We start from the raw sequence: 57,671 nt of genomic DNA, 5'->3' as shown, positions 1-57,671 counted from the left end.
GCCTACACTACCTACTTGGTTTGCAATAACGCCGACAATGTTTGGCTGGTCAGATAGTAGCTGAAAGCCTTTTACAACTGCCGCTACGCTGCGAGCCATACTTGCACAATTAACGATTAAAATAACTGGACTTTCTGTCACAACACTAATGTCCGCTGCCGAGCCTTCGTCAGATAACGGACTTTTGCCATCATAAAAGCCCATTACGCCTTCTATAATCGAAACGTCTGCATCCATGCTCGCACGTGCAACAATATCACGTACCGCATCATGCGAAAACATCCAGCTATCAATATTACGCGATACACGTCCTGTCACAGCAGTATGGTAGCTAGGGTCAATATAATCAGGACCACATTTAAAGCCTTGCACGACTTTACCTTTTTCCTGCAATGCTTTCATTAGGCCAATTGTGAATGTTGTCTTGCCCACACCACTACCTGTCCCTGCAAGTACAAAGCGATTTGTTTGCATAGGCTCCCTCCTTAAAATACTAATCTTGCTACAGAAATCGTAGCATTGCCTGACTTTTTCTTTGGTAATACGAGTGATTCGACCTGTGCATAGCGCATTGCAGCTGGTTCACTTACCCCATATGCCCCTGTATATTTAAATACCGTTTCAGATGGTGATGGGAAATTGATTTCATTTAACTGTTCTGGAGTATATGTTACAAACTCCCAATCATATTTTTTTGTTATTTCAATAAAACAAGTTTCGTCTTTTTTTAAATCAATTGTACACAGTGCTTTTACACTTTTTTTCGATAGCTTCAGCTCAGCTAACGTTTCATCAATGACTTGTTCAATTTCTTCAACAGCCGTCCCGCGATTACACCCCATGCCAAGTACAATCGATTTTGGTCGATAAATGACGCCATTCTCTAGCAGCACTTCTTCCTCGGGTTCAATTATACGGTCGGTAATGAACAGCGTAGCATGAGGTTTCGCCTCAATCGCGTCGTGTGCTGATGGGTAAATTTTTATTTGCTCAGGCATTGGTGTATTACGCATCCACCAATCACGTTCCCCAGCTTCCTGTACAATCGCAACGTGTTCCTCATTGACAACAGAGGCACTAACAGGTGTTAGCTTATCTGCACTGTCCCAAACCCAGCCAAAACGTGCACCAAATAAATCAACAGGAATAGTTTTTTGAACATCAGAAGCTGTTGTAATAATAGGATTTGCTCCTAGCGCCGCTGCAACCTCATGCGTTAGCTCATTTGCGCCGCCTAAATGGCCCGATAGCACACTTATGACATTTTCCCCACGGTCATCAATAACAACCACACCAGGATCGGTCTTCTTATCCTGTAAAATTGGTGCAATCATGCGCACAACCGCACCAAGTGAAATAATTAAGATTAATCCTTTATACTGCTTAAAAAGTGTTGGCAGTAATAAACGCACCGTACCTGTAAAAAGCTGAATATGCTTTTCATCTTCGTCGCCATGTTCAAATTTACTCATATAATATAAATCGCTTGCCGCAAATGTTTGCTGTAGTTTGCGTCCTATTTGAACACCATGCTTCGTAATGGCTACAACTGCATAAGGATTACGCTGATCAACTTCAGGAAGTACACCTTCTTGTAATTCAATCACTTGCCTTCACACCTTTTCGGAAGCCATGTGTAAAGGTCGCATCATATAATTTTGAACGGTACTCATCTTTATCATGGATATTTGGGTCCAATGCCCAACCTGCTAAAATCATCGCATGTTTACGTATACCATTGACACGCATCGCCTCATCAAGCTCAACTAAAGTCGTACGAACAATTTTTTGATCGGGCCAAGTTGCACGCTGAATCACGGCAACTGGCGTATCATCAGACCATCCCGCACTTTGCAATTCTTTGACGATTTTCTTTGTTAGCGTTGCACTTAAGAACAACGCAATCGTACAATGGTGGCTAGCAAGATCACGTAGCTTTTCAAACTCAGGCACAGGTGTACGTCCTTCTGCACGAGTTAAAATAAGCGTTTGTGTTAAATCGGGAATTGTTAACTCTGCCCCGATTGCTGCGGCTGAAGCAAAAACCGAGCTAACGCCAGGAATGACCTCATAGCCAATCCCTTCCTTCTTCAATAAGGCAATTTGTTCCATGATTGCACCATACATCGCAGGGTCGCCTGTATGCATACGTGCTACTACTTTACCTGCATTGACACGCTCTACCATGACCGCAACCATTTCTTCCAAATGCATGCCGGCCGTACGAATTACTTCCGCGTCTGGCTTTGCCTTTGCAATAAGATCTTCATTGACTAACGAATCCGTATACATAACAACATCCGCTGTTTGTAGCATATGTAAACCTTTTACAGTAATTAAATCCGGGTCTCCTGGGCCTGCACCAACAATATAAATTTTCTTCATTATTTACGCACCACCATTAATGTTAAATATTCTAAATCTACACCGTCTAGTTCACGTACATCCCAAATAATTTCCTCATCAGATGTAACCTTTGTTACAACGGAAGCTTTATCAAGTAAGTCTAAATCACGCAGTACTTCTAGCATTAAATCAATAACCTTTGCTACTTTTATAAATACGACTGCATCATGACTTTCAATTGCTTCACGCATTGCTTCATAATTATCATGAGCTGGAATAATTGCGACACGATCATCTCCATCGGCAAGGGCAATGCCTAGACGTGATGCAGAACCATTGAATGATGAAATACCAGGTACTGTACGAATTTCTACGTCTGGATGCATGTCCTGCATTAGCTTCATCATATGGATAAAAGTACTGTATAAAAGAGGATCACCTTCTGTCACAAATGCAACATCCTTGCCTTCTTTCAATTTACCATAAACAAGTTCAACAGATTTCGTCCATTCACGTTCTAATACTGCCTCATCCTTCGTCATTGGGAAAACAAGACCAAGCATATCTTTTTCCTCTGGATTAATGTAAACGTCTACGATGCGGTGTGCATAGCTTTTGCTACCCTTTAATTTTTTTGGGTAGGCAATAACTGGTGACTCCTGGATAACACGGAATGCTTTTACTGTAATTAATTCTGGATCGCCAGGGCCTACGCCTAAGCCATATAAAATACCAAGATTACTCATGATTTTCTTCCTTTCGATATGCCGAAATTATATATATCGGGTTTAATGGGACAAAGCGAGTCATATCTAAAATTGGTTTACTACGTGCAAGTTGCGCCTGTAAAATTTCTACTGCAAAGCCGCATGCTTTAAACGCCTCAACTGCCTTATATAAATTTTCAATTGTAGCAGCATTTAAGACAATGCGACCATTGGGCTTTAAGCGCGTACAGCACAGCTGTAATAACTCCACCATTTCCCCACCTGTTCCGCCGATAAAAATCGCATCTGGGTCTGGAAAATGCTCGAGTCCTGCAGGAGCTTTACTATGAATAGCCGTTACATCGACACGGAACTTCTGTTGATTTTGTAGGCAATTTTCTAAATCAGGAGCATTTTTTTCCACTGCATACACTTGACCTTCTGGTGCCAATTTACCAGCTTCAATTGCCATGGAGCCTGTGCATGTGCCGACATCCCAAATCGTGCTGTCCTTTTGAAGCTGCATTGCTTGCAAACTTAATACACGAATTTCCTTTTTAGTAATCAGTCCTTTATCTGGCTTACGTTGTGAAAACTCTTCATCATCAATACCAAGTGCATAGCGCTTCGGAGCTGACGTTTGCTGTAGGATCACAACATTGAGAGATGAAAATTCTGCTTCTTCTAATTCATCAAGAGAGTACCAGCCATATTTTTCATCAATACCTTGTAAATTTTCTGCCACAAAAGCACGGTATTCTGTCATACCAAAATGCTTTAAATAACGTGCCAGTGCATTTGGATTATTGTCTGCATCTGTTAGTAATGCCACTTTCTTTTTACCATCAATACGTTGCGCTAAGCCTTTCATTGGTCGCCCGTGAATACTAGTTACATAGGCATCCTGCCAGCTTTCGCCCATTTTTGAAAACGCAAGCTGTACAGAGCTCATATACGGATATACTTCGATATTTAGCTTCTTTGCTAAATAGCCCCCGATGCCGTAAAATAGTGGATCACCAGATGCTAAAATAACTGTCTTACGCGTTTCTTCGGAAAGTTTTTCAACAAGCGTTGAAAGACCACCTTTAATGACTATTTTTTCTCCTGTAAAGCTTGTGAAAAAATCAAGGACACGCTCACCACCTACGAGCACCTCGCAGTCTTCAATCCACTGTCTATACTGTGGTAGTAAACTTTCCTGTCCGTTATCCCCGATCCCAATCAATTTCATCGATCGATGCAATGTCATCAGCCCTTCCTAATAATTGTCCCTGCATCGAATAAATCGATGTGGAGACCGTCAAGCCCCCTCTAATGTGGTGTAAAGATGAATAACAGCATGCCTCGCATAGGTGATGAAAGAAAGCATCATAGCCTTTTTCAGCCATTATTTCACCAACTTGTGATGCGGTATTTGCCTCTCTTACTTGTGCTACTGTTTCTTCATCTGCCCCAATATCAATGGCTAACTGCGCTAAAAAATTAAAATCAATGGCTGCGCTTTTGGAGTGCACCATCATTACCCCTTGAGCCACCTTTGAAAATTTCCCCATCATCCCAACGAGTGATACTTGCTTAATGCCAAGTCGTTTACAATGCTTTAATGTAAAGCCGACAAAATCACCCATTTCAATAAACGCTTCCTCAGGTAAGGTAGGATATTGGGCCATCCCAAACTTTTCACTACGCCCACCTGTTGTTACAACTACATGTTCACAGCCAGCTGCCCTTGCGACACTAATAGCTTGAACAATACTTGCCATATACGCAGAACTCGAAAAAGGCACGACGGTTCCCCTTGTGCCTAAAATGGAAATGCCGCCAATAATTCCAAGCCGTCCATTTAATGTTTTTTTTGCAATTTCCTCGCCCTCTGGTACAGAAATAACAACATTAACGCCGCGATTAATTTGAAACTCTTCAAGCACATCTTGCACGGTACTATGTATCATTTTACGTGGTACAGGGTTAATCGCTGCTTCTCCAACAGCAACAGGTAAGCCGGGCTTTGTTACTCGCCCGACGCCAATACCGCCATCTAAATGTATCCCTGGTGTATCAGCCCAACTTACCGTGCCAATAATAAGGGCTTTGTGTGTCGCATCTGGATCATCACCAGCATCCTTAATCGTCTCACAGCTTACTACGTTGCTTCCAAACGTACATTTTTCAATTGTAAATGTTGCATCTCGCCCTATTGGCAAATGAATCGTACTCGTTTCCTGCTCTTCATTTGTAATAAGGGCTAGTAAAGCGGCTTTCGTAACTGCAGTTGCACAGGCTCCCGTTGTATAACCGTGACGCATGTCTTTAGGATCCTTTTTTGGCTTCCGCTCCATTATTTTTTCGCCTGTTCGTCCGCTAATAATGAAACGGCATTTAAAGCAGCAACCGTCACTGTACTACCGCCTTTACGTCCAACATTTGTAATATAAGGAATCCCCTCTAGCTTTAAAAGCTCTTCTTTCGACTCTGCTGCTGACACAAAGCCTACTGGCATACCAATAATTAAGTCCGGTTTCGCTAAGCCTTCTTTAATTAAGCGAATTAACTCTAGTAAGGCTGTCGGTGCATTTCCAATTGCATAAATGCCACCTTCGTGTAATTTTGTTGCCTTTTGCATTGAGATTATGGCACGCGTTGTATTTTGTTTTTTCGCTTCAATCGAAACGTCTTCATCTGCGATATAGCAGTGTAAATCCCCACCATGCTTTTGGAAACGTTTTTTTCCTGAACCACTTTCAATCATTTGTACATCAGCAATGACATGACGACCTGCAAGGATCGACTTAATGCCTGCTTCAATTGCACCTGGTGTAATAATGACGCTACGTCCTAATTCGAAGTCAGCAGAAGCGTGGATAATACGACGGACAATTTTCCACTCATCTTCTGTAAAATCATGTTCGCCCATTTCCTCTGCAATTATCGAGAAACTATAATCATAAATTTTGTCTGGGTCTACTGTTAATGGTTTGAAATCTGTTTTGAAATCCATTTGGTTTGCCTCCTATAGTATGTGTTGTACAGCTTGTAGTACTTCCTCAAATGAGGAGTATTGTTGGCCATATTGAATATTTGGTCGTGCGATTAAAATCGTTTCAATACCACAGGCAAGTGCAGCGTCTAGCTTTTCATCGACTGAGCCGACTTTGCCACTTTCTTTTGTAATCATCAATGTAACATCGTATTGACGAAATAGTGCTTCGTTTAATTCTTTTGAAAAGGGACCTTGAATAGCAACAATATCTCTTTGCGCCACACCAAGTGCTTCACATTTTTCCATATTATCAAGGCGAGGAAGCATACGTGCAATAACACGTGTATTTTCTAAGCCTTGTAACACCTTTGTAAACGTTGCAAGTGTTTTACTGCCAGTTGTCAGCATAATCACGCCTCGTTTTACAGCTGCTAACTGTGCTGCTTCCTCATAATCTTTAACAACTGTAATAAGAGGGTGTTCGTAATGTTCATTTGCGCGTTCATAACGAATGTATGGAACGCCAGCACTCTTTGCTGCTGCCATCGCATTTTTAGAAGCTTCCTCTGCAAATGGATGTGAGGCATCGACAACTAAGCGATACCCTTGTTCTGTAAGTATTGCTGCCATTTCCTCAGCAGTTAGTCTACCAACTAAATGTGGTAGACCTACCTCTGCAAGGCTTGTAGCAGCCGAATCAGTAACAACTGTAGCCGTAATCGCATAGCCCACTGACTGCAATTCAAGTGCTAGATTCCTTGCATCGCTCGTACCTGCTAACATGAAAATCATTTTACTAGCTCCTCGTCATGATGATGATCGTGATGGTGATCATGCTCGTGGTCATGATGGTGGTCATGGTCATGGTCATGGTCATGGTCATGGTCGTGGTCGTGATCATGGTCATGATGGTGATGATGATGCGCATGTCCATGTACCGCCGCATAAGCACGATAATTTTCTAAATCCTGCATACCTGTTGATGTACCATTCACAGCTTGTTCAATACGGTTTAACAACACATTTTGTAAACGATCATGGTAGCCAAAATAATTAGCAATTTGGATATCACAGTCAGGATATTGCTCATTAAATTGCTTGCACATGCCATTCATACGTTCCATTAAAATACCTGTGAATAAAAAGTACGGTAACATAATAATTTTTTTAGCACCGAGCTTGACACAGCGTTCAATGCCTTCTTCAACACGCGGATCTGTCACGCCCATAAATGCGCTTTCCACATACTGAACGTTTAGTTTTTCCCATAACAAACGTGTAATTTTATAAAAATCACCATTTGCCGCTGGGTCACTGCCACCACGTGCAATTAATAAAATAGCAGTATCTTTATGTTCTTCCTCAGTATTGAAGTCGATTTCTGCTAAGCGGTCTTCTAAAATAGCAAAAATTTCGTCATGAATACCGATTGTTTGTCCATACGTGAATGTAATATTTGGATAATGCTCACGTGCATGTTCGATTTCTGCTGGAATATGCATTTTTGAATGACCAGCATGAAGTAAAATAATCGGGATTACATGTACCTCTGTAGCACCCTTCTTCACACAATTCGTTATACCATCTTCAATGTTTGGCGAGGCAAACTCTAAAAAACATGTTTCTACTAAAAAGCTTTCATCGATACGTGGCGTCATTTGCTCTATAAACGTTCGTACCTCGTCATTTCCTGCTGCTAAACGGCTACCATGGCCAACAAATAAAATTGCTTTCATCTTTTATCTCCTCACTAGTCGCCGCACGGAGCTGGCTCTACTTTTATTTTTGACGACATATCTTGATACGTAAAATGCAATATTTTTTTCAACCGTTTGAAGTACTTAAATAAGCGTTCATTTGGATGTGCATTTGCCTTATATTCCTCAATAATGTCTGTAATAAGCGGAATAAGCTGTTCTGGCTCTAGTCCCTCTACAACTGGCTGTGCTGCATGTGCAGTACGCCCTACTGGTTTCGCACCGATAAAAACATCAAATTTACTTTTCCGATAGACGATACCTATATCGTCAAATACTGCACGATAACACGCCATGCCACAGCCATTAAAGCCAATGTTCAGCGTTTTAGGCAACGACAACCCACCAAGTTTTGCTTGAATCTCCTCTGCATATGGAATTGAATCTGCCTTCTCGCCATAACAGAAGTCACAAGCCTTTAATGACAGCACATCCCCAATTGGTGCGAGTAAAAAGCCTACTTCTCTTAACTTTTCAGTAATAATTTCTGGCTCTGTCGTTGGAATTTTTAAATGAATTTGATGGTCAGGTGTATATTCCATCGTGCCTTCATCTCCCACAACTTCAGCTAACGTCATCATTTGCTGTGGAGTGAAAAATTTATTCGCTACCCCAGGACTAACAGCAAGTTCAAAAATCGACTCCATTTTTTGCTGAACTAACTTCGTTGTAGCCTTTGTGACAGTTGTTCCTTTCACCATGGCTAGTGCAGTTGCTGCCATTTCTAGAGATGATTTTTCTTGTACCGATACAGGCGCAGGTGCTATCGCAATACTACTTTTCAGACGTCCTGCATTTGGATCTGCAGCAAAGTCATGACTTGCAGTACCTGTTTCTTGGTTCATTGCCCACGGCTCATTTTCTTCTCTTAAACGCTGGTGTGGACGTAAAGGCTGTTTTTCTTCTCCAAGTGTATATTTGCGCTGATAGCCACGCGGTGTAATCATTTTATTGTCATAGAAAAATGTCGATGAATTTCCAATAATAACTGTAGTTAACATGCCGATATCATGCTCGAGCATCTCTGCTAAAGTCGTCATCGTTATTTCCTGACGATCACGGTAGGCACTTTTCACAAGTCCTACAGGTGTATCCGGTGATCGATATTCTAGTAAAATCCGTTGGGCTTCTACAATTTGACGTGTACGGCGACCACTTTTTGGGTTATATAACGCAATGACAAAATCGGCCATCGCCGCAGCTTCCACACGCTTTGCAATTAAATTCCAAGGTGTTAAATGATCGCTTAAACTAATCGTGCAAGAATCATGCATAATCGGTGCGCCTAGCAAACTTGCACACGAATTAATAGCAGAAATTCCTGGCACAATTTCGACTTCAACACCTGTTGCTTCCGTCCACCCAAGCTCAATTAGTACTTCATATACAAGTCCAGCCATCCCATATACGCCTGAGTCACCACTCGAAATAACAGAAACGATATTTCCAGCCTCCGCTTGACGTACCGCTTCTTGTGCTCGTGACACTTCTTCTGTCATACCAGTACTAACAATCGACTTCGCACTTACTAAATCTTGAATGAGCTCAACATACGTTTTATAACCGATAATAAATTCACTTTGTTGTAATGCCTCTACAGCACGTGTCGTAATATGCTTGAAATCTCCAGGTCCAAAGCCTACAACAAAAATCTTTCCTTTTTGCGCCATTTTTTACCCCTCTTTCACCTTGTCGATGCCTTTAATGGCTGTTGTTTGTGGGGTACGTTGCAACGTACCTTCTGTCAGTGTAAAAACATGCTCGCTGTGTAAAGAATCATGGTTTAAATCTTGTACAAGTGTTCTACCATGCTCAACTGTTGGTATACGATACCAATTTCCCTGTGGGTACGCGATCACAACACAAGCATCTTTACATCTGCCATTACAACGCGTTCTTGTCGTATGTATTTCCTTATCGAGTGCTAATTTCTCTATTTCGTCTCGTATTGCGAGCGTAATTTCCTCAGCTTCTTTTTTCATGCAACTACTACCATTACAAATAAAAAGATGGGTTTTCATGCCCTCTAAATTCCAAGTTGTCATTGCTTTTCTCCCCTCATTCTACTTTTAGGAAAAAGAAAAAACCTTTACTCGATATCGAAGAGTAAAGGTTTTATAGAAGCCAAAATAAAAACGAATATACACGTATCCGCTCTCGCTTCACTTCTCCCTCCGAAAAGTTTGCATATCATCAACTAAGCAGGTTTCCTGACTTAAGCTTCCTCTTACTTTCGCGCCTTCCCAAGTTTTCAGTGGCATTGCGATTTCATCAGCTATTACAGTAGCGGGGGCTGTATCGGATTTACACCGATTTCCCTATTATCTCGAAGTATATCGAGCACTTAATGATGGATTTATATTTAAATTTTGAAATGAAATGTTAATAAAACGAATATAAAACTGTTTCTATCATAGCCTATCATTTTTATACTTTTCAACATTTCTTTTTTATTTATTAGATTTTTAATAAAATTTCAACAAATATTTCATTAAAATTGATAGATTTTCTCTGACATTTATCTGAATTTTCTAGATTGTTATTTTATAAAAAATTTTTTACAAAAAAAAGGATAGCTTATGATTGGAAAAACATGTTACACTTCTTCGTGAAAACTCACAACTTCATCTTTTTTCGGTGCGAAGTGTATACATTTTGCTTAAAAGGGAAGCCGGTTCAAGTCCGGCGCGGTCCCGCCACTGTACTAGGGAATTTTATAGAAAATGTCACTGTCCATAGGACGGGAAGGCCTATAAAATGTTGAACTAAAGCCAGGAGACCTGCCGAGAAAATCGTGATCGTTTCAACCTACGAGGATAGGTGTGCGGCTTGGCAAATGACAGTTCTATTTGCTTTTTCAGCTATGCACTTTTTCCGAAACGGAGAAGTGCTTTTTTTATTGCGCACGCTACATTCGAAAATTACTGTTGAGGAGGAAAGGTTTTGAAATTTTCTTTTTGGAAACTTAGTTATTTCTTAGTGGCTCTTTTACTAGTACCAAAACGAGCGTTTGCCATGCATATCATGGAAGGATTTTTGCCGATTGAATGGGCGATTTTTTGGTGGGTTATTTCGATTCCATTTATTATTTTAGGATTACGTTCTATTCGAAAAACAATTGACGAAAATCCTGAAACGAAAATGATATTAGGCTTATCAGGTGCATTCGCATTCGTCTTATCGGCACTGAAAATTCCATCAGTAACAGGAAGTTGCTCACATCCTACTGGTGTTGGCCTTGGTACAGTTCTTTTCGGACCATTAGCCATGAGTGTGATTGGCACAATCGTTTTATTATTCCAATCATTACTTTTAGCGCATGGTGGTATTACCACTTTAGGTGCGAATGCTTTCTCTATGGCAATTGTAGGACCAATTATTGCGTATTATGTCTTTAAAGGTTCTCAAAAAATCGGTCTATCATTCTCTATTGCTGTCTTTTTTGCAGCGATGCTTGGGGACTTAGGTACATATGTTGTCACTTCAGTTCAATTAGCATTGGCTTTCCCTTCTGAAGTAGGAGGCTTTATGGCTTCATTCACAAAATTTGCAGGTATTTTTGCTTTAACACAAATCCCTCTAGCAATTAGTGAAGGAATTTTAACAGTTATCGTTATGAATTTCTTAAAAAAATACAATGTGAGCGAATTAAAGGCACTACGTGTTTTCTCAGCAAAGGAGGCACATTAGGATGAAGAAAAATTTACTGCTACTAGCTGTCGTTGTACTTTTAGCAATCATCCCTCTTTTCGTACAAAAAGGTGCAGAATTCGGTGGTGCAGACGGAGAAGCTGAAGCTGCAATCGGTGAAATTAATGCAGAATATGAACCATGGTTTGAGAGCTTATGGGAGCCACCAAGTGGTGAAATTGAAAGCTTATTATTCGTATTACAGGCTGCGATTGGTGCTGGCTTTATTGGCTATTTCGTAGGCTATATGCGCGGCAAGCATAAGGAAGGTTAAACGGATGTTACTCATTGATAAGTATGCTTATATGAATAAACTAGCGTCCGTTCATCCGTTAGAAAAAATGACGTTTTCCTTGGGGTTACTGCTATTGTCGCTTATCGTGAGAGATGAACTTATTTCACTCATTACATTTATTGTAATGAGTGCTTTTATCATTTTAGGCGCAAAAATCCCTTTCCAATACTATGCGAAATTACTGCTGTTACCAGGATTTTTTCTGCTATCCAGTTTACTATCTATTTTGATTTCAATTGCACCAAATTCAAGTAACCTCCCAGCACATTTCTGGGCATTTTCTCTTAGTAATTGGACCTTTTTCATCGGAAATGAAAGCATGATCACAGCACGGCAGCTATTGTTCTCTGTATTAGGCAGTATTAGCTGTTTATACTTTTTAATTTTAACGACATCGGTACAATCTATTTGTCACGTCTTACGTCAATGGCGTCTGCCTGCTTTATTTGTAGAATTAGTAGAGCTAACGTATCGATTTATTTTCATCTTTTTAAATAGCATGCAAAAAATTCATCTTGCTCAACAATCACGCCTTGGCTATCAATCACCTATGCAATGGCTACGGTCGATTTCCATGCTTATTGCAGCATTGTTTGCGGAAATGTTTCAACGTAGTCGTGAACTAAATAATGCGATGCAAGCACGTGGTGGCGAATCTGTTTATTGGCAAGACAATGTATGTTATAGCAAGAAAAACTGGTTTGGAATTGTTTTTATATTTTTATTCCTCGTAATATATGGAGGTTTTTTCTCATGACAGAGCTTTATTTTGATCTTAAACATTTATCATATGCCTATGCAGACGGTACCGAGGCACTTACAGATATTTCATTGCAAATTCCAAAGGGGAAAAAAATCGCCCTACTAGGTCATAATGGTGCTGGCAAATCAACACTATTTCAGCATCTAAATGGAATTTTAAAACCGACCGATGGCAGCATTACGTTTTGCAACGAAGCGCTTAGCTATTCTAGAAAAGCATTATCCGCATTACGTCAGCAGGTCGGCATCGTATTCCAAGATGCTGACAATCAACTTTTTTCAGGTACAGTAAAGCAAGATATCGCTTTCGGGCCATTAAATCTTGGCTGGTCTCATGAAAAAATCGAGGAAAAAATCGCCTGGGCAGTAGCACAAACAGAGGTTGAGTCATTACTTGATAAGCCCATACATTTTTTAAGCGTCGGACAGAAAAAACGTGTTGCCATGGCAGGTGTGCTGGCAATGGAACCTTCTGTATTACTATTAGATGAACCGACTGCTGGACTAGACAATTATTATGCTGCACAACTTTTACATTACTTAGCTAAATTAGAAAATGGGGAACGAACTTTTTTATTGGCAACCCATGATATCGCTTTGGCTTATGAATGGGCGGATCAAATAATTGTTATGGAGGCTGGGAAAGTCATTTACAATGGGGACCCGGTCGAATTGTTCTATCAAGAGAAGTTACTTGAACTAGCCCATCTTGAACGACCATGGGTTTTTGAAATAACCCTCGCCTTACAAAACAAAAAGTTATTTGACGTTGGCATGCCTATGCCTCGATCAAAAGAAGACTTACAAACACTTATCGAGCAGCTCTAAATTGTTTGGGTGCCAGGCACTCAAACAATTTTAAAACAATTGAAAAAAATTTATTGAGATATGAAACTTTTCTATTTTCCATCCGTTATAAATAGTGAAATGTCATATTTTACTGAAGGAGGAAAAACAATTGAAAAACTGGGTGATGAAATCAATCGCTGTCGTAGCATGTTCTGCACTAATGGTTCCTGCTGCTTCTGCCTTTGCTGAAGCACCACAGAACCCAGAATTGGTGACAAGTATGCTCGCTAGCAACAAAAGGCAAGCATTAAAGCAGTTCAACGATCAAACAGGAGGAAACGAATGGATTAGTGCCGATACTATTATCGTCAAACATTCGGGTCTTGCGAAGACCGTACATAGTAAAATTGGTTCAAAAGTAATTCGATCGATTCCTTCATTAGGTTACGAAGTAATCCAACTAAAAAAAGGCATAACATTAACAGAGGCTGTTTCGTATTATGCCAAGCAAAACGGAGTCAAAAGTGTATCTCCAAGCTACAAGTACCAGTCCTTTAATAATGCAGTCGATCCAAAGAAAAAGGATATGTATCATATAAATCTACTGCAAATTGATAAGGCTTTATCATTAGCAGGAAATCATGAGGTCAAAGTAGCAGTTATCGATTCTGGTGTAGATTATAAACATCCAGATTTGAAGTCTCAAGTGCTTCCACCTTATAATGCGGCAACGCCTGCCAATACCTCATTTTCTGATCCACACGGGACGCATGTAGCAGGCATTATTGCAGCTACTAAAGATAATGGGCTTGGTGGACATGGTATTTATCCATCAGCAAAGATTCTTCCAATAGATGTCTTTAACGGCAAACAAACTGCAAATGATTTCGTTATTGCACAAGGTATACTTTACGCTATTGAACAAAACGCTGACGTTATTAATATGAGTCTCGGTGGCTACGGAGAATCTCCACTAATGCAGGAAGCCGTTAAAAAAGCAATCGATAAAGGCATTACGATTGTAGCTGCTGCAGGTAATGATTCAACAGATCAATACTCCTTCCCCGCTTCTTTCGAAGGTGTCATTAGCGTTGGTTCTACAAATGAACGCAATAAACTATCAAGCTATTCCAACTATGGACCATCAGTGGACTTAGTTGCACCAGGAGAAGATATTTATAGTACCGTTTATGATCGAAAAAAGGGATCATCCTTCACAGCATTTAGCGGGACTTCTATGGCATCTCCTGTAGTTGCGGGTGTAGCAGCCCTACTAAAATCAAAATATCCCACTTTAAAGCCTCATGAAATAGAGGCAATACTCGAAATGACCGCAAAGGATTTAGGTGAAAGAGGCTACGACCTAACCTATGGACATGGCCTCGTCGACCCATTAAAAGCAATGCACTTCGATTTAAACAACCTACCAGAGCGCTATTCTGAAACAAAAGAAGAGCGTCTAACCAATGCCAAAGTGCTTAATAAAAATCGTCTGAATACCGAAAAAGGCGAATTCAAGCTACCAGATGAAAAGAAATGGTATAAAACTGAATTAGATGCAGGGGAATATATTCAACTATCATTAAAAGGTGCTAGCAACTATGACTATGCATTTGACTTATACTTCTACCCTACAGGTCAAAAAGATGAGTCTGAAACTATCAATGTCAATGATGTTCGCGCAGGAAAACAAGAAGGCTACCTTTATAAAGCAGAGCAAGCAGGAACGCTTCTTATTGGCGTTAAGGATCATAATGGTGGCTATAGCTTAAAAGGTGCATCAAACTATATTTTCACAGCGCAAACGACAAATGAATTACCGATCGATTCATTAGCAATGGATAGTGCACATAAAATTCAACAGTTCCCATTTAGTACGGCAGGAGAAAATTATACGTTACTCTCAGACGATCAACAAGGTGACCAAGATTACTTTACATTTTCAGTAACGCAACCATCAACATTGAAATTTGATTTATCTGGTCTACCTGGTGTTACAGCATCAATGGAAATCTATTTAAAAAGTGATTTGGATAACAACTCAACAGAACAAATAGATGAAGACGAATGGAATGAAAATGCACCCTACCCATTACAAGCATCTTCTAGCTCAGCAAAAGGTGAAAGTGTAAGTATCGTTTTCGATGCAATCCCTGATGAAGAGTATGTACTAAGTGTATCCAATGACAACAGTGGCGCAGTGTCAATCGATATGCTCTTTAATGGCGGTATTGATAACGAGGAAAAAGCGAACATGAATGAATCAATTATTCCTTACACGTTAAAAGGAGAAATTGTTCATCTTCCTGAAGATGAAGATGGACTTCCATTGGATGAGCCAATGCTTGAAGACGATGTACAAAATAGTGATGGCGCACCAGCTCCAAATAAAGCAAAAAAACGTGAACGAGGAAAAAATTTTTTAAATCTTCTTTCAGGTCCCGATTTTGAGGAAAATGGTTTAGATGCGGATCTCATTATGACGAATGCGATTCCTTTTAATATCGGTGAAGATCAAAAAGCATACTTCCAAACTGAATATGATGAAGATTATTTCGTATTTACTGCTCCAGAAGATGCGATTTATGGTTTCCAAATTAAAAAAGGAAATAATCAAGAGCCAACTGGCACTATATTTGAATATGATGAGGAAACAAATGAATTGCTTCCACTTTCTTCATTAGCGAATGATTCGGGGCTTATTGGTCTACTTTACGGAGTAACAATTGATGAAGACGATCCAAAAACAATTGCTCTGAAAAAAGATAAAACTTATGTTATCAAAATTGTTAATTTTGGTGGCCGTTCCATCGAACCATATTCACTTACATCAAGAAAAATGGCAGCTATACCTGAAGACAAAAACAATGAAATTAATACAGACATCACTGCTCAAACGATTGAACCAGGTATCGATTATCAAAATCATCTCCTCTATAATGATGATAAAGATTACTACTACTATAAACATCGGGGCGAGGATACAGTGTTGAGTCTTCTGTTATCTTCCGTTCCATATACAAATGAACAACTCAATCAAATACCAAAGGAACTACAATTTGACTTGAAATTTTCTGGTTCAATTATTGAGGATACAAACGGCAATATGCAAATCGACGACGATGAACTAGCGAAAGAAATACCGTTTGGACAAGGTGAAAACTTATTTGAAATATTTCTTGGTCTCTCAGGTACTTCAGAGGTCAACACATCTTTCCTAGCGAAAAGAAATCGCGGTTACTTTATTAGTCTTAGCGCCACGGACTTTGGGCTCTTATCGCTCCAACCATACACATTATCTGTATTTAATCATAAAAATGTTGATGAAGATGCAGATTCCACATTAGTGCATGGTGTGCCAACAAAACCAACTATGCTAACGAAAAACGGCGATAAATATGTGGCTAATCAATATTTAAATGCTAGTGTGCCATTTGGCGATAAAGACTATTTCGAATTCCACAATGACCGCAAACGCGATGTATTCTTCTCCTTACAAACTGAAAAAGGTTTAGATGGTGTAATTCGTATTATTGATGCCAATGGAAAAACGGTTGAAACATTAGATCTTTACGGTTCCAAAGATACTGAAGTAGGTTCCGTTGAACTAGATAAAGGAACATATTATATAGAGGTTAGTGAAGTAAACGGCAAAGCTAGTACACAACCATATACGCTCGAAGTACAGTAACTAGCTGCTAAAGTAAAAAAAGGACGAAAGGCATCGAGTTGAACTTCTCGATGCCTTTTGACTTTTTACCCAATAGCTTTATTCAAAAAATAGCTTTCATCTCAATCAAATAATGTTTTCTTTTCTGGAGTACGTAAAAATTCAAAGAGTATATCTATTTGTGCCATAGTATTTCTATTAGTAGAAAGCGGCGGTAAATTGTGTTGCGAAAAAAAGTGAACATTATTCGTTTCAATACCTATAGTAGCTTCCCCTCCAATAATTTCACACAAAATAAATATCTTATAGTAATGATATGGTTCAGGAGGGTGCTGGTGTTTATTTTTGTCCAATAACGCAAGAAGTCTTACTGGCATTACATCATAACCAGACTCTTCTTTAATTTCCTTTACTACATTCTCTGAAGGAGATAATCCAATATCACAAAACCCTCCTGGTAATGCCCATTTATTATCAATATTCTCTTTTACCATTAATATTTGATTATTTTTAAAAACGACACCACGAACATCCACTTTCGGCGTTTGATAACCTGTTTCATTCGTAAATAAGTCCTTAATTTTTGTCATGTCAAGTTCAGTGTTATGTGACATAATCTCTGCACTAATGTTACGTAATTCCTCATAACGCTCGATATCATACATATCCTTAGAAAAAGTTAAGCCCGCTTGAGATAATGCTTGTATTTTTTTTGCCCATTCCAACCATTGGTAACTCATAAAATCCCTACTTTTAAGGACTGCTTGAATTCGGTGACACTTTTTATGATTGAATTTGGTTGTTCGTTGAACTCTTCTGTTTGGTATTCGGGTAACCATTGTACGCCAATCGTATAAACATTCGCTTGCAAACCTGCCACGATATCAGCATCACTATCTCCAATATAAACCGCCTCAAAATTTTCAACCTCTAAAAGAGATAATGCTTTAACTAAACCCTCTGGATCAGGTTTAGGTTTTAATACATCATCACCAGTTATGATGACATCAAACAGCCCTTCCATACTAATGCTTTTAGAGAGATATCCAAGCTTCTTTTTGCCTTTCCCGTGAAAATTCCTATTTTTATATTTGCCTCTTTCAAAGAGGTCAATAATTCACGAATTTCAGGATTAACTTCTACTAAACTTTTATGTAATTCGGCATATTGAGCATAGTAATATTCGATAGCTTCTTCCTTATTAGGATTTGAGAGATTATTTATAATAATACCTGTTTCAGAAGGACCAAACATTTCCTTAATCTCATTTGCAGTAAGATCCTTATTATCATAGTCTTTAAATACTTTTTGAAAAGCATAATAACAAATTGGTAAAGTATTCGCCAATGTTCCATCAAAATCAAATACGATAGCTTTCATATTTTGCTCCTTTTAGTTTATATAGTGATTCCAACGGACATTGTATAAATTGTTGGAATCCCTCTAGTTCTTATTATGATTGTCTGCCCTCCTTTAAAGTTATTAATATATATATTTTACAAATGTTTCTAAAATCCTTTTAATTATTTGTAACTTACGTCTTGAAACCTATTACTCTATCGTAAATACAATACAAAAAAGCATCTTCATCCAAAATGGATGAGATGCTTATTCTTAATTAAAATACTTAACATAATTACAATATTGATCTTGTTTCATATTAAGATTTTCATATAACTTTCGTGCATGAACATTATCTGTAGCCGTTTGAAGCGTAACATACCGTGCATCTTGTTGCTCACAATATTGAAACACCTTCTCCATCAATGCTTTGCCCACCCCTTGGCCTCTAGCATCGTCCGTTACATATATATCATTTAATATATATGCACGCTGTAATGCGATAGATGAAAAAGTTGGATATAATTGTACGAAGCCAATCGTTTTTCCATTTACTACAGCAATAAAAATAATGGATTCTTTTAAAGCCATTCGTAATTGGATAAATGCTTTAGCACTACTTCTATCTGATTCAAGTCCATAAAACTGGCGGTATTCATCAAATAGCACTGTTACTTCTTCTAATTCATCCATAGTCGCGTGAAGTATTTCCATTTCATTCTCTCCCCTTATGTCTACCCATGATTGTTAAAAATATGTAGCTAGTGATAATTATAAAGGAAATGCTGTTATAAAGATATTATGAATAGTACTTCAGAAATGAAATTAAAAGGCGCCGCTCTGAAGTCACTTCAGACTTCAAAAACAGCACCCTTTGCCATATTTAGTGGAAATAATGATCTACACGTTGTATTACTTCATCAGCAGAAAGCCCAGCCGCATCGATAACAGGTCCTGCCATTAAAGGATCGCTAATTCCCATAACATCTCTGTCTTGCCCTGTTATTACGCAAGCATCGCATTTTTTTGCATCCTCTTCATTACGAAGCTGAATCACTTCATAACCTTTTGCTTTTAAAGCATTTTCAACATTTGATAATGATTGTTCGACACCGATAATTTTAGACATTTTTCTTCCACCTCCTATATGTTAATGTGCCATATAGGTTTGCTAATTATTCACTTATTTTATTTTTTGTTATGAACAAAAATGTTAATTGTTTTAACAATCATTTTCTAGTAAAACACAAAATTAATTTTCCTTAATTATACAAAATAACCATAATACGTGTTATACTACTTTTTCATAGCATTAAATAACTGGAAGAATAGGAGGAATAACATGATTTATAGTAAAACTGAAAAAACACTAGAAACAGATCGTCTACTGCTACGTCTTTTTAAAGAAACGGATGCGCAAGAAGTCAGTAATTATTGTAACAATTACAATATATACAAAAGCACGTTGAATTTACCTTATCCATATTCATTAAATTGTGCTCTTACATGGATTGCAAATCATGAAAAGCACTATGACTTAGATAAAATGTATGAATTTGCGATTACAGACAAACAAAGTGGTCAGTTATATGGGGCAATCGGTATTTCAAATCATCAACAATACAAAAATGGCGAAATCGCCTATTGGATTGGTGAGGAGCATTGGGGCAATGGCTATGCAACGGAAGCAGCCAAGGCACTAATCGACTTTGTGTTTACAGAGAAAAACTACCATCGTGTTTACGCTCGCTATTTTAAATCAAATCCCGCTTCTGGAAAGATTATGGAGAAATGTGGTATGCAATATGAAGGTACGCTTAAAGATCACATTTATAAAAATGACTCATTTGAAGATATTGTTTTTTACGGAATTATTAATCCGATGAAATAAAAGGCGCAGATGGGGGTTTACGTTGAACGTAATGCCCCTTTTGGTCTTAGGTCCACTCCTATTCGTGATCGTCTAAAAAATCTTTACTAAAGCTTGTTTGTGATTGATAAGAAGATCGTTTACCTATATCAACACCTCGTTTAATGATGCCTTTCCCAAAGCGCCCTTCAATCTCATCCACTACCTTTAATATAGGCTCGTCTTTTACATGCTCTTCAAAATTGAAAATAGACAGCTGTTGACTATAATCTTTTCGATCAACTACATTCGAAACAGTAACACCGAGTAACCGAACAGGCGACTCGTCCCAATGTTTATCAAAGAGCGCACAGGCAATCTCAAAAATATCTTCAAAGCGATAAATTACATTCGTCATCGACTTTGAGCGTGTATGATTGTGCCAATCAGCACCACGTATTTGTATACTAACTGTGGAACCTGCTAGACGTTTCGCATCGAGTCGTTCTGCTACTTTTTTGCACAGCCCATCGATTGTTTTATGCAGTAGTCGAATATCGGTTACATCTTGCGGCAATGTCGTAGAATTGCCGACACTTTTTGTATCATAAATGGCAATTGGGTCAACTTCTCTTGTATCGATTCCATTTGCTCTTGCACGCAGTCTAACCCCATTTTTACCTAAAATATGCTTGATTGTATGTTCCTCAACCATAGCCAAATTGCCGATTGTAAAAATACCTTGGTCATTTAACTTTTTGGCTGTACTTTCACCAATACCATGCATTTTGACTACTTCAAGTGGCCAAAGCACTTGTTCAATATCCCGTAGCCTTAACACTGTGATACCCATCGGTTTTTTCATATCTGATGCTGTTTTGGCTAAAAACTTATTAGGGGCAACACCAATAGAGCAAGGTAAATCCAACTCTGTTAATAAACGAGTTTGTATTTCCTGGGCAATTTGAAGTGCATGGCGTTCCTTACTTAACAGCGTTACATCCATATAGCCTTCATCAATTGATACTGGCTCCACCAGTTCTGTATAGCTTCTTAAAATAGCAAACATCGCTTTAGAAGCCTCACGATATTTTTGAAAATCTGGTGGTAGCAACAACAGATCTGGACATTTTCGTTTCGCTTCATGTACCGTCATTGTCGTATAAACGCCAAGCGCCCTCGCCTCATATGAACATGTCACTAATATTCCCCGACGCTCCTTTGGGTTGCCTGCAATTGCAATCGGTTTCCCTTTTAAACTAGGGTCATGCGCCTGCTCAACAGATGCATAAAAACTATTCATATCAACATGAAAAATAATCCGTCCTTTATGTTCCATCATTTCACCACACATACCATTATTATGTACTTTCTATTTTAATCTATAAATGTATAGTCACCATCACTTTCGAGCAATTCCTTTAACACCGTTAAGGCTTGCTCTAGCTGCATGCTATTTTCCGGCGCAGTAATCGCCAATCGGACTGCATTTACAGGTTTTGTATTGCCTACCGCAAAACGCTCTGCAGCATACACTTGTACGCCCGCTTTCGATGCAAGTAATTCAAACTGCACACCAGTAAATTTTTCAGGCAATATAAGCCACCTGAAAATGCATTCATCATTGCCTAAAATGTTGTATTCACCTAAATATTGATTAACTAGTGCATTTTGCTGTTTAGCATATAATCGGTGTTTCTCTAAGATTGTTTGTGCAACACCATCTTGAATCAATCTAGCAGTAAGTTCTACCATGACTGGTGATACAGATATATTAATATTATATAATGTTTCAATAATTTTCTTTCTTAAAGCACTAGGCGTCACAACAAAAGAGAGCCTTAACCCAGGCGAAATCGTTTTGGACACACTTGCAATATAAACTACCTTTTCTGGTGCATAAAATGCGATAGGCGCAAGTGGCTGTTCCTGTATAAAACTATAAATCGCATCCTCAATAACGATTAAATCTTTTTGCCTTGCCACTTCTGCAATCATTTTCCTCGTGTCGATTGACATTGTATGGGTAGTTGGATTATGAAAATCAGGAATAACATAAAGTCCTTTTATATGTTCATTTTTGCAAGCATATAAGAGTCCTTCTTTTGTCATCTCTCCATCTTTTTGCTGAATAGCCACTAGCTGTATACCAAGCATATTGGCCGCCGTTTTTATCCCAGCATATGTAATCGGATCTGTACCAATACGATCTCCTGGATGAAACAATGCTGCTAGTGTACCGACAATTGCATTTTGTCCCCCTGCCCCAAACAATATCGGCTGATCTGTTTGAAAGCCGACTTTTTCTAAAAGCTTTGCTGCAGCCTCTGTTTGCCAAGCATTCGCCTCGGGTCGCCCATATTGAAATAACTTACTAAAATTAGAATCATTGAGCATTTTTTTCATATAGCGCGTTATTTCCTCATTGGCGTAAGTTGCAGGCAATACTGAGCCCAACTCAATCATATGAGCAGAATGACTTGTAGGTAATAAAATTTTATTCGTGGCGGCATCAGAAGAAACAAATGTACCGCTCCCTATTGAAGCATAAATTAGACCCTTCTGTCCGCAAAGCTTAAACGCACGAGTAATGGTGCTTAAATTTACATCTAAAAAATCAGCAAGCTCTCGTTGTGGTGGCAACTTTGTACCTGGCAATAAAATGCCTTCTTTAATATCCTGTTCAAGCTGCTCAGCAATTGCAATATATATCGGCCCTGTAATATTGCGGATATTCGGCTTCCAGCTCATTGGGTATTCCTCAAATGAATTGAATGGCATTTTTCAAGCCCCTTTCTTTCGCATTTGCATACAATATTTTAATTGTCTTGCATACAATCATAATATTGTATGCAAATGATTACAATGATATAATTTTTAAAAAATCAGAAAAAAGGACCGATAAAATTATGCAATATTCTGAAAGAATCTTAAACACACCATCTTCATTCATCCGTAATATTTTGAAAGTAACGGATGCCGACGATGTCATTTCCTTTGCTGGAGGGCTTCCAAACCCAATCTCCTTCCCAATCGATGCATTAAAAGCATCTGTAGATCATGCCATTAGTGAAAATGGCAGTCGATTATTCCAATATTCATCTACACAAGGATATGCGCCTCTACGTGAATATATCGCTGCAAAATATCGCCGTGTTCACCGGCTAGATATCCATGCGGATGATATATTAATAACAACTGGTTCACAGCAAGCACTTGAACTCATTGGGAAAGTACTTATTAATAAAGGTGATGGCATTGTGATTGAGGAGCCAGGCTATTTAGGTGCTATTCAAGCCTTCACATTAAGTGAGCCTACTTTTTATGGTGTAACACTTGAAAACGATGGTCTTAACTTAGAAGAGTTAGAGAAAGCTTTACAGCAGCCTAATGTTAAATTCGTCTATACTGTTCCAAATTTCCAAAATCCAACGGGACTAACGTATTCAAAGGAAAAACGTCAACAAATTTATGACATCATTTCTAAATATGACGTAGCACTAATTGAAGATGATCCGTACGGAGAATTACGCTTCCAAGGTGAGCCATTACCTTATATCGGTGCCGGAAAACTCGAAAATAGTATTTTACTAGGTTCTTTCTCTAAAACAGTTACACCAGGTATGCGCCTTGGCTTTGTCATTACAAAAAACAAAGAGTTAATGAAACATATTGAAACAGCAAAACAAGCGACTGATTTACACACAAACATTTTCTCTCAATATGTCATTTATGATTATTTAGCGAATAATGACTATACGGAGCACGTGAAAAAAATTGTTTCTTTATATAAAAATCAATCTAATGCAATGCTAGACGCGATGCAAGAATTCTTCCCTGCACATGTTGAATACACAAAACCAGATGGTGGGATGTTCATCTGGGCTACTATGAATAACGGAGCTTCCGCATTAGACGTTTTCAATAAAGCAATGGAACAAAAAGTCGCTTTCGTTCCTGGTGACCCATTTTATACATCTAAAACAGGCGTAAACACAATGCGTCTAAACTATACAAATGCTACACCTGAAATTATCCGTGAAGGGATTAAACGTTTAGGCAGCATTTTATAAAAACAAAAAGAACCGTATAAGCGCTTATACGGTTCTTTATTTTTCATTAGGGTAATAGATTGTCATACTTAACTTAGTTAATGTATCACCGTTATTACTATAGAAGTGAGGGCGGTCAGCTTTAAATCGGATAGAATCGCCATTTTCTAATATATACTCGTTGTCGTTAACCCGAATCATTAATTCTCCTTCAAAAACGGTAATAAACTCTTCTGTTCCTTCTTTATGAGCCTCAGCGCTTAATTTCCCATCTTTATCAATTTCAATCATATAAATTTCAAATCGACTATCTTCTTGAAATGGAAAATTCGGATATACTCTATATTTTCCATTATCCTCTGACAATACTTGAATATCCTTTTTTAAAACGACTTCAGTATCCGTCTGCGGTTGATGGATTAGGGAAGTAAAAGATACTTTTAGCCCATTTGCAATTTTCCATATTGTTGTAAGCGTCGGACTGGACTCTCCTCTTTCAATTTGTCCAATCATTGTTTTACTAACACCGCATAGCTGAGAAACTTTTTCTAAGCTTAATTTTTCTTTTTCTCGAATTGCTTTTAAATTTCTTGCAAAAATAAGATGAATTTCCTCCATTACAATCACCTCTTATCGTATGTACAATATAACGTACGTTATGTATAATAAAAAGAACGACGTTATACTGTTTATTTTAGACATTATAACATACAAAATACAAGGAGGACTAAAATGCCTTACATATCTTTTTTAGTATTCGTTGTCATTACTAGCTTTACACCAGGTCCGAACAACATTATGGCAATGGCATTTGCCAATCAATATGGATTGGGAAAAACGATTCAGTTTTGTCTAGGTGTTGGAATTGGTTTTTGCACAATAACTGCATTAAGCTGTTTTTTTAATATTGCCCTCATTAGCGTCATGCCCATAATAACCGTCCCATTAACCATTTTAGGGGTGGGCTATATGTTATATTTAGCTTTTAAAATATTAACCTCTAAAGAAAATGACGAAAATAGTCACCATACTAAAGACAATAGTCGAAGCTTTTTGCTACTCGGTGCCTTCTTGCAATTTGTAAATCCGAAAGGTATTTTATTTGGCATCACAGTCGTTGCAACCTATATTCTTCCATATTATTCATCGTTTACGAGCTACATTTTTTTCGCCCTATTTTTAGGATTTGTTGGCATTACAAGTACATTTAGTTGGGCACTATTCGGTTCAGTTTTTCGCAAAGTGCTCATTAAATATCGTCAGCCATTTAATATTTTAATGGCTCTTTTATTACTTTATAGTGCCTTTTCAATACTCATACACTAATAAAAATAAAGAAACCTCATCGTACGTTATTACGTACAACGAGGTTTCTTTAAACTACTTAAAGTATTATTTTGTATATGTTAAAACGGCATTCTTCTTAAATTTCGCTAACGCTGCTGTTGCCTCGTTTTTGTTTGTATATTCGAAAATACGAATATTTTTATTCTCAAATACTGTTACAACCCACATTCTAACCGCTCCTTTCAATTTTATTTTTGTAATATAACAATCACCAAAAATGTGATAAAAAGAACTAACTGTCTTATAACAACTTCTTGCTAATTCCTATTGTACGCTCTTTTTTTAAAAAATAAAGCTTTATGTGAAGCCCTTCACAAACTGTTCAATTTCAAAACGCTTTCATTGAACAATTTGTGAAAATCTTCATATTTTAGGTATAAATTATGGACCGTTTACTTGCCTACGATAGCTTTAGCCTGAGCATAACTGGCTACTAGAAAAACCGTCTGTACGCCTTTTCCACGATGTACAGACAGTCTTCCAATTTCAATCATCATTTAGTAGTAGTAGATTTTATTTTATAAGGATGATGAATTAACAAAACACTTCTTCTTGCTTTTGTGTAAGTTCTATTTCAAAGCCTAAATCTTCGAGCATGCGATAATCACTATTCACTTCCTGCCCTGCAGTCGTTAAATAATCCCCGACAAAGATACTATTTGCTGCATACATTCCGAATGGCTGAAGAGAACCTAAATTTACTTCGCGCCCTCCAGAAATGCGAATTTCCTTCGTTGGATTTATATAACGGAATAACGCTAAAACTTTTAAACAATAGCGAGGATTTAACTCCTGTGTTCCTTCTAGCTTCGTCCCATCAATCGCATGTAGGAAGTTTACCGGAATCGAATCTGCATCCAATTGGTGCAGGGCACGAGCAATCTCCACGACATCCTCTTTTGTTTCCTTCATCCCAATAATGGCCCCTGAGCATGGAGAAATACCATGTTTTTTCACAACCTCAACCGTATTTACACGATCTTCATACGTGTGTGTAGTCGTAATATAAGAATGATGGCGTGCAGATGTATTTAAATTATGATTGTAGCGATCCACACCTGCTTCTTTTAGTTGTTGTGCCTGCTCTTCTTTCAGTAATCCAAGACATGCACAAACTTTTAAGCCGTATTGCGCTTTAATTTCTTCAACTGCTTCACTCACTACATTGACATCTTTACGAGTCGGTCCACGTCCGCTTGCTACGATGCAGTAGGTTCCTATTTTATTTTCAAACGCGCGTTTTGCCCCTGCTAATATTTCCTCCTTCGTAATGAATGGATATTTGTCAATAGGCGCTGTCGACTTAGATGACTGCGAGCAATACCCACAATCTTCTGGACAATAGCCACTCTTTGCATTCATGATCATATTTAATTTTACTTTTTTACCGTAATAATGCTTACGAATGGCAAAGGCACCGTCCATTAGTTTTAAAATGTCATCGTCATCACTATTTAAAATGGCAAGCGCCTCGTCATTACTAATAATTTTGCCCGCAATCACTTCATCTGCTAACTGTAACCAATTCATTGAACATTCTCCTTTTCAACTCGCACAAGTTTTAAAGCTCTAGCGGAACGAAATACTTTATATAACCGTTCTGCTAAAAAGGCAGAGGCAATCGCTAGGCAAAAGTCTGCAACAATACTATTAAGAAAACCTACTAAGAAAACATGAGACCAGCTTGATTTCATGTTTAACCATACATTCAATGCCATATATAAATAAGGCACAGCTACTGCATAAATAATGATAAGCCCAACAATATTTGCACCGATGAAGTGTTTTTTCGATGGCACCTCTACTCGATTAATTAGAAAACCAATCACTAATGCTGCAAGTGCGAAGCCTATTAAGTAACCAAAAGTCGGTTGCAATACATATGTAATGCCTCCTCCTTGGGTAAAAACTGGCATGCCTGCTAAACCAATTCCTATGTAAACGAGCTGACTTAGAAATCCATTGCGACCACCAAGTAAGCAACCTGCCAAAAAAACAAAAACAATTTGTAATGTAAACGGCACTACAGGAAGTGGTATTTTAATAAATGCCCCAACAGCTGTTAAAGCAGCAAACACCGCTATCATTACAAGTGAGAGCGTTGATTGTCGTTGAAACATGCATGATTCCCCCGTTCTTCAAAAAATTGAACAATTGTTTCTTTTGTTGTTTGAATCATAAATCGCATTTCTTCATCCGTTATAATATAAGGTGGCATAAAGTACAAAACATTCCCTAGTGGACGAATAAGTAATCCTTTTTTTAATGCTCTTTTATATATTTGATAGCCGATACGCTCCTCACTCGGTAATGGCTCTTTCATTTCGCGATTCGCCACTAGCTCTATTGCCCCGACAAAGCCTACTTGCCGATATTCGCCAACAAAAGGCAAATCACTAAAAGCCTCTACTGCTAGCTTACGCATGCGTTCACTTTTGTCTTGCACAATGTCTATGTAATGCTCTTCTTCAAACATCGACAATACTTCAAGTGCAACGCGGCAAGCAAGAGTATTCCCCGTATAACTATGCGAATGTAAAAATGCTTTCATCGTCGCATAATCATCATAAAATGCTTGATATACTTCATTTGTTGTTAACACGACCGAAAGCGGTAAATAACCACCTGTTAAGCCCTTTGACAAGCACATAAAATCTGGCGAAATTTCAGCTTGTTCGCAGGCAAAGAGAGTACCTGTTCGACCGAAGCCAACCGCAATTTCATCTGCTATTAGATGGACATCGTATGCTGTACATAACTCCCGTAAACGCTGTAAATAAATAACTGGATACATTTTCATGCCTGCCGCTGCTTGAATAAGTGGCTCAATTATGACCGCTGTAATTTCCTTATGATGTGTAATTAGCTCTTCTTCAACGAATTGAATACATTGGGCATCACAATTTTGCGAATTTTTATTGAAAGGGCAACGAAAACAATCTGGCCCTTGTGCTCGCACTGTATCTAATAATAGTGGTTGATACACTTCATTATAAAGATCGACACCACCGACTGATAAAGCGCCAAGTGTTTCGCCGTGATAAGCATCTGTTAATGCTAGAAATCGTTTTTTCGTCGTTTTTCCTATTTGCATATGATACTGAAAACTCATTTTTAATGCGATTTCTATAGCGGATGAGCCATTATCTGCAAAAAATACTTTTTGCAAACTATGTGGTGTTAAAGCTACTAATTTTTGCGCGAGCTTAATCGCTGGAACATGTGAGAAATTTGCAAAGATTACATGCTCCAAAGTAAAGGCTTGCTCACTTAAAGCTTGACTAATACGTGGATTGGCATGTCCAAATAAATTTACCCACCAGGAGGAAACAGCATCTAAATAGCGATGATTCTTTTCGTCGTACAACCATACACCTTGCCCTTTTTTAATAACAATTGGTGGGAAGTCCTCATAATCCTTCATTTGTGAGCATGGATGCCATACATGTTGCAAATCGGTTTCTTGTAACTCAGTTAATACTTGTTTCATGTTTTAACAGCCTTTCAAACAATGATGTATCCGTAATAGCTAAGTCCATAATGTGCGATATATGTTTCAGCTTCGGTAAAGTCGCAAACGGTAATGGGTGATGCCTTAAAATCGTTTTAATATTGTCTTGCTCCATCCCACTACCCGTGTCACCGTTAAATACAATGCCAAGAACTTCAATTTTACGTTTACTTAATGCTTCTAACGTCAAAAGTGTGTGATTTATTGTACCAAGTGTTGTGCGAGTAACAACGACTACTGGTAATTTACTTTGAACAATTACATCCAAAAGTGTCGTTTCGCCATATGAATCTAACGGTACAAAAAGCCCTCCTGCCCCTTCACAAATAACAACATCCCATTTTTGCTGTAATTGCTGCATTTGACCTAATAATCGCTGTGTATTTATTTGTTGCCCCTCCAGCTGAGCCGCAAAATGTGGTGATGCCGCTTCTTTGAACGAATAGCCATTTAAATTTTCTCGGTCGAGCAATTGTAAAGAATATTTTTCATACATAGTCGTATCGTAGTAATAGGATTGCTCACCGTCATGTACTTCACCAGTTTGTACCGGCTTATAAGGCGTCACGTGTATGCCCTGTTTTTGCAAATTTCGCATTAATAATGTGGTAACAAATGTTTTACCAACATCCGTATCTGTGCCAACAACCCAAAAATGTTGCATCTTAACCTCCCCCTCTTTTGTGTTAACCAACCACAAACATTAAGTTAACACATCTATTTTCATTTTGTAAATGCTCTTTTTTGTTTTTTTATGAAAATTCATGCTTTGCTTATATCAGTTAAGGAGCGTTCTAATAGCGATTTGATTGAGTTTATTAGCGATTCGTCAATTACTCAAAAATTTAAAAGGATTTTAATACTATTCTGTAGTATTAAAAAACACAGGGGGTGGCAAAATGTTTGGATTATTTAAAGAATCTGAGAAAATCATGGAACCATATGAACAAGTGAGCAGTATTTTAAATTCATTGCTTACTTATGAAACAAGGGATTTACCGCTTCGTTATGAATTTTGGTACCGCTTGGCCATACGTCAGGAAGAATATCGAACATTACAAGCTGAGCATCGTGCAAAAATCTCGATGCATACGGCAGTAGGTCGTTTTCATCAAGTCCAATATGAGTCGACAAAACAAAAATGTGCTAAGCTCGAACGACTAGCGGATATTTATAAGATTTTTTGTATCGAAGAAGAACGACTAGCATTAAATCATCGCCTACATTTTCACAAGGAAACAATTGCTGAAATTTATGGGCACGTACAAAATAAAGAGCTATATACATATAATGATTTAGTACAGCAACAATTTTGGGAGGCTGTTAGCGAGGACATACTAAAAGCAATTGCCCATCTAGATTAACACTAGATGGGCAATTTACTCATGTATTACATTGAAACATATGGTAAATTTAATTAAATACAACTGTATTAAATAAGGAGAATATTTTATGATTGCTTGGATTATTACTGCAGAAATAGCCTTTTGGATTGTCATCTTAATAGGGCTGGTTTGTAGATACCGTTTTAAAAAGCCTAAACTTAGCATTATCTTTTTTGCTCTTACACCTGTTATTGACCTACTATTAGTATTGCTAACTGCCATGGACTTGCGAGCGGGTACACCAGCCTCCATTTCTCACGGTATCGCCGCTGTTTATATAGGTGTCTCCATAGCATATGGTAAAACGATGATTACTTGGGCAGATGAAAAGTTTCAACAGTGGTTTTTAAAACTACCCATTGAAAAGAAACGATTAACAGGACTAGCAAAAGGTATTAATGAAATAAAAATGCTTGGTCTACATGTTATTGCCTACGTAATTAGTGCTAGTTTATTATATGCAATGATCGTATTTATCGGTGAACTTACTGATACATCTTCCCTTTTACAAGTAATGAAAGTTTGGGGCATTATTTTAATAATTGATGCTATTATTAGCTTTTCGTATATAATTTTCCCTAATAAAAAGTAATATTTTCATGTTCCTTCGTATGTATATGGATGGCAATTGATATGACAATACATAAAGGTGGCTATCTAGATAAACGAGCAATTTTTACAGACATACAATTTCCAATAAGTGTATTCAAATAAAAAAGCCTCTCACAAATGTGTGCGAGGCGCTTGCTTGTCAACATCATCCTTCATTATTTTCCATTCCCTGCTGTAGTAGTTCTTTTAATTCATGTACTTGATCGGCTTTAATCGCCACGTTGTTATAACTTTTTTTTAATCCTAACATAAACGTTACTTCCACAGGTTCTTTCATCTTCAGCATGATTTGTGGATATGCTTCTCCAAAATCACGTGCGATAAAATCAATAGTATCCTTCGATAATTTTTCTTTTAACCGTTCTGGGTCATCTTCCATTTTTTCGATATTAGCAAAGCGAATAGTCGCTCGTTTCATTAAACCTAAAGATAAATAAAGTGAATCATTTGTTGTATAGATAGGATTTAGGCGAACTGCCTGCATATCCGCAATGAAAAATAGGACTGAGTATACATTAAGAATTAACAATAGGATAGATAATATTATGGATTTGTCATGAAGCCACCAATGTATACCGATTGTTTCGATGACGATTGCATGAATCATCATCATTTGAAAGGCGATATAGCTGGAGTTTTTATGCAAAGTTAATCCGGCGCGTTCTCGCCTCTTCCAACTTGCAAAACCGTAATAAAGAACGAGTAAATCTGTACAGAGCAATTGAATAATAGGGTACTTAGGTGCATGTTTTTCAACAGCTTGCGGAAAAGAGAAAATATCTGGTAGTGCGCTTACCCGTACATCCCTTAAAATTTTAGGCATATAGTAGACAAGCGTTGTAACAAATACAAGCTCAATAACGAGTAGTGCCCCTTCAATCGCAAATCCAGCCCATGTTACTACAACAAACGGCTGCAAATGATCTATTGGAATAATAAACCGTGCAGCAATACAGCCTGAAGCGGCTAAAACAATCGCATGCTTAACAGAAAACTTTCGTTTATAAAGCATAAATAACACTGGTATAACAATTATAAAATCGAGTAATGAACCGACTACAACGCCTGCTGTTTCGGCTGGTAAAATGGACAGACCAAGTCCGGTATTATAAAGCGAGTAGTTACTAATTAATACAACTAATAAAAACACAAGCCAAATATTTTGTTTCTTTTTTAAGGCTATCATGTCGTATCTCTCCTTTTAGATTACCATCGCTTCTAATTCTACTTTTAACTATATAAATAACTTTAAAATATTTGGTATAATTTGCAAACCCTTTCACAAAACAAACTGCAAATAATTTTCTAACTTGTCATGGATTGTTCACTGATTTGTCCAATCATTCTATACTACGTTGTTGTGCTAGAAATTTTTTACGATACACATGCGGTGAATAGCCCGTATACTCCTTAAACCGTTCAATATAGTAGCTAACTGTACTAAAGCCAGTTAGCGACGCAATAAAAGTGATGGAATGCTCACTATCTCGCAATAGTTCTATACTTTTTCGTAAACGATAATGTAAAAGATACGTAAAAGGTGTGATGCCAACAATTTTTTTAAAGAAACGACTACATTCTGCCCTGCTTATAAAAACATGTGCAGCTAACATTTCAAGCGTTATTTTTTCTTGATAATGGCTATGGATAAAATCGAGCATTTCTTTTGCACGCTCATGTTGAACAATTATAGATGACTGCATCGTTTCTACTGTTAGCTTTGATTGCATTAATATCGATTCCCATATCAATAATAATGTTCTCCACACCTGAATTTCAAAATAGGCATTTCGGTCTTTTAATAGCTGAGCCGTTCTTTCAACAGCTTGCGCAAGCTCTCCAGAAAGCTTCACAAATGGCAGTCTATTATTTTCTACATATGGACTCACATATTTAGCTGTCAATATACTCCCTTCATGTCCTCCCAATAATTTAGGATCTACATTAATACAAAAGAGCTTCGACTGTTCAACGTTATAAGGCTGTGCTTCATGCAAACATGCTGCGTTGACAAACAAGCCATCTCCCTCCTCAAGTACTAATACATCAGCACCTACACGATATTTAACACGCCCACTTACCACATAGACAAATTGAATTTCCTTATGCCAATGTAATGGTAAAAAATCACGGCGATCTACCCGCAAATGCGTTTCATATAATGCGACTGGAAATGCATTGGAGCCATGTAACGTTAATTCCTGTAAATCCTTCGCTACTTTAATGTGCGTTAGTGCCATTGTTATCACCTCAATATATTGATATTTTCAACCATATAATTCGATATTTTGTCTTGTAATAAGTATTTATAATAACTTTATATTGATAGTTTAGGAGATGCTATAGTAATGAATCAACAAAATAAAAAAAAACATATCTTTGGTTTTATTCTTGTCATTCTCGGTGCAAGCTTTTGGGGAATTGGTGGAACAGTCGCGCAAAAACTTTTCCAACAAGAACAAATTGAGGTTGGTTGGCTCGTTTCGAGTAGACTTTTGCTTGCAGGTATCCTGTTAATTGCCATCTACAAAATTACACATCGCCAACACTCCATCTTTGTCATGTGGCGAACAAAGAAAGATGCTTTTAGACAAATTCTGTTTAGTTTACTCGGCATGCTTGCTGTACAATACACATACATGATGTCAATTGCTATCGGCAATTCTGCTGTAGCGACTTTACTGCAATATTTAGCCCCTCTTTTCATCATCGCTTTTTATATCATACAAAGACATAGCAAATTAACGAAGCAAGATGGCATTGCAGTAACACTTACACTTACAGGTACTACTTTATTGCTGACAAATGGCTCTTTTTCCACACTTTCCGTTCCAATGATGAGCGTAATTTGGGGTGTGTTATCGGGGCTTTCGGTCGCTTTTTATACATTGTATGCTGTGCCACTTTTACAGCAATTTCATTCTTTACTTGTGGTCGGTTGGGCAATGTTAATTGGGGGTTCAGTAATGAGCATTTTTTATCAGCCTTGGCATATCGATCTTTCCACGTGGACCATTGCAACGAGCGCTTACTTTTTCTTTATCATTATTTTTGGGACAATGCTTGCCTTCTGGTTCTATATTGCAAGTTTGCATTATTTATCACCAAAAGAAACAAGCTTACTTGGTAGCCTGGAACCATTAACGGCTGTTTTAACAAGTGTGCTTTGGCTACAAATTCCCTTTGGAGGCTTCCAAATGCTTGGTACTTTACTTATTCTATGCATGATTTTATATCTTACTGTATTTCAGAAAAAGCAACATGACTTGGGATAAAAAACCAATTTATTAGTAGATTACTTTAAAATTAGATAATTCCAAAAATTATTAGTCACAAACTACTAGATTGAAAATAACAACTATGAATTTATATATAAATTTTACATATTTCATATATCTTTTCTCCTTGTTTGTCCAGTATACTAAAAAATATCATAAAAATAAGGAGGTATGTATATGAATAGAAAAGTAATTTTCTTCGAAGTACATGGAGGCACTGATAAGGGACCCGATGGCTTCAGACAAGATACAATGCCGATGGTAAATGCACTTAAACAACGTGGGCAAGATGCGGAAGTAGTGTTCTTTGATATAACAAAAAAAGAAGAAATTTTTGAGTACGTTAAAGAACATGGCATTGCCTATGTATCCCGTATTAACCCTGGTAATCTAGAACACGAGGAAGAATATTTTGAGATGCTTCGTGATTTATGTGCAACTGGTGTCATTGGCATGCCACATCCTGATGCAATGATTGGCTACGGTTCGAAAGATGTATTATCCAAATTAGTCTCTACAAATTTAGTACCTGATGATACATTTGCTTATTACACAATTGATGCATTTAAGGCACAATTCCCTACCTCCCTTGCGATCACTGAGCGAGTATTAAAGCAAAACAGAGGCTCAACTGGCGAAGGTATTTGGCGAGTAAAGTTAGTTGAACCGCTTGCTGCTGGTACTACAGAAGTACCACTTGATGCCAAAATCAAATGTACCGAGGCAAAAGATAATCATGTTGAGTATTGGAAGCTTGGCGAGTTCATGACATTTTGCGAGCAGTACATCACTGGCACAAACGGAATGCTAATTGATATGCGTTTCCTTCCACGTATTACTGAAGGTGAAATCCGCTTATTTATGTTGCGTGACAAACCAGTTCACGTGGTACATAAAAAACCAGCCGATAGTGAAGATGCCTTTAGTGCAACACTTTTCTCTGGTGCTCAATATCGCTACGACAAACCAGAGGATTGGGAAGAACTTGTACAAAACTTTTTAACACAACTACCTCTTGTAACTAACTTATTAGGCAATTACGACCTACCACTTATTTGGACAGCTGATTTCATGCTTGATACAAATGAAACAGGTGAAGATTGTTACATTTTAGGGGAAATGAATTGTTCATGTGTGGGCTTTACTTCTGAACTAACTTTGGCCCATCAAGTAGCAGAGGAAATTTTAGCTTGCATTCATGAACATCGTGAAATTACTGCATAACCATTGCTTATAATAGCTTCAAAGACTATAGACGAATCGTTTATAGTCTTTTTTATTCTGAAGATAGTATTTTGTTGCAACATAAAAGGCATTGAGAAATCCCCTTCTCAATGCCTTTTGTCGATGCTTATCTTTTTATCTGTACATTTTAATTCCTTGAATAAACTCATAAATGAAATAACCTGCGAAACCAATTAATAAGACTCCTGATATCATTGTAAGTGTTTTAATCATCTTACGACTCATCGCCTTACGTGTAACCGAAACAATTGTCATTAAACCTATGTCGTGCAGTAAAATACCACTAAGTATTCCAGCAGCGATTACTAGGAAGCTTGCCGATTCACCTTGATTATACGATTTTGCTAGAACTACACCGAATACATTTACCCAAAAAACAAGGTTTCCTGGCGAAATAGCCACTAGCAACCCATTTAGATACGAGGCGAAAAATGACTTTGTCACCTTTTCACCTGCAAGCGTAATATCCTTGTCGGCATTTTTAATAGAATCTAGCCCAAGTAAAAACAAAAAACCGGCTCCAATAATCCACATTGGCAGTTGAATTATCGGCATGGCTAATATAGAAGCAAGTCCCATATAAAGGGCAAAAACTAATACTACATCAACCGTCATACCACCAAGCCCTACCGCCCAGCCATGTATAAAGCCATTTTTTAACCCCTGCTTTGTCATTTCGACAGTAATGGCTCCAACAGGCATTGCAATAGCCAGTCCAACTAATACATACGCAACATATAAACTCAAACAAACACTTCTTTCATGCTATAAAATAAGCTTCTTACGTCCGTTTATATAAATATTCTAGCATAAAAATACAGAAATAGCTTATTTTTTTATATTTATTCATTACTAAGTGCCAGTCACCCAAACAATTTATAAAAATTCACGTAAAAAAACAACTTAATATCCTGCGAGAACGCATACTTGTTCAGTGCCAGTCACCCAAACAATTTATAAATATACATAGCGTGCTTTGCATAAAAATTGAAATGGTTTTTATCGTATAAAATTATTTCCTGCTTACAACATCTGTTTCTTCCATTGAGCAAGTAGATCCTCCGACTTAGCAATTTCAATCTTTAACTCAACTTGCTTAGCAGAGCAACGTTTTTGCGCTTTTTGCAAAGCTTCCTCCAATGCAGGTATGTAGCTTAAATTTTTTGTGGATGCCACTAGCTGGAAAAAGATATTCCCTTGAATATAGTACCAACGAGGATTCATACTATCTAGCTGAATCGCCTCTTCAATGAGACGAAGTGCCAAATATGGGCTCGCTTCCAGACGGTTAATAAATTGTGCAAATGCTCCCCAGTAAAGTGCTAGATTGGGCTGTAGTTTAATAGCCTCCGCATATTGCACCATTGCTTTATCAGGATCTTCTGCAAGGACAAAATATTCAGCCATTGTATAGTATGCATTCGCCTGCGCTTCAATTGACCCCGCTAATAGTTCATCAACTACTTTGCCAAATTGCTCATCGTCCTGACTTCCTATATATGCGGCGAGGACATCACGCTCAGGATACGATCCATCAACACGTTCAACACTTTGCTTCATTTTTTCAGCCTTAGGTGTTGGCATATTGGCATATCCGTTTGCCTCTAAAAGTGCCACATGCTGTTGAATAGTTGGAAACGAGGCATCTGCTTCAAATGCTTCATCCACTAATAATGCTTTAGCCAAATTATAGCTTTCTTTTACTTGACCATTTACAAATAATTCATTTACTTGTTGTACTTGTTCATTAAATTGTTTTATCACTATATAATCCTCACCTTCACCAAAAGAAAAGTCTTATAGGTAGTTTACCATCTTTAGAGAGAAAAACAGTAATTATCATGAAAACCAATGCATGAATAACCCGTTTTTTTAATATACATATTGTCACCCTATTGTTACTTCTCAAAAACATTCAGTTTCCGACATGCTAATTATTGAAGCAAAATAATTAGCAATTTGGCTAGTTTAGGAGTAAATACGATAGTCTTAATTTTTATTTCTAGTTTTTCATCATAATAATAGTTATTAATTGGATATTTTTCTGAATTATGAGATAATTGAAGTAAAATTTCTTTATCTTTGGGGCTAGTAAATTTCATTTTAGGAGGGCTTGCTATGAATCGACGTTTTCATCTGTTATTACTAATAATGGGCAATTTACTTATACTAGGAGCCATTTTCATTTATGCTTTGCAAAGTCAAGTGCAAGTGGCCTTCAGCACCTATGGCCTCGTGATGGGATTATTAAGTACGTTACTAATTATTATTTTCTATTTATGGGGGGACGAAGAGCGTCAAGTTTAAGTGCCAGTCACTCACACAATTCTCAAACAATTTATAAATATCCAAGGTATAATTTACGAAGACCTAGCGAGAACGAACGTAACGCAAGACGTATCAAGCCATGCGTAGCGAGCGTTGTGACTTAAAACGTGCGCAAGTGCCAGTCACTCACACAATTTAGGTATTCCCCCCCTGAGTGTGCCTAATAAATGTAGAAAAAAAATTTTTTTGTAGAAATTTAAAAACAATGATTGAGTAGTATATCAATTTTCTGTATAATCAGCTTGTTTGACAATACTTTATATGAACTTGGGGGTAGACAATTGGGTAAAGCATTGATTATAGGAGCTGGCGGAGTAGCCAGTGTTGTGGTACACAAGTGTGTTCAGAATTCGGACGTATTTGAGGAAATTTGTATCGCAAGCAGAACTGTTTCAAAATGTGACGCTCTAAAAGAAAAACTAGACGGCGGAAAAACAAAGATTCATACTGCACAGGTAGACGCTGACAATACTGAAGAATTAATCGAGCTTATTAAAAGCTTCGGACCAGATGTTGTTATTAACGTAGCGTTACCTTATCAAGACTTAACGATTATGGATGCTTGCTTAGCGACAGGTGTGCACTATGTGGATACTGCAAACTACGAGCCACCTGAAACGGCAAAATTTGAATATAAATGGCAATGGGCTTATAAAGAAAAGTTTGAAAAAGCTGGCTTAACTGCGCTACTTGGTAGTGGATTTGATCCAGGCGTAACAGGCGTTTTCACTGCGCATGCTCAAAAACATGAATTCGACGAAATCCACTATATCGATATCGTAGATGCCAACGCTGGTGACCACGGTTATCATTTCGCAACAAACTTTAATCCAGAAATCAACATTCGTGAAATTACAGCGAATGGTCGTTACTGGAAAGAAGGCGAGTGGATTGAAACAGCACCACTTGAGAAAAAAGAAGTTTACAACTTACCGGAAATTGGACCAAAAGATATTTACTTGCTGTATCATGAAGAATTAGAATCAATTGCTAAAAACATTAAAGGTTTAAAGCAAATTCGATTCTGGATGACATTCTCTGAAAAATACTTAACACACTTAAAAGTACTAGAAAATGTAGGCATGACTTCAATTGAACCAATCGAATTCGAAGGTCAAATGATTCAGCCAATCCACTTCTTAAAAGCAGTATTACCAGATCCAGCATCACTAGGACCACGCACAAAAGGTAAAACAAATATCGGCTGTATTTTCCGTGGTTTAAAAGATGGCAAGGAAAAAACTTACTACGTATATAACGTATGTGACCACGAAGAATGCTATAACGAAGTTGGTTCACAAGCGATTTCTTACACTACAGGCGTACCAGCAATGATTGGTGCAATGCTTGTTATGAACGGTCAATGGCAAAAGCCTGGCGTTTGGAACGTAGAAGAATTCGATCCAGATCCATACATGGATGCTTTAAATAAATGGGGTCTTCCATGGCAAGAAAGTCATAATCCAGAATTACTTGACCTTGAGATTGATGCGAAGGAACATAGCCGATGAAACCAATTGATTTCACAAAAGTTCCTTCACCTTCTTATGTAGTGGATGAACGACTTTTAACAAAAAATCTTGAGCTTTTAAAGTCTATTCAAGATCGTACTGGCTGTCGTATTTTACTTGCACTTAAAGGGTTTTCAATGCATTCAACATTCCCTTTAGTTGGTGAATACTTAGCTGGTATTACATCAAGCTCTCTATTTGAAGCGCGTCTTGGTTATGAAAAAATGGGTAAAGAAGTTCACGTTTATGCACCTGCTTACGTAGAGCATGAAATGGACGAGCTTCTTGGCTATGTGGATCACATCGTCTTTAACTCTTTCAACCAATGGGCTCAATACAAGGACAAAGTAAAAGCTGCTGGTAAAACAATTGAATGTGGTATTCGCGTAAATCCTGAGTACTCTGAAATTGAAACAGCACTATACGATCCTTGCTATACGAACTCTCGTCTTGGTACAACATTAGCAAACTTCGACAAATCTCAACTTGACGGTATTGATGGCTTACACTTCCATGCGATGTGTGAGCAAAACTCTGATACTTTGGAGCGTATCATTGAAGTTGTCGAAGAAAAATTTGGTGATGTTTTACACCAAATGAAATGGCTAAACTTCGGCGGTGGTCACCATATCACTCGTGAAGATTATGATGTTGAAAAACTAGTAAATATCATTAATTATATTCAAGATAAATACAATCTTCTTGTTTATTTAGAGCCTGGTGAAGCTGTGGCACTAAATACAGGTTACCTAGTAGCAACGGTTCTAGATATTCAGAAAAACGGAATGGACTTAGCTATTTTAGACACTTCTGCAACTTGTCATATGCCAGACGTGCTTGAAATGCCCTACCGTCCAATGATTATCGGTTCAGGACAAGCAAATGAGCTAGCACACACGTATCGCTTAGGCGGGCTTACATGCCTTGCTGGTGATGTTATCGGTGATTACTCATTTGACGAACCATTAAAACCAGGAGATCGCCTTGTTTTCACAGATATGGCGCACTACTCAATGGTAAAAAATCATATGTTTAACGGTGTAAACCTGCCATCTATCGTTTCTTATAACGATGAAGAAGGCATAAAAGTAATTCGTGAATTTAAGTTTGAAGACTATAGTGGTCGACTTTCTTAATTCAAATAAAAACCCCTCCAACATTGTTAGTTGGAGGGGATTTTTTAAAATCTTTCTGCATTTCGTCGTATATTAATTAGGCTTCTACGTTTTCTTTCTCATTCTCAAGCATTTTGTGTAAATAATTGATAATTTCTCGAATGCCCTCTAAAGAATTTACGAGTATTTTCGGATCTACATAAGTAATCATACGATTTTCTAAATTCGCCACTGCTGTAAAATAGCGTGTTTTTGAATAATTAACAAGACCCATTTGCTTTAAAACAGATTCATCTAAATCGAGAATTTCTCTAGCTTCTGTTACGAGCAGCCCGTAGTTCACTACATCTGTATTTAACACAATAACACGCGCTGTCGGTGCATTTGACGTACGGTTATAAAGAATACGTTCAAAATCTAATACCGGAATAAGTTCTCCTCGATTTCTAGTAAAACCTAGTAAATAATTTGGTAAATGCGGGATTGGGGTTACTTGCTCTAATTTTTCAATGGATATTGCTTGCTCCACCGGTACAGCATATTCTTCTGTACCACATGCAAATACTACTGCCTTTACACTTTCCATGAGGTCACTTCCTTCTATTTTAGCGCTCGTGTTTAGCTGTTTCTTTAACGATTTCAACTAACAAATCTGCCAGCTTTTCTAATTCTTCTACAGGAATCTTTTCATTTGTTGTATGAATATCTTCATACCCAACTGATAGGTTCACCGTAGGGATACCAAAACCTGCAATAATATTAGCATCAGAGCCGCCACCAGAGATACCTAATTGAGGTGTTCGGTCAATATTACGCGCTGCCGCCATAGCTATTTGTACGACTTTATCCGACTCTGTTACACGGAAGCCTGGATACATTAGTTTTACTTCTACTTCAGCATGTGCACCCATTGAAGCTGCAACTAACTCAAACGTATCTTGCATATGCTTTGTTTGGGTATCTAGCTTCGTCTTATCAATTGAACGTGCTTCTGCTAAAATATTCACTTCATCGCACACGATGTTTGTAGCTTGCCCACCTTCAAAGCGGCCAATATTCGCTGTTGTTTCTTCATCCAATCGCCCAAGCTTCATTTGTGCAATACATTTTGAAGCAACAGTAATTGCGGATATCCCTTTCTCAGGAGCAACACCTGCATGCGCTGTTTTACCGATAATTTTCGTGAAAATTTTCGCTTGGAATGGCGCTGCTGTCACGATTCCACCAACTTTGCCATCACTGTCAACTGCAAAGCCGTATTTTGCGATAATAGCAGTAGGATCCAATTCTTTCGCTCCTACTAGACCACTTTCTTCTCCTGCAGTAATGATAAACTGGATGTCACCGTGTTGAATTTGTTGCTCTTTTAAACGTTTTGCCATTTCAAACATAGCTGCTAGACCCGCTTTATCGTCAGCACCTAAAATCGTTGTGCCATCAGAAACGATATAGCCATCTTCACGAAGAGAAGGTTTAATACCTTTTCCTGGTACAACCGTATCCATATGGGAAGTGAAATAGATTGGCTCTATATTTAAAGAACCTTTTAATGTCGCGATAATATTTCCAGCACCATGACCATTGCGAGTATGTGCATCATCTTGCACTACAGAAAAACCAAGTGCTGTTAATTTTTCAATTAGAACTGGTGCAATAAGCTGTTCGTGTTTTGTCTCTGAATCGATTTGTACGAGCTCAAAAAACTCTTCTACTAAACGACTTGTCATGTTGTAAAACTCCCTTGATTTACGTGTTTTTCACGTCATAATATATGTATTAGTTTAGCACATTGACTGAAGAGTTGGAATAATACGCTAGTAGTAACTTCTTTAATTTGTATTATAAATCACTAAAAGCCTGTGAAAAGAGTATACGTCACTCTTTTCACAAGCTTTTTTATAGTTGTAAAATCACTTTCTTTTCTGTTTGTAGTACTTCCAAATATTCAAGTGCTCTATTATGTTTTTCCTGTAAACGTCTAATTGTATTATGTACATCATCCTGTACACGTGATACTTGTTCTCTTGCCGTAGAAATTTTTGAATGGACTGACCAAGCTGAAAAAATATCATCAAAGAAATAATCTGCAAATTTTACGAAGCCATCTGTTTCAACTTGCAAAGATTTAGTAGACATATCCTGTACATCAAGTAATTCATTATGAAATCGTTGCAAAGCAATTTGTGCATTATGAAGGTAGCTTTCGGTTTTATCAAGCGCATCATGCTTTAAATGTGTGGCGATAAGCCCACCGCCAAAAAACGTATCCCATGTCGAATATCCACTCGCTGAGTGCAGTGATGCAGCTGCCTGCCCCAGTTTAGTAAGCGCAATGTCACCCGCATCCTCCGCTTCTTTTATTTCGGAAATTAACTGCTTCGTTATAAGCTCTTCATTTGCAAGCTGTTCTATTTTCTGAGCGACTTCGGGTTCATGTAATTGGAGATAGTTTTTCTTTTTTATATGTAGTATGTCTAATGCTTCTTGAAGTTGTTTTTCATTAATTTGCTTGAGCTTTTGATTAACTTGCTCAAAATCAATAGTTAAGTCTTTCAGCATTTTTTTCGCTTCATTGATTTTCAATTCCAAAATAGCGGCCTTATCGACTTTCTCTGCACGCAACTCGTCTTGTTGTCCAGTCCATGTACGAAACATATTCATAAACGAAAAACCCTCTAGCTTATCAAGTTTCATACGAATTTGATTGTGTTCAATAGAATGCTTATTAATTTCCTGCTGTGCATGCTCGATTTGTCCTTCAATTAAAAACCTTTGCTCTCTTAATCGATTAGCATTTCTTAGCTGTCCTTGAAGTTTTTCCTGCTCAGTCTGTAAATGTTGCCATTCCATTCATCTCAACTCCTCTTTTGTATTTGTACGGATGAGCGAAAGAAATGTTTCAATTATCTGCCATTTTATAAATTTCTTTTTTTGACTATTGTTTTATTATTCATACAAAAACCCAGCAACCAAATGGCTACTGGGTTTGTCCATTATTATAGCGGAATGTTTCCGTGTTTTTTCTCTGGACGTGTTTCGTGTTTGTTTGACAGCATATCTAATGCTTGGATAAGTTTAATACGTGTATCGCGTGGATCGATAACATCATCCACCATACCACGAGATGCTGCCACGTATGGATTGGCAAACTTCTCTTTGTACTCTTCAATTTTCGCAGCACGCGTTGCTTCTGGATCTTCAGACTTTGCAATTTCACGCGCGAAGATAATATTTGCAGCACCCGCTGCACCCATTACCGCAATTTCAGCATTTGGCCAAGAGAACACTAGGTCAGCGCCAATTGATTTAGAGTTAAGTGCAACGTAAGCACCACCATATGCTTTACGTAAAATTACTGTAATTTTTGGTACAGTTGCTTCTGAATATGCATAAAGAATTTTAGCACCATGACGGATAATTCCACCGTGCTCTTGTTTTACGCCTGGGAAGAATCCAGAAACGTCTTCAAATGTGATAATTGGTACATTGTACGCATCACAAGTACGGATGAAGCGAGCTGCCTTATCAGAAGAATCGATATCAAGACCACCAGCTAAAACTTTAGGTTGGTTACATACAAGCCCTACTGATTCACCTGCAATACGCGCAAAGCCTACTACTACATTTTTCGCAAATTCAGAGTGAACTTCCATGAATGAACCTTCGTCTACTACTTGTTCCACTACTTTACGCACATCGTATGGGCGAGTTGTTTCGATTGGAACAGTATCCACGATTTCTGGACGGTAATCGTCACCTTCAGGACGTGCTTGACGAGGTGCTTTTTCTTTATTGTTTTGTGGTAAGTAACCTAATAATTGTTTAATTTGATCAATGGCTGCTTCTTCAGATGGTGCACGGAAGTGAGCGTTACCACTTACTGCATTATTCACTTTAGAGCCACCAAGGTCTTCAGCAGAGATTTTTTCACCTGTTACTGTTTCAATAACTTTTGGTCCAGTAATGAACATTTGAGATGTTTTATCAACCATTAGGATAAAGTCTGTGATAGCTGGAGAATAAACTGCTCCACCTGCACATGGCCCCATAATTACTGAGATTTGCGGAATAACACCAGAGTAAATCGCATTACGGTAGAAGATATGTCCGTAACCGTCTAGAGAAAGTACACCCTCTTGAATACGTGCGCCGCCTGAATCGTTAATGCCGATGAACGGCGTGCCATTTTTAGCAGCAAGATCCATAACTGTCGCCATTTTTTTAGCGTGCATTTCACCAAGTGCTCCACCAAATACAGTGAAATCTTGAGAGAATAAGTAAACTGGACGTCCGTTAATTTTACCAAAACCCGTTACTACGCCGTCGCCAGGGCCTTCCATTTTGTCCATCCCGAAATCTACTGTACGGTGTGTAATGAATGGGTTAATTTCGAAAAACGTACCTTCGTCTAGTAATAATTCAATACGCTCACGAGCAGTTAGCTTACCTTTTTCATGTTGCTTTTCGATGCGTTCATAGCCACCACCAAGCTCAATTACCGTCTTACGATCATATAAGTCATTAATTTTATCGAACATATCCATACTAATCACTTTTCCCCTTTTCCACTTTTATCACATAATTCATATAGCACACCGAAAGATGATTTAGGATGCAAGAAAGCAACCTCCGCACCACCAGCACCTGGCCCTGGCTCTTCTGATAAAAGGCGCACACCTTTTTCACGAAGTTCTGCCATACGCTCACGAATTCCTGTTACACCGAAAGCAACATGGTGAATACCTTCGCCACGCTTTTCGATGAATCCGTGAATAGTACTTTTTTCGCTCATCGGTTCTAGTAATTCTAGTTTCACGTTGCCAGCGTCGATAAATGCAACACGAACTTGCTGAGATTCAACCTCTTCCACTTTCAGTAACTTTAAACCTAAAGTTTCTGTATAATATGTAATGCGTTCATCAAGATCGCGCACTGCAATCCCAATATGGTCTACTTTCTCCATGGTGACATCTCCTTCTGTTATGGTACATACCCTATTTTACAGATTTTTTTGTCAAAACTCTACTACTTGAGAAATTTTTCAGATTTGCTAAACTATTTATAAGAAAAGAAGGAGCGAACGAGCATATGAGTAATAAAAAATTTCAGAAAATCGTTGTTTATACTATGATTGCAATTATGATAATCTCATCTCTTGCATTTGGTTTATCAATGCTAGTTTAAGAAAGTGCGAAGCGTCCACACTACTGTGGGCGCTTTCCTTTTACCTTCAAACCCTTGAATGATTGCTTTATCTCTAAATAACGATCCATTTCTTCAATGAATTGATAGAGCGCAGCCTGAGCAATAAACTCTTGATGATTTGTCGGTAACGGTAATTCGGCAAAATCTCTCTTTGCTAGCTCTAATTTCTCCCTAAAATGGCCTGCAGTATTTCCTGAATGGACATGCTCTCCAAGATCTTGTAGGAAGTCCGCAACGATTTCAGCCTCTTGTACTATAACAGGTAGTGCAGTTATTTTCGGGAGTACTCGTTCAATTATTTCAAGCTGTTGTTCACGCATATCAAAATATACATAGTAATCATTTTGTCTTCGAGTAAAATGATTTTCAACATCTTTAAAAGCTAATGATTTGGCATCATTCAACGTTTTGATAGCTTGAATAATTTCCTGCCCATCCCACAATGTATCGCCTTGTCTTAAATAGCTGGCAATTTCCAGAAAAATCTTGCTGTATAGTTCCTCTATTTTAACTCTATAGTAATTTAATTCCTTTTGAATGTCCGGCATATACATATTTATCGCTATTCCAGTACCATAACCTATAGCCATCAAAGCAAACTCATTAGTAACAAGTGCTAACGAAAAGCCCTTAGCAGCGTATATATGCATAATAATGACCGCACTTGATACAAAGCCATCTGCTACCTTTAACGACACAATAGTCGGTATAAACAATACAAGCATTCCTGCCAAAGTTAGCGGATGATAAGAAAATAGCTCAAAGCTCAAAAATGCATACAGCATACCAACTATGCTTGCGACAAAGCGGGTATAAGCAGCATGAAGTGATTTTTTCTTTGTTGGCTGCACACATAGGATCGTTAGAATACCAGCTGAAGCATAAGAAGCCAATTCAAAATACTGCGCAATCGCAATGGCAATAGCTGCCCCGATTGCTGTTTTTAATGTACGATAGCCGATTGAAAATTTCTTCAAGTCGACTGCCTCCCATCCTGCAACTTTCATAACGAATAGTTATTCATTAGAAGCTTATCTTATCTAGTAAAAATTTTTAGTTAGCAAGACATTTATTTAGCCAATATTACAAAAATTCCAAAAGGATTTGACTAAAGTGCACAAGTCACTCTAGCCAAATAAATAAAAGCTAAACCCTATTTTTATCTCACCATGCATAGGTATGGAGATTATTGAAAAATATTAAAGCTCTTCACAATATTCTTCAAAATTTGCTTGTAAGTTTGTCACTACTGACATTGGATCATGGCCTTCAATTTCATAACGACCAACTTCTGCTACTACTTGTCCATCTTTTAAAAGAACAAATGATGGAGAAGATGGTAGGTGGTCTTCACCGAAGTGATAACGAGCAGCTGCTGTAGCTTCTTTATCTTGACCTGCAAATACAGTAACTAAATGATCTGGTCGTTTATCGTAATGCACGCATTGAGCTGCTGCTGGTCGAGCAATGCCTCCCGCACAGCCACATACTGAATTTACCATAACTAATGTGATACCTGGACGAGCAAACGCCTCTTCAACAGCTTCTGGTGTGCGTAATTGCTCATAACCTGCAGCCTCAATTTCTGCACGTGCTGTTTTTAAAATTTCTTGCATAAATAAATCGTAATCCATATTCATAAAGCGATAGCTCCTTTCAATTTCGCGCTCATCTTTAAGCTTTGTATGCTTTAGATAGCGCTCATACATCTCCTATCATAGCAGTAAGTGATAGTTTTGTGCACCTACATGCTCATATAAAAGCGTACATTATTTCTGTGCTTGCTCATCGCTAAATAAACGATCTACACCTTGCGTAACCGTCAATTGCCCATTCAGAATTTGGCGCTCTAGTAACTGCACCTGTTCTTTACGGTTTGGATCCCCATAAAATGCATCGATTAGATGATCTGTAATCATTGATTGGAACCAATCTTTCGTTTGATTTTGACGGCGAATGGACCAGTAATTATTCGCTTCCACAGTTTGTCTAAAGTCACCGATCGTATTCCATACTTTGTCTAGTCCTTTTTTTTCCCACGAACTAACTGGCATAGCAGTAGACATCCATCCTGGCGTTGCAGGTTGAAGGAAATGCAAAATTTGCTTGTATTCGGATACTGTTTTTTTCGCTAGACGCACATTATCACCATCAGCCTTATGCACAACAATTGCATCCGCTAATTCCATAATGCCCTTTTTCATGCCTTGAAGTTCATCTCCTGCACCTGTTAACACTAGCAATAAGAAGAAATCAACCATACCTCGGACATACGTTTCACTTTGCCCAACACCAACAGTCTCTATTAAAATCACATCATATCCTGCTGCTTCACAAACAAGCATCGTTTCACGCGTTTTTTTATGAACACCCCCCAGGGTACCAGCAGACGGTGATGGGCGAACGAACGCATTAGGCTTTTTCACTAGTTCTTCCATGCGTGTTTTATCACCTAAAATGCTGCCCCCTGATAAAGAAGAACTCGGGTCTATTGCAAGCACTGCTACTTTTTTCCCCATCTCACATAACATCGTTCCGAAAGCTTCAATGAAAGAGCTTTTCCCTGCCCCTGGTACTCCCGTAATACCAATACGGACGCTGTTACCTGTATGCGGTAAAAGCTCCTGTAATAGCTCTTGAGCCTGTACCTTATGTGTCATATTTGAGCTTTCAATGAGCGTAATTGCTTTTGACAGTTGTACACGTGAGCCCGCACGGACATTTCGTGCAAGCTCCTGTATATCAAGTTTGTCAGCTTTTTTCTTTCGGAATTTCTTTGGTACGCCATATTGCATACCATCGTGAGATGCCTCCACGCCATCCATAACAAATAGAGCACTTTCCTGCATCTCTTTGTTTTTGTCCATTATTTAGACACTTCCTCGTAACCTAAACGTTTATAAATTTCCTCAATAATTTTAATTGCTGAAACAGGTATAACTGTACCAGGACCAAAGATGGCTACTGCCCCTGCTTCATAAAGGAAATCATAATCTTGTGCCGGAATAACGCCGCCAACGATAATGATAATATCTTCACGACCTAACTTTGTCAGCTCAGAAACTAACGCAGGTACTAATGTTTTGTGACCTGCTGCTAGTGACGATACGCCGATACAATGTACGTCATTTTCAACTGCCATTTGCGCTGTTTCTTCTGGTGTCATGAATAGTGGTGAAATATCTACGTCAAAGCCTAAGTCAGCATAGCCTGTTGCAATAACTTTAGCACCGCGATCATGCCCATCTTGTCCCATTTTTGCAACTAAAATACGTGGACGACGACCTTCATTTTCAAGGAACTCATCTGTCATATTTTTTACTTCTGTAATTTGCTCTTCATCAGAGAAGTTTGCAGAATAGACACCTGAGATTGAGCGAATGATTGCTTTATGACGACCAGATACTACTTCGATTGCATCAGAGATTTCTCCAAGTGATGCACGAGCACGAGCAGCATCTACCGCCACTGCAAGTAAGTTTTCTTCACCATCTTGTGCTGCTTTCGTTAAGCGAGCAAGATGTTTTTGAACTTCTGCCTCGTCACGAGATGCTTTCATCGCATCTAAACGCTCAATTTGTTTTTGACGAACAAGTGTGTTGTCGATGTCAAGAATATCGATAGGTTCTTCTTTTTCTAGACGATATTTGTTCACGCCTACAATTGTTTCAGTTTTAGAGTCGATTTTTGCTTGACGTTTAGCCGCAGCTTCTTCAACCTTCATTTTTGGAAGACCCGTTTCAATTGCTTTTGCCATACCACCAAGTTCTTCAATTTCTTCGATTAACGTCCATGCAGATTTTGTAATTTCATCTGTTAATTTCTCAACATAATACGAGCCACCCCATGGGTCAATCACTTTTGTCATAGCCGTTTCTTCTTGTAGGAATAGTTGCGTATTACGTGCAATACGTGCAGAGAAGTCAGTTGGTAATGCAATTGCTTCGTCCAGTGCGTTCGTATGAAGAGATTGCGTATGCCCCATAGATGAAGCATTCGCCTCGATTAATGTACGCGTTACATTATTGAATGGGTCTTGCTCTGTTAAAGACCATCCAGATGTTTGAGAGTGTGTACGTAATGCCAAAGTCTTTGGGTTCTTCGGATTGAACGTAGACATCATTTGTGCCCAAATACGACGAGCAGCACGCATTTTCGCAACTTCCATATAATAGTTCATACCGATAGCCCAGAAGAATGATAAACGTGGTGCAAAGGCATCGATATCAATACCAGCTTTTAAACCAGTACGAACATACTCAAGACCGTCCGCTAATGTATAAGCAAGCTCGATGTCATTTGTAGCACCCGCTTCTTGAATATGGTAGCCCGAGATAGAAATAGAGTTAAATTTCGGCATGAATTTAGCCGTAAATTCAAAGATGTCTGCAATAATTTTCATCGACATTGCTGGTGGATAAATATAAGTGTTACGTACCATGTATTCCTTTAAAATATCATTTTGGATAGTACCAGCAAGCTGTTCTGGTGTTACTCCTTGTTCTTCAGCTGCAACGATATAGAACGCAAGTACCGGTAGTACAGCACCATTCATCGTCATTGACACAGACATTTGATCTAAAGGAATTTGATCAAATAAAATTTTCATATCTTCTACTGAGTCAATCGCTACCCCTGCTTTACCAACATCACCTGTTACGCGAGGGTGATCAGAATCATAGCCACGGTGTGTTGCTAAGTCAAAGGCTACTGAAAGACCTTTTTGACCCATTGCAAGGTTTCGTTTGTAAAACGCATTAGATTCTTCAGCAGTGGAGAATCCTGCATACTGACGAACTGTCCAAGGACGAGCTACATACATAGTAGGGTATGGTCCACGTGTATTTGGTGCAATACCAGCAACATCATCTAAGTGTTTTACATCTTTAATATCATCTTTTGTATATATATCTTTAATTTCAATACCTTCATTTGTCAGGAATTTTTCATCTGAAGCAGCAGGAGCTTCAGATGTTAATACTTTTTCGATTTCAATCGCACTAAAATTTGGCTTGCTCATCGTTGGACCTCCTTCATGCTAGCGAACACCGAATTTAATTTTTCAATGATGTTCTGTCCTGCGAAAATAAAGCCGTTTAAGCCATTTGCTAACCAAGCTTCTTCTTCGTCTTTAAATTTACCTGCAACGTCGACAATAACGTGTGCTGGTTTTTCAGCTAAAATCGCTGGCATCATTTCTTTTGTAGCATCATCATTACCTGCGATTACAACATAATTTGCGTCTGTTGCTTTTAACCAAGCAAGCGCTTCCTCAGCTGATGCAGCTGGTTCGCTTTTTTCTGGTACAAGACCAACAGTGTTTAAGAAACCAGACACAAAATCAGCTCGAGGTTTTGAGCTTTTTAGTGAACCTAATGCTAGGATGCCAGTTTTCACATTGGCTGCAGTCATTTGTGAACGCAGTTGCTCGAACGGTATCGTAATGCGCTTAATATTTGCAAATAGTGGGTTTGTTTCGCTATCAAGTACATCTGCAGGATTTGCATAAATGTTTGTACCAATAACTGATTGTTTGCGTGTTTGTGCAGCTTTAATGCGCGCTTGGTAAGATACTTCTAACTCTTCAGTTAATTTACCTGATGCAGTATAAGCGTCGATACCCCCAGCAGCCTCAATTTCTAAAAATAATGCCCAAGCTTCTTTTACGAAATCTGCTGTTAATGATTCAATAAAGTATGAACCACCAGCGGGATCTGTTATTTTTAACACATTTGTTTCTTCTTTTAATACTAAAGATACATTGCGAGCAATACGTACAGATTGTTCTGTCGGTTTCGTTAATGCATCATGTGGGTGAACTGTAAAGACGTCCGCTCCGCCAATTAATCCAGAAAGTGCTTCATTTGCAGCGCGAAGTAAATTTACGTAAACATCCAATTTCGAGAAGCTTCGAAGTGACGTTTCAGCAAGCGTTGGAATTTTCACATTTTCTGTCACACCATAAGCTGATGAGAACGCTTTCCAAAGTACTTTAAAAGCACGCAGTTTAGCGATTTCTGTGAAGAATTGCGTATCAATGGCAAATGAAACATAAAATTTTTGTGCAAAAGCTTCAAAGCTTTCTTCTTGCTCTGCATATTTTGCTGCAATAGCAAGTGCGTATGCTAATTCTTGCACAGCATTGGCGCCCTCATTATGAAAAACGACTGTGTCTGCACTTAACGTGCGTACATTTGGCAATCCTACTAGCTTGATTGGATTGTTAGAAAAAATGAAGCCGTTTACATCTTCACGTTGTTCAGTCGGGATGTTGTCGAATACTGCCAATAATGGGTCATTTTCATTTTTCACCGTCATTTTAAACGAATATTCAGAGAAATAAGTTGCTAATTGTGCCACTATTTCTTCGGTCCATTCAAAGTTTACACGACTATCAACTGTTACTACCTCATTACCACGGGCTAAGCTATCATCAAGCTGTGCGAAGAATGCTTCACTTGTTTCTGCATACACTTGCTGTGCCACACGAAATACTTCGCTATTTTGTAGGGAACGGATTGTGGCAACTTGTTTATCTAGCTCATCTCCTAGTTTTGCTACTAAACTTTCTTGCGTGTAAAGAGGTTCTAACGTAACACCCTCATTTGTTTTCGTTAAAAGAGACTCGAATGGTTTTCCCTTTAAAGCTTTGATTGCTGCATCTTGCCATTCTGAATAGGACGGCTTTTCAAATTCAATATTTTTCATGTTGTTTGACATGCGGACGCTTAATCAGCTTCCCCCCTTAGTAGTTTCTATTTGTTATTCTACATGACAATTTGCTACTCGAAAAGCAAAAAAAAATCGGAAACCGTTATACAACAGGTTTCCGACAAGTCATCAGTAGACTGACGTCGAAGATTTATTTGTATTTTCGAGTATTTCTTTTACTCTATTTAGGAATTTACCACAAACTAATCCATCTAGTACACGATGATCTAAAGATAAACATAAATTTACGATATCGCGTGCAGCAAACATTCCGCCAGGTAAAACGACTGGTTTTTTTACAATACTTTCCACTTGCAGAATAGCAGCTTGTGGATAATTAATAATGCCCATTGACTGCATAGAGCCGAAAGCACCCGTATTATTAACCGTAAACGTACCACCTTTAATATTGTCCATTGTTAGTTTGCCTGTACGCACTTTTTGAGCAAGCTCATGAATCTCTTTAGCAATCCCTTTAATTGATTTTTCATCAGCGTGTTTTATAACAGGGACAAAAAGTGCATCATCTGTTGCTACTGCAATGGAAATATTTATGTCATGCTTTTGGATAATTTTATCTCCTGCCCACATAGAATTCATCATCGGGAACTCTTTAAGTGCTTGTGCTACAGCCTTAACAAAGAACGCAAAGTAGGTAATATTAAACCCTTCTTTTTGTTTAAATTCCGTCTTAATGCTATCTCGGTAAGCAACTAATTCCGTTACATCAACTTCCATCATCATCCAAGCATGTGGCACTTCTTGAGCACTACGCACCATGTTATTCGCAATGGCACGGCGCACATTTGTAACTGGTATTTCAATATCACCCGCTTGTGTCTCTTGCACAGATACTGCTGGTTTTGCAGCTGGTGCTGGTGTAGTGACTTGTTCGTTACTAGCAGCGGCAACTGGCTCAGAAGATGGTGCATCCGTTGTCGTCGGTACATTGCCAGCATCAATTAATTGTTGAAGGTCTTTTCGTGTAATACGGCCACCCTCTCCTGTACCAACAACTTGCTCGAGTGCAATATCATGCTCTTGTGCTAGTCTAAGTACGGCTGGTGAGTAGCGCGCTTTTTGCTGTCTTACTGGTTTTTCTGATGAAATTGCAACAGTAGTTTCCTTTGGCGTCTCTTGTTTTTTCTGAATACCAGCATTGAGAATCGCTGAACTTACTGTTGATTTTTTCGCAGGTGGAGCTTCAGGTAACTCACTGTCACCTGCTATTTCGATTGAACAAACAACCGCTCCAACAGGTAACGTCTGCCCTTCCTCAGCAAGTAGCTCTGTAATTACCCCTTCAAAAGAGGATGGGATTTCTGCATTTACTTTATCTGTCACAACTTCTGCTAATGGATCATATTTTTTTACTGTATCACCTGGTTGCACGAGCCATTTTTCGATTGTACCTTCTGTTACGCTTTCACCGAGCTGTGGCATCGTAATGTTTTGAATCGCCATTATCTATTCCTCCCATCAATTACGCCTCGGTAGTAACCTTAGCCAAGATTTTGCGTTGACAAAGCAAGCTAGTTTAAAATCTATGACAACCGCCAGAGGCTTTAGCTTTTTTTGAGTAAGCGCCCCTAACGCTTACTCAAAAAGAGATTACAATTAAGTATTTATCTCCAAGTTATAGGAGATTCATTTGTCTAAGTTAAAAAGCAGCTAAATCTCTCAAAGCACGTTCTACTTTTTCAGGATTTATCATGAAAAACTTTTCCATCGTCGGTGCATATGGCATCGCAGGTACATCTGGACCAGCTAATCGTTGGATAGGCGCATCAAGATCAAATAAGCAATTCTCTGCAATAATAGCTGCTACCTCACTAATAATGCTACCTTCTTTGTTATCTTCTGTAACAAGTAATACTTTACCTGTTTTACTTGCCGCTTCAATGATTGCTTCTTTATCTAACGGATACACTGTACGTAAATCCAAAATATGCGTTGAAATACCATCTGATGCTAAACGCTCTGCTGCTTGTAAAGCGAAATGAACTGCTAAGCCATACGTTATTACTGTAACATCTTCACCTTCGCGTTTAACATCTGCTTTGCCTATTGGTAATGTATAATCGTCTAATGGGACTTCACCTTTAATTAGTCGATACGCACGCTTATGTTCAAAAAATAATACCGGATCTTCATCTCGAATCGCTGCTTTTAGCAAGCCTTTTGCATCATATGGTGTAGAAGGAATGACAATTTTTAACCCTGGCGTACCAGCAAAAAGTGCTTCAACCGATTGTGAATGATACAGTGCACCGTGAATTCCACCGCCGAAAGGAGCACGCACTACAATCGGACAAGTCCAGTCATTATTAGAACGATAACGGATTTTCGCAGCCTCGGATACGATTTGGTTTACAGCAGGCATAATAAAGTCTGCAAACTGCATTTCAGCAATTGGGCGCATCCCATACATTGCCGCACCAATACCGACCCCTGCGATAGCACTTTCAGCAAGTGGTGTATCTAACACACGATACTCACCAAACTGCTCATAAAGACCAGTAGTTGCTTTAAAAACGCCACCTTTGCGCCCAACATCTTCTCCTAAGATGAAAACGCGGTCGTCTCGTTCCATTTCTTCCTTCATCGCTAATGTAATCGCATCAATATAAGACATAACTGCCATTACACGTCACCTCCGTCCACTGGTGCATATACGTATTTCATGGCATCTTCTGGTTGTGCATACGGTGCTGCTTCTGCATAATCCGTCGCTTCATTCACCTCAGCCATGACACGCTCTTCTATTTCATTTCGAAGAGATTCAGTCATAATTCCAGCATCTTGTAAATATTTCTCAAATGATACAATCGGATCCTTCGCTTTGCCCTCTGCAATATCTTCAGCTGTTCGATATTGACGATCATCATCATCAGAAGAATGGGCAGTTAAACGGAATGTCACCGTTTCTATTAGACTAGGACCAGCACCGCTACGAGCACGTTCTGCTGCCTCTTTAACAACCTTATAAACCTGTAATGGACATTTACCATCAACTGTTACTCCTGGCATACCATAGCCAATACCACGATCGGAAACTTTTGCACAACCTAACTGACGTTCTACTGGTACTGAAATTGCATATTGATTATTTTCTACCATTATGATTACTGGTAACTTATGCACACCTGCAAAATTCGCCCCTTCATGGAAATCACCTTGGTTGGAAGAGCCTTCTCCTAATGTGACAAAGGTAATGAAATCTTCTTTTTGCAAACGTCCTGCAAGCGCCACACCTACAGCATGTGGGACTTGTGTTGTTACTGGCGAAGAACCAGTCAAAATACGATTTTTCTTTTGTCCGAAGTGCCCTGGCATTTGGCGACCGCCCGAATTCGGGTCTTCAGCCTTTGCAAAAGCTGATAACATTAACTCTTTTGGCGTCATTCCAAAATGCAATACAACACCCATATCTCGGTAATACGGTGCAATATAATCTATATCCTTATTTAATGCAAATGCTGCTCCAACTTGAGCTGCCTCTTGTCCTTGACAAGAAATAACAAATGGAATTTTACCTGAACGGTTTAATAGCCACATGCGCTCATCTAGTCTTCTTGCCATTAACATCGTTTCGAACATAGCAAGGACATCTTCAGTCGATAAACCTAAATCTTCATGTTTTATTTGAACGTCTTGCATATGAACACCCCTTTCGCATTAGAAAAAATGCTAAAGCGCCTGCAATACTTGCACAAGCAACTCTAGTATTTAATTTATGACAGTATTTTCTCGCCTCGGCATCATTGTGTCCGATTTTTTCGAGCCTACTCGAAAAGCTGCTCTATAAAATCTGCGACACAATCCGTGACTGTTAACTTGGATCACCAAGGATTTGTGCCCCTATTGAATTCAAGTATGCTTGCCTGCATCGCCCACTACTAGAAGTGGATGACTGCTGCTCAATTTAAGTTAAAAATGAATAGCCCGCTTATCAACAGCTAGGGCAGATTCTACTAATACTTCATTGAGTGATGGGTGTGGATGGATTGCCTGACTAATTTCCCAAGGAGTTGCATCTAATAATTTCGCTAATGACGCTTCTCCAATTAAATCCGTCACATGCGGTCCTACCATATGAATACCCAAAATATCATCTGTTTCTTCATCTGCTATTATTTTTACAAAGCCATCTGAATCTCCATTGACAAGCGCTTTACCTATAGCTTTAAATGGGAATTTGCCTACCTTTAATGCATAGCCTTGCTCACGGGCAGCACTTTCCGTTAAACCAATACTAGCTACTTCTGGGAAGGAATAAACACATTTCGGTACCTTCAAAACATCTAGTGGCGCTATTTTCCCAGTCGCAATATGTTCAATAGCAGACAAACCTTCATGAGAGGCAACATGTGCTAATTGTAAACCACCTATAACATCTCCAATGGCATACATATGTGATTCCTTCGTTTGATAAGAATCGCCTACTTTAATAAAGCCGTTGTCTATTTCAATATCTGTGTTTTCTAAACCGATACCATGGATATTTGCTTCACGTCCTACACACAGCAACAATTTATCTGCCACGAAACTTTCTTCTTTATCCTGAAGCTTAGCAGAAATGAAAACGTTATCATTTTCTATTTTGAATGTATCTGAATCTAAGCGTGCATTCGTTACAATACGTACACCACGACTTTCAAGCTGCTTTGTCACTTCTTTTACGACATCAGCATCTTCTGCTGGTAAAATTGATGGGCCATATTCAACTACTGTTACAGACACCCCAAAATCACAAAGCATCGATGCCCACTCAATACCTATTACACCGCCACCGACAATCAGTAATGACGTTGGCAATTCCTCCATTTGCAAAGCGTGATCAGAATTCATGACGTATTTGCCATCGACTGTTAACCCTGCCATTCCTCTAGGTTTCGAACCTGTTGCAATGACAACATTGGTCGGAATAAGCATTTCATTTTCTTGCCCATTATGCATCTCTACAGAAATCGTACCTGGCATTGGTGAGAAAATAGATGGACCTAATATTCTTCCCATTCCTTCATATACATCAATCTTGCCTTTTTTCATCAGTGTATTCACACCTTGGCTTAATTGCTCTACAATTGCTTGCTTACGTGCTTGCACTTTATTGAATTGCAATGTAACTCCTGAAATGTCTACTCCAAATTCACTCGCAGTTTTATTGGCCATACGATAC

At 38.4% G+C, this 57,671-nt stretch carries 56 protein-coding genes, 1 pseudogene and 2 riboswitches (2 of these 59 cut by a window edge); of the genes and pseudogenes, 16 read left to right on the top strand and 41 right to left on the bottom strand.

Translation table 11 applies throughout. The features are described 5' to 3' along the window. The 11 genes in view from NSQ74_RS13490 to NSQ74_RS13440 are tightly spaced (at most 14 nt apart) and all read right to left on the bottom strand, a layout consistent with a single transcriptional unit that may run on beyond the window. On the bottom strand, positions 1–474 hold the 5' portion of the coding sequence (locus NSQ74_RS13490) for a cobyrinate a,c-diamide synthase (RefSeq protein ID WP_340823962.1). Its footprint begins 894 nt before the window's first position; 474 of the gene's 1,368 nt are visible here — the first part of the coding sequence; it begins with the start codon at positions 472–474; its stop codon lies beyond the left edge, outside the window. A gap of 11 nt (positions 475–485) precedes the next feature. Next, positions 486–1,607 carry a cobalt-precorrin 5A hydrolase gene (locus tag NSQ74_RS13485; protein ID WP_340823961.1) on the bottom strand — a complete coding sequence of 374 codons (1,122 nt, stop codon included), beginning with the start codon at positions 1,605–1,607 and terminating at the stop codon, positions 486–488. Further along, complete coding sequence (gene cobM / locus NSQ74_RS13480; protein WP_340823960.1) at positions 1,600–2,385, bottom strand: precorrin-4 C(11)-methyltransferase; 786 nt, start codon at positions 2,383–2,385, stop codon at positions 1,600–1,602. The genes NSQ74_RS13485 and cobM overlap by 8 nt, the downstream gene beginning before the upstream one ends. Further along, positions 2,385–3,092, bottom strand: coding sequence for a precorrin-2 C(20)-methyltransferase (gene cobI / locus NSQ74_RS13475; RefSeq protein WP_340823958.1), 708 nt, complete (start codon positions 3,090–3,092; stop codon positions 2,385–2,387). Before cobI ends, cobM begins: the two co-directional genes overlap by 1 nt. Then, positions 3,085–4,305: a precorrin-6y C5,15-methyltransferase (decarboxylating) subunit CbiE gene (gene cbiE / locus NSQ74_RS13470; protein ID WP_340823957.1), complete on the bottom strand. Its 1,221-nt coding sequence runs from the start codon at positions 4,303–4,305 to the stop codon at positions 3,085–3,087. Before cbiE ends, cobI begins: the two co-directional genes overlap by 8 nt. Beyond that, positions 4,262–5,395 (bottom strand): cobalt-precorrin-5B (C(1))-methyltransferase, encoded by a 1,134-nt coding sequence (locus NSQ74_RS13465; protein WP_340823956.1) that lies wholly within the window; start codon positions 5,393–5,395, stop codon positions 4,262–4,264. Before NSQ74_RS13465 ends, cbiE begins: the two co-directional genes overlap by 44 nt. Next, positions 5,395–6,054: a precorrin-8X methylmutase gene (locus NSQ74_RS13460; RefSeq protein WP_340823954.1), complete on the bottom strand. Its 660-nt coding sequence runs from the start codon at positions 6,052–6,054 to the stop codon at positions 5,395–5,397. The genes NSQ74_RS13465 and NSQ74_RS13460 overlap by 1 nt, the downstream gene beginning before the upstream one ends. Positions 6,055–6,066: 12 nt before the next feature. Next, positions 6,067–6,828 (bottom strand): precorrin-6A reductase, encoded by a 762-nt coding sequence (cobK, locus tag NSQ74_RS13455; RefSeq protein WP_340823953.1) that lies wholly within the window; start codon positions 6,826–6,828, stop codon positions 6,067–6,069. After that, positions 6,825–7,772: a sirohydrochlorin chelatase gene (locus NSQ74_RS13450; RefSeq protein ID WP_340823952.1), complete on the bottom strand. Its 948-nt coding sequence runs from the start codon at positions 7,770–7,772 to the stop codon at positions 6,825–6,827. The genes cobK and NSQ74_RS13450 overlap by 4 nt, the downstream gene beginning before the upstream one ends. Positions 7,773–7,786: 14 nt before the next feature. Further along, positions 7,787–9,463: a precorrin-3B C(17)-methyltransferase gene (gene cobJ, locus NSQ74_RS13445; protein ID WP_340823950.1), complete on the bottom strand. Its 1,677-nt coding sequence runs from the start codon at positions 9,461–9,463 to the stop codon at positions 7,787–7,789. A 3-nt stretch (positions 9,464–9,466) separates the two neighbouring features. Further along, positions 9,467–9,838 carry a (2Fe-2S) ferredoxin domain-containing protein gene (locus NSQ74_RS13440; protein WP_340823949.1) on the bottom strand — a complete coding sequence of 124 codons (372 nt, stop codon included), beginning with the start codon at positions 9,836–9,838 and terminating at the stop codon, positions 9,467–9,469. A 138-nt stretch (positions 9,839–9,976) separates the two neighbouring features. Then, positions 9,977–10,156: riboswitch (cobalamin riboswitch) on the bottom strand. 255 nt (positions 10,157–10,411) lie between these two features. After that, positions 10,412–10,595, top strand: a riboswitch (cobalamin riboswitch). Between the two features lie 141 nt (positions 10,596–10,736). Here NSQ74_RS13440 and NSQ74_RS13435 point away from each other — a divergent pair. The 5 genes from NSQ74_RS13435 to NSQ74_RS13415 all read left to right on the top strand — a co-directional run bounded on the left by NSQ74_RS13435 (position 10,737) and on the right by NSQ74_RS13415 (position 17,020). Continuing rightward, complete coding sequence (locus NSQ74_RS13435) at positions 10,737–11,483, top strand: energy-coupling factor ABC transporter permease (RefSeq protein WP_340823946.1); 747 nt, start codon at positions 10,737–10,739, stop codon at positions 11,481–11,483. Between the two features lies 1 nt (position 11,484). Then, complete coding sequence (locus tag NSQ74_RS13430; protein ID WP_173478982.1) at positions 11,485–11,757, top strand: energy-coupling factor ABC transporter substrate-binding protein; 273 nt, start codon at positions 11,485–11,487, stop codon at positions 11,755–11,757. A gap of 4 nt (positions 11,758–11,761) precedes the next feature. Then, the gene (cbiQ, locus tag NSQ74_RS13425; RefSeq protein WP_340823944.1) at positions 11,762–12,535 is read left to right on the top strand and encodes a cobalt ECF transporter T component CbiQ; all 774 of its coding nucleotides are present in this window, start codon (positions 11,762–11,764) and stop codon (positions 12,533–12,535) included. Then, on the top strand, positions 12,532–13,368 hold the full coding sequence (locus tag NSQ74_RS13420; protein WP_340823942.1) for an energy-coupling factor ABC transporter ATP-binding protein: 837 nt from the start codon (positions 12,532–12,534) through the stop codon (positions 13,366–13,368). The genes cbiQ and NSQ74_RS13420 overlap by 4 nt, the downstream gene beginning before the upstream one ends. Before the next feature lie 130 nt (positions 13,369–13,498). Further along, positions 13,499–17,020, top strand: a complete 3,522-nt coding sequence (locus NSQ74_RS13415) for a S8 family peptidase (protein ID WP_340823940.1) — start codon at positions 13,499–13,501, stop codon at positions 17,018–17,020. 101 nt (positions 17,021–17,121) lie between these two features. On the opposite strand, the gene NSQ74_RS13410 is transcribed toward NSQ74_RS13415, so the two are convergent. The 4 genes and pseudogenes from NSQ74_RS13410 to NSQ74_RS13395 form a co-directional block, all read right to left on the bottom strand. Then, on the bottom strand, positions 17,122–17,739 hold the full coding sequence (locus tag NSQ74_RS13410; protein ID WP_340823938.1) for an NUDIX hydrolase: 618 nt from the start codon (positions 17,737–17,739) through the stop codon (positions 17,122–17,124). After that, positions 17,736–18,379: pseudogene (locus tag NSQ74_RS13405) on the bottom strand (HAD family hydrolase). The gene NSQ74_RS13410 and the pseudogene NSQ74_RS13405 overlap by 4 nt, the downstream one beginning before the upstream one ends. A gap of 234 nt (positions 18,380–18,613) precedes the next feature. Next, positions 18,614–19,054 (bottom strand): GNAT family N-acetyltransferase, encoded by a 441-nt coding sequence (locus NSQ74_RS13400; RefSeq protein ID WP_340823937.1) that lies wholly within the window; start codon positions 19,052–19,054, stop codon positions 18,614–18,616. A gap of 169 nt (positions 19,055–19,223) precedes the next feature. After that, complete coding sequence (locus tag NSQ74_RS13395) at positions 19,224–19,469, bottom strand: YkuS family protein (RefSeq protein ID WP_340823935.1); 246 nt, start codon at positions 19,467–19,469, stop codon at positions 19,224–19,226. A gap of 213 nt (positions 19,470–19,682) precedes the next feature. Between NSQ74_RS13395 and NSQ74_RS13390 the strand changes: the two genes are divergently transcribed. Next, on the top strand, positions 19,683–20,231 hold the full coding sequence (locus tag NSQ74_RS13390) for a GNAT family N-acetyltransferase (RefSeq protein WP_340823933.1): 549 nt from the start codon (positions 19,683–19,685) through the stop codon (positions 20,229–20,231). 58 nt (positions 20,232–20,289) lie between these two features. On the opposite strand, the gene NSQ74_RS13385 is transcribed toward NSQ74_RS13390, so the two are convergent. Next, the gene (locus NSQ74_RS13385) at positions 20,290–21,528 is read right to left on the bottom strand and encodes a DNA polymerase IV (RefSeq protein ID WP_340826459.1); all 1,239 of its coding nucleotides are present in this window, start codon (positions 21,526–21,528) and stop codon (positions 20,290–20,292) included. Positions 21,529–21,566: 38 nt separating this feature from the next. Next, the gene (locus tag NSQ74_RS13380) at positions 21,567–22,970 is read right to left on the bottom strand and encodes an aminotransferase-like domain-containing protein (protein ID WP_340823931.1); all 1,404 of its coding nucleotides are present in this window, start codon (positions 22,968–22,970) and stop codon (positions 21,567–21,569) included. Positions 22,971–23,098: 128 nt separating this feature from the next. On the opposite strand from NSQ74_RS13380, the gene NSQ74_RS13375 reads away from it, so the two are divergent. Continuing rightward, the gene (locus NSQ74_RS13375) at positions 23,099–24,262 is read left to right on the top strand and encodes an aminotransferase-like domain-containing protein (protein WP_340823929.1); all 1,164 of its coding nucleotides are present in this window, start codon (positions 23,099–23,101) and stop codon (positions 24,260–24,262) included. A 36-nt stretch (positions 24,263–24,298) separates the two neighbouring features. Here the strand turns inward: NSQ74_RS13375 and NSQ74_RS13370 are convergent, their stop codons facing one another. Further along, positions 24,299–24,859: a helix-turn-helix domain-containing protein gene (locus NSQ74_RS13370; protein WP_340823928.1), complete on the bottom strand. Its 561-nt coding sequence runs from the start codon at positions 24,857–24,859 to the stop codon at positions 24,299–24,301. Between the two features lie 114 nt (positions 24,860–24,973). Here NSQ74_RS13370 and NSQ74_RS13365 point away from each other — a divergent pair, with 114 nt between their 5' ends. Further along, entirely contained in the window at positions 24,974–25,567 is a 594-nt protein-coding gene (locus tag NSQ74_RS13365) for a LysE family translocator (protein WP_340823926.1), read from the top strand. Between the two features lie 66 nt (positions 25,568–25,633). Here the strand turns inward: NSQ74_RS13365 and NSQ74_RS13360 are convergent, their stop codons facing one another. The 5 genes from NSQ74_RS13360 to bioD all read right to left on the bottom strand — a co-directional run bounded on the left by NSQ74_RS13360 (position 25,634) and on the right by bioD (position 29,763). Then, positions 25,634–25,756 carry a hypothetical protein gene (locus tag NSQ74_RS13360; RefSeq protein WP_340823925.1) on the bottom strand — a complete coding sequence of 41 codons (123 nt, stop codon included), beginning with the start codon at positions 25,754–25,756 and terminating at the stop codon, positions 25,634–25,636. A gap of 366 nt (positions 25,757–26,122) precedes the next feature. Continuing rightward, the gene (bioB, locus tag NSQ74_RS13355) at positions 26,123–27,118 is read right to left on the bottom strand and encodes a biotin synthase BioB (RefSeq protein WP_340823923.1); all 996 of its coding nucleotides are present in this window, start codon (positions 27,116–27,118) and stop codon (positions 26,123–26,125) included. Then, complete coding sequence (locus NSQ74_RS13350) at positions 27,115–27,708, bottom strand: biotin transporter BioY (RefSeq protein WP_340823922.1); 594 nt, start codon at positions 27,706–27,708, stop codon at positions 27,115–27,117. The genes bioB and NSQ74_RS13350 overlap by 4 nt, the downstream gene beginning before the upstream one ends. Beyond that, a complete protein-coding gene (bioA, locus tag NSQ74_RS13345) occupies positions 27,675–29,078 on the bottom strand; it encodes an adenosylmethionine--8-amino-7-oxononanoate transaminase (RefSeq protein WP_340823921.1) in 1,404 nt (467 codons plus the stop codon). The genes NSQ74_RS13350 and bioA overlap by 34 nt, the downstream gene beginning before the upstream one ends. Further along, positions 29,059–29,763 (bottom strand): dethiobiotin synthase, encoded by a 705-nt coding sequence (gene bioD / locus NSQ74_RS13340; protein WP_340823920.1) that lies wholly within the window; start codon positions 29,761–29,763, stop codon positions 29,059–29,061. The genes bioA and bioD overlap by 20 nt, the downstream gene beginning before the upstream one ends. A 235-nt stretch (positions 29,764–29,998) precedes the next feature. On the opposite strand from bioD, the gene NSQ74_RS13335 reads away from it, so the two are divergent. Continuing rightward, the gene (locus tag NSQ74_RS13335) at positions 29,999–30,463 is read left to right on the top strand and encodes a hypothetical protein (protein ID WP_340823918.1); all 465 of its coding nucleotides are present in this window, start codon (positions 29,999–30,001) and stop codon (positions 30,461–30,463) included. Between the two features lie 88 nt (positions 30,464–30,551). Further along, on the top strand, positions 30,552–31,076 hold the full coding sequence (locus NSQ74_RS13330) for a hypothetical protein (RefSeq protein ID WP_340823917.1): 525 nt from the start codon (positions 30,552–30,554) through the stop codon (positions 31,074–31,076). Between the two features lie 165 nt (positions 31,077–31,241). Here NSQ74_RS13330 and NSQ74_RS13325 read toward each other — a convergent pair whose 3' ends face one another. Beyond that, positions 31,242–32,282 (bottom strand): beta-carotene 15,15'-monooxygenase, encoded by a 1,041-nt coding sequence (locus NSQ74_RS13325; RefSeq protein WP_340823916.1) that lies wholly within the window; start codon positions 32,280–32,282, stop codon positions 31,242–31,244. A 154-nt stretch (positions 32,283–32,436) separates the two neighbouring features. Further along, positions 32,437–33,336, bottom strand: a complete 900-nt coding sequence (locus NSQ74_RS13320; protein WP_340823915.1) for an AraC family transcriptional regulator — start codon at positions 33,334–33,336, stop codon at positions 32,437–32,439. 108 nt (positions 33,337–33,444) lie between these two features. Between NSQ74_RS13320 and NSQ74_RS13315 the strand changes: the two genes are divergently transcribed. Both NSQ74_RS13315 and NSQ74_RS13310 read left to right on the top strand, forming a co-directional pair. Beyond that, positions 33,445–34,371 (top strand): DMT family transporter, encoded by a 927-nt coding sequence (locus NSQ74_RS13315; RefSeq protein ID WP_340823913.1) that lies wholly within the window; start codon positions 33,445–33,447, stop codon positions 34,369–34,371. A 180-nt stretch (positions 34,372–34,551) separates the two neighbouring features. Next, the gene (locus NSQ74_RS13310; RefSeq protein WP_340823912.1) at positions 34,552–35,598 is read left to right on the top strand and encodes a Cj0069 family protein; all 1,047 of its coding nucleotides are present in this window, start codon (positions 34,552–34,554) and stop codon (positions 35,596–35,598) included. 135 nt (positions 35,599–35,733) lie between these two features. Here the strand turns inward: NSQ74_RS13310 and NSQ74_RS13305 are convergent, their stop codons facing one another. Beyond that, positions 35,734–36,366, bottom strand: a complete 633-nt coding sequence (locus tag NSQ74_RS13305) for a LysE family transporter (RefSeq protein ID WP_340823910.1) — start codon at positions 36,364–36,366, stop codon at positions 35,734–35,736. A 276-nt stretch (positions 36,367–36,642) separates the two neighbouring features. Then, complete coding sequence (locus NSQ74_RS13300; RefSeq protein ID WP_340823909.1) at positions 36,643–37,383, bottom strand: tetratricopeptide repeat protein; 741 nt, start codon at positions 37,381–37,383, stop codon at positions 36,643–36,645. A 354-nt stretch (positions 37,384–37,737) separates the two neighbouring features. Between NSQ74_RS13300 and NSQ74_RS13295 the strand changes: the two genes are divergently transcribed. From NSQ74_RS13295 to nspC, 3 genes are all read left to right on the top strand, one after another. Beyond that, positions 37,738–37,926, top strand: coding sequence for a hypothetical protein (locus NSQ74_RS13295; RefSeq protein WP_340823907.1), 189 nt, complete (start codon positions 37,738–37,740; stop codon positions 37,924–37,926). 302 nt (positions 37,927–38,228) lie between these two features. Next, positions 38,229–39,458, top strand: a complete 1,230-nt coding sequence (locus NSQ74_RS13290) for a saccharopine dehydrogenase family protein (protein ID WP_340823905.1) — start codon at positions 38,229–38,231, stop codon at positions 39,456–39,458. Continuing rightward, positions 39,455–40,594 carry a carboxynorspermidine decarboxylase gene (gene nspC / locus NSQ74_RS13285; protein ID WP_340823904.1) on the top strand — a complete coding sequence of 380 codons (1,140 nt, stop codon included), beginning with the start codon at positions 39,455–39,457 and terminating at the stop codon, positions 40,592–40,594. Before NSQ74_RS13290 ends, nspC begins: the two co-directional genes overlap by 4 nt. 76 nt (positions 40,595–40,670) lie before the next feature. Here nspC and NSQ74_RS13280 read toward each other — a convergent pair whose 3' ends face one another. From NSQ74_RS13280 to mce, 5 genes are all read right to left on the bottom strand, one after another. Then, complete coding sequence (locus NSQ74_RS13280; protein WP_340823902.1) at positions 40,671–41,159, bottom strand: chemotaxis protein CheW; 489 nt, start codon at positions 41,157–41,159, stop codon at positions 40,671–40,673. 19 nt (positions 41,160–41,178) lie between these two features. After that, positions 41,179–42,300: a M20/M25/M40 family metallo-hydrolase gene (locus tag NSQ74_RS13275; protein ID WP_340823901.1), complete on the bottom strand. Its 1,122-nt coding sequence runs from the start codon at positions 42,298–42,300 to the stop codon at positions 41,179–41,181. A gap of 169 nt (positions 42,301–42,469) precedes the next feature. Then, entirely contained in the window at positions 42,470–43,423 is a 954-nt protein-coding gene (locus NSQ74_RS13270; RefSeq protein ID WP_340823899.1) for a hypothetical protein, read from the bottom strand. Between the two features lie 146 nt (positions 43,424–43,569). Further along, positions 43,570–45,117 carry an acyl-CoA carboxylase subunit beta gene (locus NSQ74_RS13265; protein ID WP_340823898.1) on the bottom strand — a complete coding sequence of 516 codons (1,548 nt, stop codon included), beginning with the start codon at positions 45,115–45,117 and terminating at the stop codon, positions 43,570–43,572. A 5-nt stretch (positions 45,118–45,122) separates the two neighbouring features. Then, positions 45,123–45,536: a methylmalonyl-CoA epimerase gene (mce, locus tag NSQ74_RS13260; RefSeq protein ID WP_340823896.1), complete on the bottom strand. Its 414-nt coding sequence runs from the start codon at positions 45,534–45,536 to the stop codon at positions 45,123–45,125. A 125-nt stretch (positions 45,537–45,661) separates the two neighbouring features. On the opposite strand from mce, the gene prli42 reads away from it, so the two are divergent. Further along, positions 45,662–45,757 carry a stressosome-associated protein Prli42 gene (gene prli42 / locus NSQ74_RS13255; RefSeq protein ID WP_340823895.1) on the top strand — a complete coding sequence of 32 codons (96 nt, stop codon included), beginning with the start codon at positions 45,662–45,664 and terminating at the stop codon, positions 45,755–45,757. 20 nt (positions 45,758–45,777) lie between these two features. Here prli42 and NSQ74_RS13250 read toward each other — a convergent pair whose 3' ends face one another. From NSQ74_RS13250 to lpdA, 9 genes are all read right to left on the bottom strand, one after another. Further along, positions 45,778–46,785: an aromatic acid exporter family protein gene (locus NSQ74_RS13250; protein WP_340823894.1), complete on the bottom strand. Its 1,008-nt coding sequence runs from the start codon at positions 46,783–46,785 to the stop codon at positions 45,778–45,780. Between the two features lie 192 nt (positions 46,786–46,977). Beyond that, a complete protein-coding gene (locus tag NSQ74_RS13245) occupies positions 46,978–47,418 on the bottom strand; it encodes a BrxA/BrxB family bacilliredoxin (protein ID WP_340823892.1) in 441 nt (146 codons plus the stop codon). Between the two features lie 129 nt (positions 47,419–47,547). Then, positions 47,548–48,645 (bottom strand): methylmalonyl Co-A mutase-associated GTPase MeaB, encoded by a 1,098-nt coding sequence (gene meaB / locus NSQ74_RS13240; RefSeq protein WP_340823890.1) that lies wholly within the window; start codon positions 48,643–48,645, stop codon positions 47,548–47,550. Continuing rightward, complete coding sequence (gene scpA, locus NSQ74_RS13235; protein ID WP_340823889.1) at positions 48,645–50,798, bottom strand: methylmalonyl-CoA mutase; 2,154 nt, start codon at positions 50,796–50,798, stop codon at positions 48,645–48,647. The genes meaB and scpA overlap by 1 nt, the downstream gene beginning before the upstream one ends. Beyond that, positions 50,795–52,486 (bottom strand): methylmalonyl-CoA mutase family protein, encoded by a 1,692-nt coding sequence (locus NSQ74_RS13230; RefSeq protein ID WP_445669062.1) that lies wholly within the window; start codon positions 52,484–52,486, stop codon positions 50,795–50,797. The genes scpA and NSQ74_RS13230 overlap by 4 nt, the downstream gene beginning before the upstream one ends. A gap of 132 nt (positions 52,487–52,618) precedes the next feature. Then, positions 52,619–53,953 carry a dihydrolipoamide acetyltransferase family protein gene (locus NSQ74_RS13225; protein ID WP_340823886.1) on the bottom strand — a complete coding sequence of 445 codons (1,335 nt, stop codon included), beginning with the start codon at positions 53,951–53,953 and terminating at the stop codon, positions 52,619–52,621. 196 nt (positions 53,954–54,149) lie between these two features. Beyond that, positions 54,150–55,133, bottom strand: coding sequence for an alpha-ketoacid dehydrogenase subunit beta (locus tag NSQ74_RS13220; protein WP_340823885.1), 984 nt, complete (start codon positions 55,131–55,133; stop codon positions 54,150–54,152). Beyond that, positions 55,133–56,149: a thiamine pyrophosphate-dependent dehydrogenase E1 component subunit alpha gene (locus NSQ74_RS13215; RefSeq protein WP_340823883.1), complete on the bottom strand. Its 1,017-nt coding sequence runs from the start codon at positions 56,147–56,149 to the stop codon at positions 55,133–55,135. Before NSQ74_RS13215 ends, NSQ74_RS13220 begins: the two co-directional genes overlap by 1 nt. Before the next feature lie 270 nt (positions 56,150–56,419). Next, a protein-coding gene (gene lpdA / locus NSQ74_RS13210) for a dihydrolipoyl dehydrogenase (protein WP_340823881.1) crosses the window boundary here: on the bottom strand, positions 56,420–57,671 show its 3' portion. Its footprint extends 176 nt past the window's final position; 1,252 of the gene's 1,428 nt are visible here — the last part of the coding sequence; its start codon lies beyond the right edge, outside the window; the stop codon is at positions 56,420–56,422.

This window comes from Lysinibacillus sp. FSL W8-0992 (assembly GCF_038008685.1).
GTDB lineage: Bacteria > Bacillota > Bacilli > Bacillales_A > Planococcaceae > Lysinibacillus.
Note: the sequence above shows the minus strand (reverse complement) of the source record. Positions and strands in the feature narration are given on the sequence as shown.

Coding starts and splice junctions, on each gene's coding strand:
- cobM (WP_340823960.1), bottom strand. CDS start 2,385: ATGAAGAAAATTTATATTGTTGGTGCAGGCCCAGGAGACCCGGATTTA.
- cobI (WP_340823958.1), bottom strand. CDS start 3,092: ATGAGTAATCTTGGTATTTTATATGGCTTAGGCGTAGGCCCTGGCGAT.
- cbiE (WP_340823957.1), bottom strand. CDS start 4,305: ATGACATTGCATCGATCGATGAAATTGATTGGGATCGGGGATAACGGA.
- NSQ74_RS13465 (WP_340823956.1), bottom strand. CDS start 5,395: ATGGAGCGGAAGCCAAAAAAGGATCCTAAAGACATGCGTCACGGTTAT.
- NSQ74_RS13460 (WP_340823954.1), bottom strand. CDS start 6,054: ATGGATTTCAAAACAGATTTCAAACCATTAACAGTAGACCCAGACAAA.
- cobK (WP_340823953.1), bottom strand. CDS start 6,828: ATGATTTTCATGTTAGCAGGTACGAGCGATGCAAGGAATCTAGCACTT.
- NSQ74_RS13450 (WP_340823952.1), bottom strand. CDS start 7,772: ATGAAAGCAATTTTATTTGTTGGCCATGGTAGCCGTTTAGCAGCAGGA.
- cobJ (WP_340823950.1), bottom strand. CDS start 9,463: ATGGCGCAAAAAGGAAAGATTTTTGTTGTAGGCTTTGGACCTGGAGAT.
- NSQ74_RS13440 (WP_340823949.1), bottom strand. CDS start 9,838: ATGACAACTTGGAATTTAGAGGGCATGAAAACCCATCTTTTTATTTGT.
- NSQ74_RS13430 (WP_173478982.1), top strand. CDS start 11,485: ATGAAGAAAAATTTACTGCTACTAGCTGTCGTTGTACTTTTAGCAATC.
- cbiQ (WP_340823944.1), top strand. CDS start 11,762: ATGTTACTCATTGATAAGTATGCTTATATGAATAAACTAGCGTCCGTT.
- NSQ74_RS13420 (WP_340823942.1), top strand. CDS start 12,532: ATGACAGAGCTTTATTTTGATCTTAAACATTTATCATATGCCTATGCA.
- NSQ74_RS13410 (WP_340823938.1), bottom strand. CDS start 17,739: ATGAGTTACCAATGGTTGGAATGGGCAAAAAAAATACAAGCATTATCT.
- NSQ74_RS13400 (WP_340823937.1), bottom strand. CDS start 19,054: ATGGAAATACTTCACGCGACTATGGATGAATTAGAAGAAGTAACAGTG.
- NSQ74_RS13395 (WP_340823935.1), bottom strand. CDS start 19,469: ATGTCTAAAATTATCGGTGTCGAACAATCATTATCAAATGTTGAAAAT.
- NSQ74_RS13390 (WP_340823933.1), top strand. CDS start 19,683: ATGATTTATAGTAAAACTGAAAAAACACTAGAAACAGATCGTCTACTG.
- NSQ74_RS13385 (WP_340826459.1), bottom strand. CDS start 21,528: ATGGAACATAAAGGACGGATTATTTTTCATGTTGATATGAATAGTTTT.
- NSQ74_RS13380 (WP_340823931.1), bottom strand. CDS start 22,970: ATGCCATTCAATTCATTTGAGGAATACCCAATGAGCTGGAAGCCGAAT.
- NSQ74_RS13375 (WP_340823929.1), top strand. CDS start 23,099: ATGCAATATTCTGAAAGAATCTTAAACACACCATCTTCATTCATCCGT.
- NSQ74_RS13370 (WP_340823928.1), bottom strand. CDS start 24,859: ATGGAGGAAATTCATCTTATTTTTGCAAGAAATTTAAAAGCAATTCGA.
- NSQ74_RS13365 (WP_340823926.1), top strand. CDS start 24,974: ATGCCTTACATATCTTTTTTAGTATTCGTTGTCATTACTAGCTTTACA.
- NSQ74_RS13360 (WP_340823925.1), bottom strand. CDS start 25,756: ATGTGGGTTGTAACAGTATTTGAGAATAAAAATATTCGTATTTTCGAA.
- bioB (WP_340823923.1), bottom strand. CDS start 27,118: ATGAATTGGTTACAGTTAGCAGATGAAGTGATTGCGGGCAAAATTATT.
- NSQ74_RS13350 (WP_340823922.1), bottom strand. CDS start 27,708: ATGTTTCAACGACAATCAACGCTCTCACTTGTAATGATAGCGGTGTTT.
- bioA (WP_340823921.1), bottom strand. CDS start 29,078: ATGAAACAAGTATTAACTGAGTTACAAGAAACCGATTTGCAACATGTA.
- bioD (WP_340823920.1), bottom strand. CDS start 29,763: ATGCAACATTTTTGGGTTGTTGGCACAGATACGGATGTTGGTAAAACA.
- NSQ74_RS13335 (WP_340823918.1), top strand. CDS start 29,999: ATGTTTGGATTATTTAAAGAATCTGAGAAAATCATGGAACCATATGAA.
- NSQ74_RS13330 (WP_340823917.1), top strand. CDS start 30,552: ATGATTGCTTGGATTATTACTGCAGAAATAGCCTTTTGGATTGTCATC.
- NSQ74_RS13325 (WP_340823916.1), bottom strand. CDS start 32,282: ATGATAGCCTTAAAAAAGAAACAAAATATTTGGCTTGTGTTTTTATTA.
- NSQ74_RS13320 (WP_340823915.1), bottom strand. CDS start 33,336: ATGGCACTAACGCACATTAAAGTAGCGAAGGATTTACAGGAATTAACG.
- NSQ74_RS13315 (WP_340823913.1), top strand. CDS start 33,445: ATGAATCAACAAAATAAAAAAAAACATATCTTTGGTTTTATTCTTGTC.
- NSQ74_RS13310 (WP_340823912.1), top strand. CDS start 34,552: ATGAATAGAAAAGTAATTTTCTTCGAAGTACATGGAGGCACTGATAAG.
- NSQ74_RS13295 (WP_340823907.1), top strand. CDS start 37,738: ATGAATCGACGTTTTCATCTGTTATTACTAATAATGGGCAATTTACTT.
- nspC (WP_340823904.1), top strand. CDS start 39,455: ATGAAACCAATTGATTTCACAAAAGTTCCTTCACCTTCTTATGTAGTG.
- NSQ74_RS13280 (WP_340823902.1), bottom strand. CDS start 41,159: ATGGAAAGTGTAAAGGCAGTAGTATTTGCATGTGGTACAGAAGAATAT.
- NSQ74_RS13275 (WP_340823901.1), bottom strand. CDS start 42,300: ATGACAAGTCGTTTAGTAGAAGAGTTTTTTGAGCTCGTACAAATCGAT.
- NSQ74_RS13270 (WP_340823899.1), bottom strand. CDS start 43,423: ATGGAATGGCAACATTTACAGACTGAGCAGGAAAAACTTCAAGGACAG.
- NSQ74_RS13265 (WP_340823898.1), bottom strand. CDS start 45,117: ATGGATATGTTCGATAAAATTAATGACTTATATGATCGTAAGACGGTA.
- mce (WP_340823896.1), bottom strand. CDS start 45,536: ATGGAGAAAGTAGACCATATTGGGATTGCAGTGCGCGATCTTGATGAA.
- prli42 (WP_340823895.1), top strand. CDS start 45,662: ATGAGTAATAAAAAATTTCAGAAAATCGTTGTTTATACTATGATTGCA.
- NSQ74_RS13250 (WP_340823894.1), bottom strand. CDS start 46,785: ATGAAAGTTGCAGGATGGGAGGCAGTCGACTTGAAGAAATTTTCAATC.
- NSQ74_RS13245 (WP_340823892.1), bottom strand. CDS start 47,418: ATGAATATGGATTACGATTTATTTATGCAAGAAATTTTAAAAACAGCA.
- meaB (WP_340823890.1), bottom strand. CDS start 48,645: ATGGACAAAAACAAAGAGATGCAGGAAAGTGCTCTATTTGTTATGGAT.
- scpA (WP_340823889.1), bottom strand. CDS start 50,798: ATGAGCAAGCCAAATTTTAGTGCGATTGAAATCGAAAAAGTATTAACA.
- NSQ74_RS13230 (WP_445669062.1), bottom strand. CDS start 52,486: ATGAAAAATATTGAATTTGAAAAGCCGTCCTATTCAGAATGGCAAGAT.
- NSQ74_RS13225 (WP_340823886.1), bottom strand. CDS start 53,953: ATGGCGATTCAAAACATTACGATGCCACAGCTCGGTGAAAGCGTAACA.
- NSQ74_RS13220 (WP_340823885.1), bottom strand. CDS start 55,133: ATGGCAGTTATGTCTTATATTGATGCGATTACATTAGCGATGAAGGAA.
- NSQ74_RS13215 (WP_340823883.1), bottom strand. CDS start 56,149: ATGCAAGACGTTCAAATAAAACATGAAGATTTAGGTTTATCGACTGAA.